Source organism: Gordonia sp. 852002-50816_SCH5313054-c, assembly GCF_001665925.1.
Taxonomy (GTDB): Bacteria; Actinomycetota; Actinomycetes; order Mycobacteriales; family Mycobacteriaceae; genus Gordonia; species Gordonia jacobaea.
In genome coordinates this window covers 57,672-115,342 of sequence record NZ_LZTE01000051.1, presented here as the reverse complement: position 1 = coordinate 115,342, position 57,671 = coordinate 57,672, and the positions used below count along the sequence as shown (strand labels likewise).

Annotated in this window: 51 protein-coding genes and 1 riboswitch (2 of these 52 cut by a window edge); of the genes, 21 read left to right on the top strand and 30 right to left on the bottom strand. The window is 64.9% G+C overall.

Annotated elements, in window-relative coordinates; all coding sequences use genetic code 11:
• Positions 1–333, bottom strand: partial view of a DM13 domain-containing protein gene (locus A5788_RS12170; RefSeq protein WP_064867725.1) — the 5' portion only. It extends 132 nt beyond the left edge of the window; 333 of the gene's 465 nt are visible here — the first part of the coding sequence; the start codon lies at positions 331–333; its stop codon lies beyond the left edge, outside the window.
• Between the two features lie 177 nt (positions 334–510).
• On the opposite strand from A5788_RS12170, the gene A5788_RS12165 reads away from it, so the two are divergent.
• The 3 genes from A5788_RS12165 to A5788_RS12155 are packed head-to-tail and all read left to right on the top strand — an operon-like array spanning position 511 to position 2,985.
• Positions 511–1,200 carry a response regulator transcription factor gene (locus tag A5788_RS12165; protein ID WP_064867723.1) on the top strand — a complete coding sequence of 230 codons (690 nt, stop codon included), beginning with the start codon at positions 511–513 and terminating at the stop codon, positions 1,198–1,200.
• Positions 1,200–2,342, top strand: coding sequence for a sensor histidine kinase (locus A5788_RS12160; RefSeq protein ID WP_064867879.1), 1,143 nt, complete (start codon positions 1,200–1,202; stop codon positions 2,340–2,342). Before A5788_RS12165 ends, A5788_RS12160 begins: the two co-directional genes overlap by 1 nt.
• Positions 2,343–2,376: 34 nt before the next feature.
• Positions 2,377–2,985: an MSMEG_1061 family FMN-dependent PPOX-type flavoprotein gene (locus A5788_RS12155; RefSeq protein WP_064867875.1), complete on the top strand. Its 609-nt coding sequence runs from the start codon at positions 2,377–2,379 to the stop codon at positions 2,983–2,985.
• Here A5788_RS12155 and A5788_RS12150 read toward each other — a convergent pair.
• On the bottom strand, positions 2,979–3,797 hold the full coding sequence (locus tag A5788_RS12150; RefSeq protein ID WP_064867877.1) for a DUF1684 domain-containing protein: 819 nt from the start codon (positions 3,795–3,797) through the stop codon (positions 2,979–2,981). The two genes, A5788_RS12155 and A5788_RS12150, sit on opposite strands and share 7 nt — an antisense overlap.
• Positions 3,798–3,935: 138 nt before the next feature.
• Positions 3,936–4,748, bottom strand: a complete 813-nt coding sequence (gene thiD / locus A5788_RS12145; RefSeq protein ID WP_064867721.1) for a bifunctional hydroxymethylpyrimidine kinase/phosphomethylpyrimidine kinase — start codon at positions 4,746–4,748, stop codon at positions 3,936–3,938.
• 204 nt (positions 4,749–4,952) lie between these two features.
• Between thiD and A5788_RS12140 the strand changes: the two genes are divergently transcribed.
• Positions 4,953–5,549, top strand: a complete 597-nt coding sequence (locus A5788_RS12140; protein WP_064867719.1) for an Ltp family lipoprotein — start codon at positions 4,953–4,955, stop codon at positions 5,547–5,549.
• A gap of 35 nt (positions 5,550–5,584) precedes the next feature.
• Here A5788_RS12140 and A5788_RS12135 read toward each other — a convergent pair whose 3' ends face one another.
• Complete coding sequence (locus A5788_RS12135; protein ID WP_064867717.1) at positions 5,585–6,958, bottom strand: NADP-dependent succinic semialdehyde dehydrogenase; 1,374 nt, start codon at positions 6,956–6,958, stop codon at positions 5,585–5,587.
• Positions 6,959–7,062: 104 nt separating this feature from the next.
• Here A5788_RS12135 and A5788_RS12130 point away from each other — a divergent pair, with 104 nt between their 5' ends.
• Together A5788_RS12130 and A5788_RS12125 are read left to right on the top strand one after the other, a co-directional pair.
• Positions 7,063–7,485: a nitroreductase family deazaflavin-dependent oxidoreductase gene (locus A5788_RS12130; protein ID WP_064867873.1), complete on the top strand. Its 423-nt coding sequence runs from the start codon at positions 7,063–7,065 to the stop codon at positions 7,483–7,485.
• 79 nt (positions 7,486–7,564) lie between these two features.
• On the top strand, positions 7,565–8,062 hold the full coding sequence (locus A5788_RS12125; protein ID WP_064867715.1) for a flavin reductase family protein: 498 nt from the start codon (positions 7,565–7,567) through the stop codon (positions 8,060–8,062).
• On the opposite strand, the gene A5788_RS12120 is transcribed toward A5788_RS12125, so the two are convergent.
• The 6 genes from A5788_RS12120 to A5788_RS12095 all read right to left on the bottom strand — a co-directional run bounded on the left by A5788_RS12120 (position 8,063) and on the right by A5788_RS12095 (position 15,416).
• Positions 8,063–8,299 (bottom strand): hypothetical protein, encoded by a 237-nt coding sequence (locus A5788_RS12120; protein ID WP_064867713.1) that lies wholly within the window; start codon positions 8,297–8,299, stop codon positions 8,063–8,065.
• A 113-nt stretch (positions 8,300–8,412) separates the two neighbouring features.
• On the bottom strand, positions 8,413–9,267 hold the full coding sequence (locus tag A5788_RS12115) for a sigma-70 family RNA polymerase sigma factor (RefSeq protein ID WP_064867711.1): 855 nt from the start codon (positions 9,265–9,267) through the stop codon (positions 8,413–8,415).
• A 127-nt stretch (positions 9,268–9,394) separates the two neighbouring features.
• On the bottom strand, positions 9,395–10,471 hold the full coding sequence (locus tag A5788_RS12110; RefSeq protein WP_064867871.1) for a threonine aldolase family protein: 1,077 nt from the start codon (positions 10,469–10,471) through the stop codon (positions 9,395–9,397).
• Positions 10,472–10,530: 59 nt separating this feature from the next.
• Positions 10,531–12,057: a pyridoxal phosphate-dependent decarboxylase family protein gene (locus tag A5788_RS12105; protein ID WP_064867870.1), complete on the bottom strand. Its 1,527-nt coding sequence runs from the start codon at positions 12,055–12,057 to the stop codon at positions 10,531–10,533.
• 19 nt (positions 12,058–12,076) lie between these two features.
• Positions 12,077–13,465, bottom strand: a complete 1,389-nt coding sequence (locus A5788_RS12100) for an MFS transporter (protein ID WP_064867709.1) — start codon at positions 13,463–13,465, stop codon at positions 12,077–12,079.
• Entirely contained in the window at positions 13,458–15,416 is a 1,959-nt protein-coding gene (locus tag A5788_RS12095) for a hypothetical protein (protein ID WP_064867868.1), read from the bottom strand. The genes A5788_RS12100 and A5788_RS12095 overlap by 8 nt, the downstream gene beginning before the upstream one ends.
• Positions 15,417–15,608: 192 nt before the next feature.
• On the opposite strand from A5788_RS12095, the gene A5788_RS12090 reads away from it, so the two are divergent.
• Positions 15,609–16,640, top strand: a complete 1,032-nt coding sequence (locus A5788_RS12090) for an LLM class flavin-dependent oxidoreductase (protein WP_064867707.1) — start codon at positions 15,609–15,611, stop codon at positions 16,638–16,640.
• A 43-nt stretch (positions 16,641–16,683) separates the two neighbouring features.
• On the opposite strand, the gene A5788_RS12085 is transcribed toward A5788_RS12090, so the two are convergent.
• Complete coding sequence (locus A5788_RS12085; protein ID WP_064867705.1) at positions 16,684–18,576, bottom strand: acyl-CoA thioester hydrolase/BAAT C-terminal domain-containing protein; 1,893 nt, start codon at positions 18,574–18,576, stop codon at positions 16,684–16,686.
• Between the two features lie 174 nt (positions 18,577–18,750).
• Here A5788_RS12085 and A5788_RS12080 point away from each other — a divergent pair, with 174 nt between their 5' ends.
• On the top strand, positions 18,751–21,219 hold the full coding sequence (locus A5788_RS12080; RefSeq protein ID WP_064867703.1) for a Tex family protein: 2,469 nt from the start codon (positions 18,751–18,753) through the stop codon (positions 21,217–21,219).
• Between the two features lie 39 nt (positions 21,220–21,258).
• Positions 21,259–21,675, top strand: coding sequence for an NUDIX hydrolase (locus A5788_RS12075; RefSeq protein WP_064867866.1), 417 nt, complete (start codon positions 21,259–21,261; stop codon positions 21,673–21,675).
• On the opposite strand, the gene A5788_RS12070 is transcribed toward A5788_RS12075, so the two are convergent.
• On the bottom strand, positions 21,647–22,450 hold the full coding sequence (locus tag A5788_RS12070) for an SGNH/GDSL hydrolase family protein (RefSeq protein ID WP_064867701.1): 804 nt from the start codon (positions 22,448–22,450) through the stop codon (positions 21,647–21,649). The genes A5788_RS12075 and A5788_RS12070 overlap by 29 nt on opposite strands.
• A 118-nt stretch (positions 22,451–22,568) precedes the next feature.
• On the opposite strand from A5788_RS12070, the gene A5788_RS12065 reads away from it, so the two are divergent.
• On the top strand, positions 22,569–23,381 hold the full coding sequence (locus A5788_RS12065; protein ID WP_064870074.1) for a shikimate 5-dehydrogenase: 813 nt from the start codon (positions 22,569–22,571) through the stop codon (positions 23,379–23,381).
• A 134-nt stretch (positions 23,382–23,515) separates the two neighbouring features.
• Positions 23,516–24,880 carry a DUF4185 domain-containing protein gene (locus A5788_RS12060; protein ID WP_064867699.1) on the top strand — a complete coding sequence of 455 codons (1,365 nt, stop codon included), beginning with the start codon at positions 23,516–23,518 and terminating at the stop codon, positions 24,878–24,880.
• A 21-nt stretch (positions 24,881–24,901) separates the two neighbouring features.
• On the opposite strand, the gene poxB is transcribed toward A5788_RS12060, so the two are convergent.
• The 6 genes from poxB to A5788_RS12030 form a co-directional block, all read right to left on the bottom strand.
• On the bottom strand, positions 24,902–26,635 hold the full coding sequence (gene poxB / locus A5788_RS12055; RefSeq protein WP_049700758.1) for a ubiquinone-dependent pyruvate dehydrogenase: 1,734 nt from the start codon (positions 26,633–26,635) through the stop codon (positions 24,902–24,904).
• Positions 26,636–26,730: 95 nt separating this feature from the next.
• Entirely contained in the window at positions 26,731–27,132 is a 402-nt protein-coding gene (locus A5788_RS12050; protein ID WP_064867697.1) for a hypothetical protein, read from the bottom strand.
• A gap of 134 nt (positions 27,133–27,266) precedes the next feature.
• Entirely contained in the window at positions 27,267–28,085 is an 819-nt protein-coding gene (locus A5788_RS12045; RefSeq protein WP_082937996.1) for a serine hydrolase, read from the bottom strand.
• Complete coding sequence (locus A5788_RS12040) at positions 28,082–29,479, bottom strand: amino acid permease (protein WP_064867695.1); 1,398 nt, start codon at positions 29,477–29,479, stop codon at positions 28,082–28,084. Before A5788_RS12040 ends, A5788_RS12045 begins: the two co-directional genes overlap by 4 nt.
• Before the next feature lie 21 nt (positions 29,480–29,500).
• On the bottom strand, positions 29,501–30,853 hold the full coding sequence (locus A5788_RS12035) for a diaminopimelate decarboxylase (RefSeq protein ID WP_064867693.1): 1,353 nt from the start codon (positions 30,851–30,853) through the stop codon (positions 29,501–29,503).
• Positions 30,854–30,973: 120 nt separating this feature from the next.
• Positions 30,974–32,605 (bottom strand): PucR family transcriptional regulator, encoded by a 1,632-nt coding sequence (locus tag A5788_RS12030; protein ID WP_156525507.1) that lies wholly within the window; start codon positions 32,603–32,605, stop codon positions 30,974–30,976.
• A gap of 49 nt (positions 32,606–32,654) precedes the next feature.
• On the opposite strand from A5788_RS12030, the gene mug reads away from it, so the two are divergent.
• A complete protein-coding gene (gene mug, locus A5788_RS12025; protein WP_064867689.1) occupies positions 32,655–33,239 on the top strand; it encodes a G/U mismatch-specific DNA glycosylase in 585 nt (194 codons plus the stop codon).
• Positions 33,240–33,279: 40 nt separating this feature from the next.
• Here the strand turns inward: mug and A5788_RS12020 are convergent, their stop codons facing one another.
• From A5788_RS12020 to A5788_RS12005, 4 genes are all read right to left on the bottom strand, one after another.
• On the bottom strand, positions 33,280–33,576 hold the full coding sequence (locus A5788_RS12020) for a DUF503 domain-containing protein (protein ID WP_064867687.1): 297 nt from the start codon (positions 33,574–33,576) through the stop codon (positions 33,280–33,282).
• 68 nt (positions 33,577–33,644) lie between these two features.
• Entirely contained in the window at positions 33,645–34,499 is an 855-nt protein-coding gene (ppk2, locus tag A5788_RS12015; RefSeq protein ID WP_064867685.1) for a polyphosphate kinase 2, read from the bottom strand.
• Positions 34,500–34,573: 74 nt separating this feature from the next.
• Positions 34,574–35,560, bottom strand: coding sequence for a malate dehydrogenase (locus tag A5788_RS12010; RefSeq protein WP_064867683.1), 987 nt, complete (start codon positions 35,558–35,560; stop codon positions 34,574–34,576).
• A 60-nt stretch (positions 35,561–35,620) separates the two neighbouring features.
• Positions 35,621–36,115, bottom strand: coding sequence for an META domain-containing protein (locus A5788_RS12005; RefSeq protein ID WP_231894216.1), 495 nt, complete (start codon positions 36,113–36,115; stop codon positions 35,621–35,623).
• A gap of 131 nt (positions 36,116–36,246) precedes the next feature.
• On the opposite strand from A5788_RS12005, the gene secA2 reads away from it, so the two are divergent.
• The 8 genes from secA2 (at position 36,247) to gcvP (ending at position 45,847) form a co-directional block, all read left to right on the top strand.
• The gene (gene secA2, locus A5788_RS12000; protein WP_064867681.1) at positions 36,247–38,685 is read left to right on the top strand and encodes an accessory Sec system translocase SecA2; all 2,439 of its coding nucleotides are present in this window, start codon (positions 36,247–36,249) and stop codon (positions 38,683–38,685) included.
• A gap of 1 nt (position 38,686) precedes the next feature.
• Entirely contained in the window at positions 38,687–39,307 is a 621-nt protein-coding gene (locus tag A5788_RS11995) for a CDP-alcohol phosphatidyltransferase family protein (RefSeq protein ID WP_049700695.1), read from the top strand.
• A gap of 28 nt (positions 39,308–39,335) precedes the next feature.
• Positions 39,336–39,740, top strand: a complete 405-nt coding sequence (gene gcvH / locus A5788_RS11990; RefSeq protein ID WP_049700694.1) for a glycine cleavage system protein GcvH — start codon at positions 39,336–39,338, stop codon at positions 39,738–39,740.
• 212 nt (positions 39,741–39,952) lie between these two features.
• On the top strand, positions 39,953–40,402 hold the full coding sequence (gene garA, locus A5788_RS11985; RefSeq protein WP_049700693.1) for a glycogen accumulation regulator GarA: 450 nt from the start codon (positions 39,953–39,955) through the stop codon (positions 40,400–40,402).
• Positions 40,403–40,445: 43 nt separating this feature from the next.
• Positions 40,446–41,132 (top strand): transcriptional regulator FtsR, encoded by a 687-nt coding sequence (ftsR, locus tag A5788_RS11980; protein WP_005206868.1) that lies wholly within the window; start codon positions 40,446–40,448, stop codon positions 41,130–41,132.
• A gap of 117 nt (positions 41,133–41,249) precedes the next feature.
• Entirely contained in the window at positions 41,250–41,750 is a 501-nt protein-coding gene (locus A5788_RS11975) for a bifunctional nuclease family protein (protein WP_049700692.1), read from the top strand.
• Between the two features lie 310 nt (positions 41,751–42,060).
• Positions 42,061–42,666 carry a MerR family transcriptional regulator gene (locus A5788_RS11970; RefSeq protein ID WP_049700756.1) on the top strand — a complete coding sequence of 202 codons (606 nt, stop codon included), beginning with the start codon at positions 42,061–42,063 and terminating at the stop codon, positions 42,664–42,666.
• A 26-nt stretch (positions 42,667–42,692) separates the two neighbouring features.
• A riboswitch (glycine riboswitch) is annotated at positions 42,693–42,784 on the top strand.
• Positions 42,785–42,952: 168 nt separating this feature from the next.
• Positions 42,953–45,847, top strand: coding sequence for an aminomethyl-transferring glycine dehydrogenase (gene gcvP, locus A5788_RS11965; RefSeq protein ID WP_064867679.1), 2,895 nt, complete (start codon positions 42,953–42,955; stop codon positions 45,845–45,847).
• 10 nt (positions 45,848–45,857) lie between these two features.
• Here gcvP and A5788_RS11960 read toward each other — a convergent pair whose 3' ends face one another.
• From A5788_RS11960 to A5788_RS11935, 6 genes are all read right to left on the bottom strand, one after another.
• Entirely contained in the window at positions 45,858–47,057 is a 1,200-nt protein-coding gene (locus A5788_RS11960; protein ID WP_064867677.1) for a substrate-binding domain-containing protein, read from the bottom strand.
• Positions 47,058–47,124: 67 nt separating this feature from the next.
• Positions 47,125–49,341: a malate synthase G gene (locus A5788_RS11955; protein ID WP_064867675.1), complete on the bottom strand. Its 2,217-nt coding sequence runs from the start codon at positions 49,339–49,341 to the stop codon at positions 47,125–47,127.
• 141 nt (positions 49,342–49,482) lie between these two features.
• The gene (locus A5788_RS11950; RefSeq protein WP_064867862.1) at positions 49,483–50,442 is read right to left on the bottom strand and encodes a hypothetical protein; all 960 of its coding nucleotides are present in this window, start codon (positions 50,440–50,442) and stop codon (positions 49,483–49,485) included.
• A gap of 2 nt (positions 50,443–50,444) precedes the next feature.
• Complete coding sequence (locus tag A5788_RS11945) at positions 50,445–51,521, bottom strand: hemolysin family protein (RefSeq protein WP_064867673.1); 1,077 nt, start codon at positions 51,519–51,521, stop codon at positions 50,445–50,447.
• On the bottom strand, positions 51,514–52,920 hold the full coding sequence (locus A5788_RS11940; protein ID WP_064867670.1) for a hemolysin family protein: 1,407 nt from the start codon (positions 52,918–52,920) through the stop codon (positions 51,514–51,516). The genes A5788_RS11945 and A5788_RS11940 overlap by 8 nt, the downstream gene beginning before the upstream one ends.
• Before the next feature lie 150 nt (positions 52,921–53,070).
• Positions 53,071–54,510, bottom strand: a complete 1,440-nt coding sequence (locus A5788_RS11935) for a GuaB1 family IMP dehydrogenase-related protein (protein ID WP_064867860.1) — start codon at positions 54,508–54,510, stop codon at positions 53,071–53,073.
• Between the two features lie 148 nt (positions 54,511–54,658).
• Between A5788_RS11935 and A5788_RS11930 the strand changes: the two genes are divergently transcribed.
• Positions 54,659–55,708: a glycosyltransferase family 2 protein gene (locus A5788_RS11930; RefSeq protein ID WP_064870070.1), complete on the top strand. Its 1,050-nt coding sequence runs from the start codon at positions 54,659–54,661 to the stop codon at positions 55,706–55,708.
• 580 nt (positions 55,709–56,288) lie between these two features.
• On the opposite strand, the gene A5788_RS11925 is transcribed toward A5788_RS11930, so the two are convergent.
• Together A5788_RS11925 and gndA are read right to left on the bottom strand one after the other, a co-directional pair.
• The gene (locus A5788_RS11925; RefSeq protein ID WP_269449596.1) at positions 56,289–56,912 is read right to left on the bottom strand and encodes a PIG-L deacetylase family protein; all 624 of its coding nucleotides are present in this window, start codon (positions 56,910–56,912) and stop codon (positions 56,289–56,291) included.
• 53 nt (positions 56,913–56,965) lie between these two features.
• Positions 56,966–57,671 carry the final stretch of an NADP-dependent phosphogluconate dehydrogenase gene (gndA, locus tag A5788_RS11920; protein WP_064867666.1) on the bottom strand. It continues 755 nt past the right edge of the window, so 706 of the gene's 1,461 nt are visible here — the last part of the coding sequence; its start codon lies off the right edge, out of view; it ends in the stop codon at positions 56,966–56,968.

The following is a 57,671-nucleotide window of genomic DNA, read 5'->3' as shown; positions in this document are numbered from 1 at the left end:
ACCGAGTGCGACTCCGTTGCTGACGTCTGATTCCGAGGTGCCCTTGGCCAGGTAGAGATGGAGATCGGGACCCTCGTCGGACGAGAAGCCTGACAATTCCACCTTTCCCGCCGTGAGAGTCGCTGTGCCCGACACCTTTTTGTCGTTGAGTCCCGCGAACGCTCCGTGTGCTACCGCCGTCGAGCTCATGGGGGCCATCGACATCTCGGCCGATGCGGACATCGGGGCCGCCGAGGTCGTCGTCGCAGATGTGCTCTGATCGCTGCATCCAGCGATGGCGCCGACGACGACGAAGGCTGCGAAGGCGCTGGCGACGAAGGTCTTGATCCTCATGTGTTTCTCCTGACGTGGTGGATGTACCGACTCGGCACGACAGGAATTACAGCAATCGCAGAGGGTGCGATCGGCGATCATTTCAGCGTCGTAAGCCCACATTTCAGCGCGGTAATGATTTCAGCACCGTAATAATTCGAGCTGGGGGACACGCCATTTCGCGGTTACGCTCGACTGATGCAGCAAGGGGCACGAGTGATGGTCGTCGAAGACGACCCGGCGGTGCGAACCGTCGTCGCCGATCACCTTCGTGCTGCGGGGTGCGACGTCGCGATGCACGCCGATGGAGAGAACGCATGGATTGCGCTCAGCGCGGAGATGCCCGATCTGCTGATTCTGGATCGCATGATCCCACTGATCGACGGCGACGAATTGTGTCGTCGAGTGCGCGCAGTGTCTGAGGTACCGATCATCATGTTGACGGCGCTCGATGGACCCGACCATCGAATAGCCGGACTCGAGCGAGGCGCCGACGATTATCTCGGGAAGCCGTTCGCGTTGCGGGAGTTGCAGCTTCGAGTGAACTCGTTGTTGCGCCGTAGCGCCAACACCAGTGCGCCGTTGACATTTACGGCGGGGCCGTTCCGCGTCGATCCCGCTCATCGCAGAGTGTGGGTCGACGGTAAGGAGATCGCGTTGACGGCCCGCGAGTACGAACTCCTGCTCTATCTGGTGCGCAACCCGGATCGGGTTGTCAGCCGGGAGGAGATCCTGCGCGAAGTGTGGCAGTGGGCCTTTGGCGACGCATCGACGGTGACAGTTCACGTGCGACGGTTGCGCGAGAAGATCGAACCCGAGCCGCGCTTTCCGCGCTTTCTGCACACCGAGTGGGGCGCCGGATACCGATTCACCGCACGGGGCGAATGATGTTGGGCCCGTACGAAGTCCTGCTGATCGCGGGCACCACGTTCGCGGCGACCGCGGTGGTGACCGTCCTTACGGTGCTGGTCCTCAGGCTGACGCCGCACAGCGGTATTGCCGTGCGATGCGCTGTCGTTCTCGCTGGATCGTTGTTATCGATCGTGTTCTCCACCTTGGCGGTTGCCGCGGAGATGTACCTGTCCGGGCACGACGTCGTCGTGCTCGGTTATGTCATTGGAATCTCGGCGTTGATGAGCATGATCGCCGGCTGGGCGGTGACGGGGCGCGCCATTCGATCACCGGTGGAGGCGCTTGTCGCCGATGCTCGCCGGGTCGGCGACGGTGATGTGGTTGCCGCGTCGCTCACCGGCTGGCGCGAATTCGACGAGGTGTCAGCGGAATTGGCCGAGACATCGCGCCGCCTGGCGGATGCCCGCGCACAGATTGCCGAACTGGATGCCGCGCGACGGCAGTTCTTCGCCTGGATCTCGCATGATCTGCGAACACCTCTCGCCGGGATGAGGGCGATGGCGGAGGCACTCGAGGATGGCACGGCAGCCGAGCCGGGACTCTACATCGCAACGATTCGCACGAAGGTCGACACAATCAACAAAATGGTCGACGACCTGTTCCAGCTGTCCAAGCTTCAGACCGGTTCATTGGAGCTGTGCTGCGAGCCCGTCGTCCTACGCGATCTTGTCAGCGACGCCGTCGCGGACGTTCGGGCCATCGCGACCGGTCGAGGTATACGCATCGTCGACGATGGAATTGACGGTCACGTCGTCTGGGCGGATCCCCGCGAGATCACGCGCGCGATCGGCAACCTGCTGAGCAACGCCGTACGGCATGCGCCGGATGACAGCGCGATCACCGTCCGTGCAGTCGGAGACGAGGCGACGCTGGTGCTCAGCGTCGTCGATCAGGGCGAGGGAGTGTCGTCGGAAGACCTCGGTTCGATCTTCGACGTCGGCTGGCGCGCGGACACCGCGCGCACGTCTGACCGCGATGACTCCGCGACGACCGGGGCCGGTCTGGGCCTCGCGATTGTGCGAGGCATCGTCGAAGCGCACGGTGGCACCATTCGGGCGCAACGCACGGCCGCCGGCTTTCAACTGGATCTCGAACTGCCGACCGCCGCAGCCGGTTGACCTCATATCGTGCTGGCTGGGCATCATGGAGGGTATGCAGGTCACCACGCAGGCACAGTTGCGGGAGATCGTCGGGCATCCGGCAGAGATCATCGCGAACAAAGCCATGCCGCAGTTGCTGTCGGCGCACGTCGAATGGCTCGCCGCGACACCGATGATCTTCCTGGCCACATCGGACGCGTCGGGCCGCGTGGATGTATCACCCAAGGGCGATCCCGCGGGCAAGGTGGTTCACGTCATCGACGAACACACCATCGCGATCCCCGAGCGCCCGGGTAATCGACGCGTGGACGGTTACGAGAACATCCTCACCAATCCGCACGTCGGCGCGATCGCGGTGATCCCGGGGCGTGGCGACACGTTGCGGGTCAACGGATCGGCACGCATCGTCGACGATGGTCCGTACTTCGACCAGCTCGCGGTCCGCGGCAAGCGACCCATCCTCGCCGTCGAGGTCGACGTCGAGGAGGTGTTCTTCCACTGCTCCAAGGCATTCATGCGGTCCGAACTCTGGAAGCCCGAGACGTGGGACCCCACCAGGGTGCCGAGCACCGCGAAGCTCGCCAAGCAGGTGATGGCGGGCCTCGACGACATTCCGGACGAGGAGTTCGGCGACGACGCGTACCGACCGTGGCTCTACTGAGCTGAGCGCTCGTACGGCGTCTTCTCGCCAGCGGTGACCTCGACATCGAGCTGATTGCCCGCGGGCGGCAGCGGGCACGTGGCGAAGTCGATGAACGCGCACGGCAGATTGGTCGCGCGATTGAAGTCGAGCACCACACGTCCGCCGTTGCGCAAAACTTCGTCGGCGGCGTCGACGGCCAGGCTTCGATTCGCCGCATACGTCGTGATTCCCGAGGTGGCATCTGTGAACAGCACGCTCAGCCCGCCCTGCTTGCCGTTGAAGGCAATGAGTCGACGCTGCTGCCCGTCGTGGTCAAAGACCAGGTCACCGGGGGAGACGTACACGTGGGCCAAGCCCTCCGCGACGGCGCCGACGGTCACCGGCCGAGGCTGTTCGTACGGCTCGAACCGCGCTTCGACGACCCACGCGGGATCGGCGTCATATGCCGGAACGCCACGAAAATTGCGCACCGTGGGCGCGTTCTCGTCGTGCACGCGGATCAGGTAGCCGTCGCCGCGGCGTGCGACCTCGATGTGCACGTCGTCGATGTCCACGACCTCACCCGGGCCGGTCGGTTCGAGGTCGAAATCGCGGGTGTCGAAGGACTCGCCGTCGCCTGGTCGAAGGTGGGCGGTCGGGCCGTCGAACCACCAGGTTCCCGGCAGCCCCTCGAAACGCGACGGTTCCGTGTCGAGCCATTCGAGGCGGTTGATCGACAGCCATCCAAGGGGAGCGGCGAGGTCACGCTCGCGAATGGTGTGCCACTGCTGCCATTCGTCGGCGAAGTCGCCGTCGGCTGGTGTCGTCGAGGTGGACAGTGCTCCGGTCATTCGGTGCTCCCTGAGTCGTCGCGGATGTGACTCCTTCTGCAACGTCGACGACGTCCCAACCATGGCCATTCGCGTTCGCTGGGCGCAACCCTTGACGCCGGGTTCGATCGCTCTGGGCTCACGTTGACGGCGTGCGGGTCAGCCCTCGAGCGCGTCCACGAAAGCGCCCTGCCACACCGTGTCGAACGGGGTGTGCCCCGACACGCGGCCGTTGATGCCTGCCGTGGTGAATTCCTTGGCGAATGCGACAGCCTCACCGATCTCGGCGCCCTTCGCCAACTCGGCCGTGATGGCGGCGGCGAGCGTGCATCCGGCCCCGGAGACTCGCTCTGACCCGACTTTCGGCGCGGCCAGCACGGTCACGTCCGTGCCGTCGAACAGCACGTCGACGGCGTCGTCGCCGGGAAGTTCGACGCCGCCCTTCGCGATGACGTACTTCGGACCGAGATCGGCGATTCGACGCGCGGCCTCAGCGAGATCCTCGACGCTGGTGATCTCGTCCATGCCGGACAGGATCTGCGCCTCGAAGAGATTCGGGGTGACCACCGTCGCGAGCGGAATGATCTTCTCGCGCAACGCGGTATCGGTGTCGAGTGCAGCGCCCGGCTCTTGGCCCTTGCAGATGAGGACGGGATCGACGACGACGTGACGCCAGTCTCGGGCGGCGAGCGCGTCGGCGACGACGTCGATGGTCGCGGGCGTGCCGAGCATGCCCACCTTCACGACGTCGAGATCATGGGTGGCGGTTGCCGCTTCGATCTGGTCGGCGATGACGTCCGGTTCGACGGGTACGAACCGGTGCGCCCACCCGTTCTTCGGATCGAACGAGACGATGCAGGTGATGGTGCCGACTCCGTAGACACCCAACTCCTGGAAGGTCTTCAGATCGACTTGAATCCCGGCGCCGCCAGTCGCTTCCGAACCGGCGATGACATATGCAAAATCAACCACACATCAAGCCTACGACTCCGCAGATCGCGGCCTGAAGTCGCCTTTCACGAGAGCGACGCCGTCTGCCGATCGGCCTACGTCTGAGCCGAGCACAGTCTCGCTTGTCGGTGGTCGACGTCATGATGATTCGCACATGCGGCTCCTGCTGCATCGTGTCGCACGTTGCAGCCGCGGCGAAAGTTTCATCTTGACGAAGGACCAGTCATGACACGCTCGACCAGATCTACCGCTTGTATCGCAGTGCCCCTTGCTGCCGTCGTCATCGTTCTCGGTGTCGGAGGGTGCAAGGAAGGCAAGGTTGCTTCGGCAAGCACCGCCACCGTCACCGAGATCGCGACGGTGACACCGACGACCACGACGGTTACCGCGACCGCGGCGCCCGAGGCCACAGAGACCGAGATGACCACGGACGATACGGCGACTGCCGTCACAGATGCCGATGTCACCGAACCGACAGCCACCGAGCCAGCAACTGTCGACGCGCCGGCCGACGAGACCGGGTCCACTGGGTCGTCGTCGGGGCAGCGCAACGCTCTCTCGAAGGCCCACTCATATCTCGAGATCTCAGGCTTCAGCTACACCGAATTGATCGAGCAACTCGAGTACGAGGGATTCTCGAATTCCGACGCAACTTACGCGGCCGACAACTGCGGGGCCGACTGGACCGCACAAGCGGTACGAAAGGGTAAGTCGTATCTCGAGATCAGTGCATTCAGCCACTCCGGGCTTGTCGAACAGCTCGAGTACGACGGCTTCACAGCCGCACAGGCCGAGGCGGGCGCGACCGGTGCGGGCGTGTGACCGTCACCTGAACGCCCGACGATCAAGCCGGCCGATCAGGCGATCCACACCGTCTTGATGTTGCAGAACTCGTGCATGCCGTGGGACGTCAGTTCGCGGCCGTTGCCTGATCGCTTGATCCCGCCGAATCCCAGTTCGGGATACGAGGTGGTCATGCCGTTGATGAACACCTGGCCCGATTCGATCCGGTCGATGAACTGATCCTGTTCGGCCTCGTCGGTGGTCCATGCGTTTCCGCCGAGGCCGAAGGTGGTGTCGTTGGCGATCGCAATCGCCTCGTCGATGTTCTCGACGCGGTACAGCGCTGCCACCGGACCGAATGCTTCGGCGGAGTAGATCTCCATCTCGTCGGTGATGTCGGCGAGGATCGTCGGTTCGTAGAACCATCCGGGCCGCTCGACTCGGCTGCCTCCGATGAGTACCTTCGCGCCTTTGCCCACCGCGTCGTCGACGAGTTCTTCGAGATCGGTGCGCCCCTGTTCGGTGGCGAGCGGTCCGACGTCGGTGGCTTCGTCGGTGGGATCTCCGATGACGAGGCCGCGGAATCCCTCGGTGAAAGCGTCGACGAACTGGTCGTATACGTCGGCGTGGATGATGAATCGCTTTGCGGCGATACAGGACTGGCCGTTGTTCTGCACTCGTGCCGTAACGGCGGTCTTCGCGGCCGCCGCGATGTCGGCGCTGGGCATGACGATGAAGGGATCGCTCCCTCCGAGTTCGAGCACGGTGTGCTTGACCTCGTCACCCGCGATCGCGGCCACCGACCGACCCGCGGGTTCGCTTCCGGTCAAAGTCGCCGCGGCGACCCGCGGATCGCGCAGGATCGACTCGATCATTCCCGAACCGATCAGGAGCGTCTGGAAGCAGCCCTCCGGAAAACCGGCCCGATGCAGGACGTCTTCGAGATACAGGGCCGATTGCGGAACATTGGAGGCGTGCTTGAGGATGCCGACGTTGCCTGCCATCAGCGCGGGCGCAGCGAAACGCACCGCCTGCCAGAGGGGGAAGTTCCACGGCATGATCGCCAGTACGACGCCGAGTGGTTGGTACCGCATATATGCACGACTGGCGCCAACAGCTTTGGCGTCGGCCTGCTCGTCGGCGAGCATGGCGGCGCCGTGGTCGGCGTAGTAGCGAAAGCCCTTCGCGCACTTCAGTGTTTCTGCCTTGGCCGAGGCGAGGGTCTTGCCCATCTCCTCGGTCATCATGGCTGCGACGCCGTCGGCTTCGGCTTCGAGTAGGTCGGCGGTGGCGCGCAGCCAGGTCGCGCGCTGCTCGAACGAGGTGGTGCGATAGCTCGCGAATCCACTGACCGCTCGGTCGAGCGCCTCGTCGACTTGGTCTTCTGTCAGGGAATCGAACTCCCGGACGATCTCTCCGGTCGCCGGGTTGGTGGTGGCAATGGCCATGTCGCTGGTCCTTCCGCGTCGGGTCCCCTCTCATGCCTACCACTCGTGATCGAAACGTTGCGTCGATGCGGAATCAGCGCGGTGCGGAGGGCGTTGTGCGATCCATGAGCGAACTACCGGAATTGAGCCCGAGCGACTGGGTACGTGATCAGACCAAGAAGATCCTCGAGCAGGGGACGACCGACGGTGTGCTGGTTGCCGATCGTCCCGTCGTGCTGTTCACCACGACGGGTGCCAAGTCGGGGAAGAAGCGCTACACACCATTGATGCGCGTCGAGGAGAACGGCAAGTACGCCATGGTGGCGTCGAAGGGCGGCGCTCCCGAACATCCGGCGTGGTACTTCAACGTCAAGGCGAATCCGCAGATCACAGCCCAGGACGGCGACAAGGTGTACGAGCTCACCGCCCGCGAGGTCGAGGGCGACGAGCGTGAGCACTGGTGGGAGCTCGCGGTGGCCGCGTACCCGCCCTACGCCGAGTATCAGACCAAGACCGACCGTCAGATCCCGGTGTTCGTCCTCGAGTGACGACAGGGCAGTTCCCGCGGGGTGATCTGCATCGCATGTCATGGACCTGAAGTGCCCTTGAGGTTTTATCGTCGACGGTATGCAGTCGCTGTCTGACGTGGTGGATGCTCGCACCGCTTTCACCACCGCGTTTCGTCTTCACCCCGCGGGGGTTGCCATTGTTGCCGCCGAGACTTCCGACGGCCTCGCGGGCCTGACGGTCTCGAGTCTGGCGTCGGTGTCCGTGGACCCGTTCGCCGTGTCGTTTTCCGTGACCAGTTCGCGGGGGAGTGCCGGTGCGGTACTCGGCGCCGACACGATCGGGATCAGTCTGCTCGACGCCCGACACGTCGACGTTGCCGACGCTTTTGCGCGTCCAGGGGCACCCAGATTCACGACGAATCAGGGCTGGACGAGTTTCGAGTCGGGCGAGCCGATCCTGCGCGATGCCCACGCCGCGCTCCGGTGTGTCATCGTCGAAACGATCGCAGTGGGGTCGTCGACCCTCGTCGTGGCAGAAGTGCTCGAGACGCGGCTCGGTTCGTCGACGCAACCGCCGATGGTCTACCGCGACCGCGCTTTCCACACGCTCACCTGATCAGTCCTCGGGCAGCCCTGCGAACGTCTGCTTGATGCCGTTGTACCAACCCATCGACTGGCGCGGGTGACGCCAGCGACCCTTCATCGCGTCGCGCGCGTCCTGATGTGTTGCGTCGCCGGCCTTTTCGGCGTCCTTGAGATGCTGGTCCTGCGCTTTGATGATGTCGTCCGCGGTCGCGCCGTGGTGCGCCAGTCCGCAGGGACCTCCGAGTTGCGTGCAGGTCATGGTTTTCATCGGATCTCCTCAATAAAGGGCCGTGCTTGGTGGTACGGCCGGTTCCTGGTCATAGATTTCTTGGTGCTGCATAGGGATGACGAGTCGGCGGCCTCGAATGTGACCGATCGAGGTCAGGCGCGGTGCTCGTTCTTCTCGCGTCGGACAACGCGGCCGAGAACGTCCTGGTCGGCGCGGAACGTGATCCGGGCGACCATGCCGTCGACCACGTCGAAGTCGAACAGAACCATCGCCGTGCCGCGATGGAACCACGCCGACGCCGGGCGGTCGTCGACGAAGACCGACAACGCGGCCTTGGCGCTTCCGTTGAAGAAGTCGGCGATACTGCGTCGGCCGTCGATCTGCGCGGGGGTGCCGGTGGCTATGGCAACCTCGTCGGCTCTGACCTGGGCGTCGGGGGCCAGGAGTTCGAGAAGACGCTCGAAGTCGCCTTCGCGGGCCGCTGTCATGAACGCGTCGACGACCTCCCAGTCGGCGAGGGCGTCGTCGGCCGCGGGTTGGCGTACTTTCGCCCTTGCTCTCGAGGCGAGTTTGCGTGCGGCGGTGGGCGGAATGTCGAGTGCTGACGCGATGGTCGCGAATTCGAAACCGAAGGTGTCATGCATGACGAACGCGACGCGTTCGGCCGGTGACAGGCGGTCGAGAACCACGGTGAGCGCGATCCCCACTGAATCCGACAGCGCGATCACGTCAGCGGGATCGGGATCTTCGGAGTGCTCGTCGATCGCTGGTTCTGCGGCCTCGGGGATTCGCGCCCGCAGTCGGTCGAGACACAGCCTGCTGGTGACGGTGGTCAGCCAAGCCGGCAGATTTTTGATGTCTGTCTCGGTCGAGGTCATTCGCAGCCAGGCCTGCTGCACCACATCCTGGGCTTCGGCGTCGTCGCCCAGAATGCGGCCGGCCACGCGGAGCAGGCGCGGGCGCTCCGCCTCGAATTCGTGGGCGCGATCATTCGCGTTCAGAACCATGTCGCTACCTCGTCTTTGGTTGGCTTGTCCCAGTCCATTGTGTTCCAGTCCCGGTGTCTTGTTGTTGACTCACACCTTGTTGACGGTTCACAGCACGCACATGTGACAGCTGCGCGGCGAGGACGGGTCACGTCGTCGCAAACCCCCAGCGGATCGCGTCGACGAAGCGGTCGACGTCGTCGGTGGTCGTGTCCCAGGCGGTCATCCAGCGCACCTCGCCGACGCTTCGGTCCCAGTCGTAGAAGTGGACGCGTTCGCGGATGCGGTCGGCGATGTCGACCGGCAATCGGGCGAAGACGGTGTTGGACTCCGTCTTCTGAGTCAACGTGAGCCCGGGCAGTGAGCCGTCGTCGATGCCCTTCTCCAACTCGGCGCGCAGCCGGGCTGCCAACGCGTTGGCGTGCGCGGCGTTTCGGAGACCGAGGTCGTCGTCGAACAGCGCGAGTAGCTGTGCTGAGGTGAACCGCATCTTGCTCGACAGTTGGGTGGTCGATTTCCGGAGGAATCCGACGCCGGGGGCGCGGTCGGGGTCGAGCACCACGACCGCCTCGGCGGCCATGGTTCCGTTCTTCGTCCCGCCGAGGCTCACGATGTCGACACCGGCGTCGGTGAGGAACTCCCGAAACGGTTGCCGCAGAGCGGCGGCGGCGTTCCAGAGCCGCGACCCGTCGACGTGGACTGCCATTCCGAATCGGTGCGCTGTCTCACTGAGTTCGGCGATTTCTGCTGCGGTGTACAGGGTTCCGAGTTCGGTGACCTGTGTGATGCTGACCGCCAAGGGCTGTGCGAGCTGCTCATCGCCGAGCGCGTCAGCTCCTGCTTCGATCTGCGACGGTGTGAGCTTGCCGTCGCCGGTGCTCATGCCGATCACCTTGATGCCCGAAAGACGCTCGGGCGCAGCACCTTCGGAGGTGTTGATGTGTGCGCTGGAAGGCGCGATGACAGCACCCCACCGCGGGAGAAGCGCCGACAGTGCGACGACGTTCGCGCCCGTGCCGTTGAAGAGCGGGTAGACCTCGGCACGATCGCCGAACTGACCACGGACGACGCCGCGGAGACTGCGCGTGTACTCGTCTGCGCCATACGGGGACTGGTGTCCGCCGTTGGCGGCTGCGAGCGCTGCGAGCACGTCGGGATGGATTCCCGCGTAGTTGTCGCTGGCGAAGGAGCGGTGGTTGTCGTCGTGTAGCGAGGAGATGGTCACGCTGTCCACGTTGTCACTCTCGGCGAGCCGACTCAATGTCACTGTCGAGCCGACTCAATCTACGGGCTGCAATACGCGGCGAGGAACTCGGCGAGCAGGCGGGCGGTGACGGGGCGTGGCAATGATTCGACGGCCGCGATGATCGCGGGCATGTCCAGGTCTGACGCGCCACCATGCCGATGCGGGTCGATCCCGGCAGCAATCAGAACCTCTTCCGCTGCCGCACTCGGCAATGCGAGCGCCTGGGCGAGCGTGACGGCTCCGCTGTCGAATGCTCCCGCCAGTTCACGTAGTGCCTCGGGCGCCAGCCGGGCGGGCTCGCCACGCACCTCCTCGGCCGCGAGCGCGAGAACCTCGACGAGTTCGTCGACGACGGAATCGGTGACCGGTGTGATCGTCAGGTGTGTGGTGGCAGGCAGGACCGTGCCATCCGGCTGCGTGAACGCGGGCTGAGCCTGCAGTGCGAATCCGCGGGCCGACACCGCGGAACCCCAGAGGTGGGTGTCGACGGGTTCGGCCGCCTCGGGGTCGGTGCGTACGGCGAGAACCGGTCCCGACGGCGCGCCGACGACGCGTAGCCCGTCGATTCCGTCGATGGATGTGACGACGGCATCGAAGGCATGGCGGATTCGTCCCGTGAGTGCGGCGTACCCGTCGGCACCCAGGGTTCGGCTGACCGCCCATGCCGAGGCGAGTCCCGCAGCGGAGCGGGAGCCGAGCAGCGTCGGATTGACGATCGGGTAGCCGGGCCAGTCGGTGATGGAGAAGAACTGGGCGCGGTGTCGGTCGCGGTCGCGGTGCAGCAGGAGCGACGAGCCCTTTGGCGCGTAGCCGTACTTGTGCAGGTCGGCAGAGAGGCTGGTGACGCCGTCTACTCGAAAATCCCAGGGAGGCAGACCATCCCACCACGCCAGTGCGAATCCGCCGAGGCAGGCGTCGACGTGGAAAGCGAGATCGCGCGATCGGGCGATCTCGGCGATCTCCGCGATCGGATCGAGCACTCCCGTCGGGTAGTTGGGTGCCGAGGCCACGACGAGGATCGTGTCGTCCCGAATGGCATCGGCGATGTCGTTGGCGCGCACCGCAGTCGATGCCGTCGGCACGGGCACCCGGATCGCCTCGACACCGAACAACGCGGCGGCCTTGAGGAACGCCGCGTGTGCGGTCGTCGGCAGGACCATCGACGACTGCCCGGGTGCGGCGCCTGCGCGATCGCGTGCAGCCTTCACAGCGAGCAGGCAGCTCTCGGTGCCCCCCGAGGTGACCGACCCCACGGCGTCCGGACCGTGGAAAGTAGTGCGGCCGAACTCGATCAGGTCGCGTTCCATTGCCGCCACGGAGCCGAAGACAGTCGGGTCGAGTCCGTTGACCGACTGCACCATTCGTGCTGCCGATGCCGCGACTTCGTCGAGCACCTCGAGTCCGGAATCGTAGACGTACGAGAGCACATGTCCGCCGTGCGTCGGCGCATCCGTCGATCGATAGTCAGCCAGTTCGTGCAGAGCCGCGTCGGCTCGATCCTTCAGGTTCGGCGGTTCCTGAGCTCGTGGATCCACCGGGTCGGCTGCGTCGGCGCTGGAGGTCATCGACATGGGTCCTTTCGGGTCACTGAGTGGGGTGCCCCGTCGTGCTGGGGTGAGCTGTCAGAGCGTCGACGCCGGCGTCGTCGCGGTAGCCGCGGAGGAAGAGCAGACTGAATGCGGCGAGTAGCGCCGGCACCAGCGAGAAGGCGAGTGCGATAGCGGTGAGCGCCGAATCCGGTTGTCCGACTGCGGTATCGCCGCTCGACGACACGAACCCGCCGAGCGCGAGAATCAGCAGGAACACGCCCGGTCCGAGAGCGAGGCCCACCGTCTCACAGGCGGTCCACACCCCGGACATGGCACCGCCCCGGTCGTGGCCGGTGGTGCGGCGATCCGATTCGATGATGTCGGGGAGCATCGCGAGCGGGAATGCCTGCATGCCCGCATATCCGACGCCTGCGACCGCCACGGACGCCAGCATCCACCAGCCGGGGGCCCACGTCGCCACCAGCAACGACGCCGTTGCGGCGATGAACAGCACTGACGCCAGGACCAGCCCGGCCACCTTCCCGAATCGGTGTCCGAGTCGATACCAGAGCGGCATCACGATCAGCGCGGGTCCGACCAGCGCGACGAACATGTACGTCAGCGCGGACTTATTGCCGAGGAGATACGTCGCTACGTATTGCGCGCCACCGAGCATGACGGCGCTCGCGAGTGCCTGAATCACGAAGAGTGCGACGAGGAGTCGGAAGTTGCGTACCTGTGTCAGCGCTGCGACACCGTCGCGCAGGCGGGTTCTGGGAGGTTCGGCGACTCGTGACGCCTCAGCGGATCGGGGTGCTGCGCCGAATGTCGCGATGAGCATTCCGGTGCAGAGGACCAGTGCTGCCACGACAGCCATGACCGCGTACCCCACGTGGCCGCCGCCCGCGGCGTCGCGAATCGCCGGACCGCCCGCGCCGACCAGCAGAATAGCGAGCGCGAGGACCGCGATTCGTGTGGTGATGAGGCGGGTTCGTTGGTGATAGTCGTGCGTGATCTCTGCGGGTAGCGCGACGTAGGGCACCTGGAAGAAGCCGTAGGCGATAGCCGTCAACGTGAAGAACACGAACACCCAGGTGGCGGCCAGCGCAGGGGACGCGCTCGGTGGGACGAGGAACGTGAGTACGAACAACGGGACGAGTGCCAGCGCTCCGAAGACCATGAAGGAGCGTCGGCTCCCGGTGCGGGCTGCGCGTGCATCCGAGCGGGCACCGATGATCGGGTTGACCACGACGTCGATGATCTTCGGTGCGACCACGACTATCGAGGCAACCGTCGCCGCAACCGCAAGCGTGTCGGTGAGGTAGTACGCCAGTACCAATCCGGGGAGCGTGCCGAAACCACCCGTACCGACACTGCCCGCGGCATACGACAGCAGCGTTCGACGTCCGAGCACGTCTGCAGGTGCCGCGGGCCGGTCAGCCACGGTATGCCTCGACCCGTTCCCACATTCGGGTGTACGCCTCCGCGGCGGCGAACAGGTCGTCGACGACGCGCGGGCCGTCGACCGGCCCCGCCTGGACGCGAAGGCTCTCGATCCAGTCCGGCAGAAGTCCGTAATGTGCTGTGCCGTCGACGTTCACGTCGAAGACGCGTTTCCCGGAGACCTGCCTGCTGATCTCGGTGACACCGTCGGCTCCGCGGAACGGATACCTCACCGGGTTGCGACTCGCTGACGGTCGCGGGTGTGCCTGGGCGCCGAGACCACCCATGTCAGGGCCGAACCCGACGCCGAAGAAATAGTCGGGACTGCGCTGCTCGCGCAGCACACGCCACGCGGAGAGGTAGTCGGGCGGCAGGTCACCGTGTCGTCCCTTCTCGCCCGGTTTGCCCTCGGCGGGTGTCGCGAACAATCCGACGATGCCGCCGGCGGAGAGAATGCGGCCATAGTTGCGCGGATCGGTCCACGTGTGCGACGAGATCACTCCTGGATAGTGACGCCTGGAGATGATGTCGAGGACGGCTTCGGCCGATTTGGCGCTGAAGTGGTCGATGTCGATGGCCATGTTGCGGTCGATGAGTCCGTTGACCGCGTACGCGCCCAACGACGTCAGCCCGCGAACGTTGCACTGCTGCCCGCGCGGGTAGCCGAGGACCGGGTTGTCCTTCTCTGCGGTCTGGCACTTCTCGACCTGCCACGGATGCCCGTTGGACAACTGCTCGCCGGTGTTGACGGCGGTTCCGGTGACGCCCTGGTCGAATCGCGTTCCGCCGAGCGCGTTGTCGAATTTGTGCGTGAGGATCACCTGGCGAATGCCCATCGACTTCAGTTCGTCGAGTCCTCGATCGATATCGGTGCGCGAGCACAGTGAACGACCGGACACCTCGCGGCACCCGAACGGCTCGGAGATCTCGATGCCGAGAGTCACGGCCACCTTGCCGTCCGCGATGACTCGACGGGCGTCTGCCGCCGAGGACACGATGCGCAGGAATCCCTTTCCGGGGCCACCATTTTGGGCGTCGACGTAGTCGACGAGCTGGTGTAACAGCCGGTGTTGGATGCGCACCGATTCCATCTCGTTGCACGGCTGATCGCCGCGCCAGTACTTCTCGCACAGCACGCGGTTCTGCACGTAGTAGTTCTGGATCATGCGCAGTCCCGACCGCCAGGAACGTTCGATCCAGCGGTAGTAGGTCTGCTCGTGCGTCAGTGAATCCCACCTCGGCCACTGCGAGAACGTCGGCCAGCCGTCGGTGGCGTGCGGGCCGGGGCGCGACAGCACCTGCTCGGACACCGCGGGAATGCCGTCGGGCTCGTGGTCGGGGCAGTCGCGCAACGCGACCGTCACACCCAGCGGATCAAAAGGCTTGCCGCAGTGCAGTTCTCCACCGAGGAACTGCTCGGAAAGCAGATGCGCGTGTGAGTCGACGAAGCCGCGGAGATTGCCCTGGGCGTCGGTGCCACGCATGACGGGACCGGTCACGTCGATCTCCGGTTCGGGAAACGGTCGACATCCCGTCGCAGGCGTGAGCTGTACTTCTCGAGGTCCGCCACTTCCTGCGACGGCGGGTGTCAGTGTGAAGTCGCGACCGCTGCCTGTCACATTCCACTGGGCGCGGGGGCTGACGGTGGGCGTGAGTGTCGGCGTGCCCGCAGTCGCGGTGAGTAGACGTCCGTCCCTACCGGAGAAGAGATAGCTGCCGAGGCCTGCGGCCTTGGCGGTGAACGGCCCGGACTGCCCGCCCACGTTCTTCCCACCTCGATCGGCGATGTGCACGCAGGTGTTCGCCAGGGCGTAGACGTCGCCCGTGACCGCTCCCGCACGTGCAGGGAGAAGGACGGTGAGGGTGCCGACGGCGAGGCAGCACGCGAGGATGAGTGCGGTCGGTGCGACCCGAACGCGGTTGTGTAGGCGAGGCGTCGCCGTTCTGGTCATTCCCGGCACGGTAACCGAGCGCGCTTGTACGCGCCGACTTTTCGATACCGGTGAGCCAAAGTCGGACGTGGTCAGGTCATCGCACCGACGTGCATTTCCTGCGACGACGCTCCGCGACGCGCAGCGGGCCCACAGGCATCATCCCAGACGGGGTATCACTGACACGAGAGCAGAATCACGACGGGAGATGTGATGCCGCGCGAAGGCGAATCACTACAGAAGATGGGGTTCCTCACGATAGGTCGGTTCGACGAGGCCGACCCGAGGGCTGGTCACCTCGAGACGCTGCGCACGATAGAGGCGGCAGAAGAACTCGGCTTCGACAGCGTGTGGTTGCGTGACCGGCACCTGCAGCACGGCATCTCGTCGCCGGTCGCGATGCTGGCGGCCGCGTCGATGCGGACGACGCGGATCGAACTCGGTACGGCGGTGATTCCGCTCGGACTGGAGAATCCGTTCCGCCTCGCCGAAGACCTCGCCACGGTCGATCTTCTCTCCGGCGGTCGTATCAATCCCGGTGTGTCCGTGGGTACTCCGATGAGATACGACGATTTCAAGACCGCGCTCTATCCGGACACCTACGACCGTGAGAACTTCTCCAAGAACCGGGTGCTGCGGCTGCTGTCGCATCTGCGGGGTGAACCGGTGAGTGACTTCGAGGGCACCGTCGGGATCGAGACCTTCTCCCGAAGCGTCCAGCCCCAGTCACCGGGTCTGGCCGGCCGCGTCTGGTACGGCGGCGGACTCGAATCGGCGAAGTGGGCCGCTCAGCACGGACTGAACTACCTGACCTCCTCGGTGGTCAGTATCGAGGGCACGACGTCGCGGGACTTCGCGACGATTCAGGCCGAGCACATCGACGCCTATCGGGCGAACCATCCCGATCCGTCGTCGGCGCGGGTGTCGCAAGGGCTCGTAGTGATCCCGACGGACTCCGCGACACCCGACCAGGTACGCAAATACGAGGCATACGCACAGTCTCGCTTCGAGCGGACGCTGAGCCCGCAGGGTCCGCGCGGAATGATGTTCTCGCCGGACTACGTCGGAAGTTCCGCTGAGTTGGCTGAGAAGCTGTTCTCGCACAAGGGCTTTCAACGAGCGACCGAGGTGGCGTTCGCGTTGCCCTTCACCTTCGACGCGGCAGACTACGAGCAGATCATCACCGACATGGCGCAGCATCTCGGACCAGCGCTGGGTTGGACACCCAAGAGCACCGAGTCATAGGCAGTCGGGGTCATGGGCAGTCGGGGGTCATGGGCATTAGGGTTCACGCCAGGGCGGAGTCGAGGAATCCGGTGATCTCGTCTGTCAGCGCCAGGCAGGCCATGCCGTGTTCGCGTGGTTGGCCACCGAGATCGATCCCGCCGACCACCTGGACCTGCGACGGGTAGAGACCCGGACGCAGGAGGTGCCCCGCGCCGTCGTAGCGGATGTGCCTATCGGCCTGCGACTGTCGGCGGCCGAGCAGCGCGTCGGCCATCTGCTCCGACGGCCACAGGTGATCGTCGGAGCCGCTCACGCACAGGATCGGGCACGCGATCTTCTCCGACGCGATGACCGCATCTGCGGTCTGCGAGCGGTTGCGTGACACGGTGTCGAGGCCTGCACTGTATGCGGGTGCCAACCTCAGCAACGTCGGCTTGTTGCGTGCGACATCTCGCGAGAGATGCCATGCGTTGCTGATCAATTGGGGCATGAGGACTCCGCTCGGCAGCGGCGCGTACGGACACGATTGGCCCCGGTAACTCCACGACGAGGTGTCGGGTATCTCGCCGCCGTCGCCGATCGCCTGCCAGGTCACCGAACTCGGGCTCAACAAGACAAGGGCTCCGACGGGAAGGTCGGGTTCGCGCGCGAGGGTGGCCGCCACGCCTTCGGCTCCACGGGAGATGCCCAGCGCGGCAACCGTGGTCGAATCAACGTCGGTGCGCCGCGACAGCCACGAGATCGCGGTGGCGAAGCGCTCGAGTGGAATGCCTGCGACCGGAACTGCTTCCGGGTCGGCGTCGAGCCAGTCATAGGCAAGGGCGACGATGCCGCGCGATGCCAGTGCGCAGATCGTCGCCCGCTGGGAGTCGTATCCGCCCTCCGAACCACCGAAACAGACCACGGCGCGTCGGGCATGGCCATCGGCCGGCAGTGCGAGAAGGCCCGGTCTGCCGTCGACATCGACCTCGCTGACGCGAACGCTGGGAGCTGTCGCGCACCGGAGTCGCGTGACGACGGAGCGATGCTGGCCTCCGCTCGCCTCGATACGAAGCTGCCACGGTTCCGCGGGAGGAATGAACAGGTCGGCGCGATCGGGTTCGCCGGTGAACGCCATCGCCCAGAGGATGTCGTCGACGGATTGTCCGGTGCCGGCCAGGCGGCCCTGCCAGCGCCAGGGTCTGCCGAAGAGATCCTGGCCGGACACCGACACCGTGAGGTCGGGTATGCCGGCGGCGTCGACGCCGATGGAGAACGGTTCGTCGTGACGGCTGGTCGACGGCGCGCGCACGACGACGCGAGGATCCTGCACGTCAGCGGGAGCGTCGGGCTGGGCGACCGGATCACCCGGACGCGCCGCGACCTGTCGCTTGCCGATCGCGTCGGTGTGCGAGGAGAACCACGCGGGGAAGACCCCGGACACGGTGCCGGCGACACCCAGCAGCGTGAAGGGCACCACCCAGTAGCAGACGATCGACAACGTCGACGCGCCGTCGCGGATCGTCGCGTCGCCCTGTACGAGGGGCGGGATCAGCGACACCACGGTCATCACTCCGAAGACCGCGATCCACATCCACGTCATCGCAGAGGTGATCACGCGGAATCCGTCGCTCCGCGCGACGTCGTCGGTGACGGACGCACGCGCGTACTCGCGGACGAACGGTCGGCCGATCACCATGCCGACGAGAGCGATGAGGAAGATCGCGGCGTTGCCCAGTGGTTGTAGCCAGCGCTCCAGAAACGTGTCGCTGACGGTGAATGCGAGGACGGTGAACATCGCGAAAACCAAGACGGCACCGGCCTCGAGTGTGTGCCAGGGCTGTTTACGCAGCCGCTGCACCGCGACAGCGAGCACGGCCAGGCAGAGGGCGACGATCACGGCGACGCGAAACGAGGTGTTGCCTACCAGAATCCAGTAGATGATCCAGGGGGAGAAGCCGATCAGGAATCCCATGAGGCACTCGATTCTCGGTAACGGACCGGCCGGTGGCGACCCCCACCGGCCGATCTTACGGCTGGTCCCGGCGGTGCGGGACCGAAACGCGCACCGCATCCGCGACGATGCGGTCGACGACACGCACATCCACCGCACAGATCGTTGTCAGCGCGCTTCGGTAGGGTGCTCCGAGTGACTTCGAGTGCATCCGAGACGGTTTCCGGAATCAAGTCGGTCAACGCGCGCCTGGCGGACGAACTCCAGGTCGGCGAGCATCAGGTAGCCGCGGCGGTCAGACTCCTCGACGAGGGGTCGACCGTCCCGTTCATCGCGCGCTACCGCAAGGAGGTGACCGGCTCGCTCGACGACGCGCAACTGCGCCTGCTCGACGAACGGCTGCGTTACCTGCGTGAACTCGACGAACGACGAGCCGCTGTGCTCGCCTCGATCGAGGAGCAGGGCAAACTCACCGACGAGTTGCGGAACGCTCTGCTGGCCGCGGAGACCAAGTCGCGCGTCGAGGACATCTACCTGCCGTACAAGCCCAAGCGCCGAACCAAGGCGCAGATCGCCCGCGAGGCGGGTCTCGAACCGCTCGCCGACCGATTGCTCGCCGATCCATCACTCGACCCCGCCGTCGCCGGAGCCGAATTCGTCTCCGACGCGGTGACCGACTCCGCTGCGGCGCTCGAGGGTGCCCGACACATCCTCATCGAGCGGGCCAGTGAAGATGCACAACTTGTCGGCGAGGTGCGCGAGACGTTCTGGCGACAGGGATCGTGCGCCAGCGCCGCGCGGTCGGAGGAGATCGCGAAAAGCGCTGCGGGACAGAAGTTCCGCGACTACTTCGATTTCGCGGAGCCGCTCGACGAGATGCCGTCGCACCGAGTCCTCGCCGTGTTGCGTGGTGAGAAGGAGGGTGTGCTCGCGGTCGACTTCACCGGCGGCGACGACGAGGGTTATCAAGCGATGGTCGCGGCGAGTCTCGGCGTCGACCTGTCCGGGACGGGCGCCGCGTCGACCTGGCTGGCCACCACCGTGCGCTGGGCATGGCGTACCAAACTCATGATCTCTACCGCCGTCGACGCTCGGGTCCGCCTGCGTCAGCGTGCCGAGGACGATGCTGTCGCGGTGTTCGCGAAGAACCTGAAAGACCTGCTCCTGGCGGCACCCGCGGGTAACCGCACCACTCTCGGTCTCGACCCGGGGTTCCGTACCGGCGTCAAGGTCGCCGTGGTCGACGGCACCGGAAAGGTGCTCGATTCGTGCGCCATCTATCCGCATCAGCCGCAGAAGCAGTGGGACACCGCGAAAGCGACGTTGGCAGCGTTGGTGGCGCGCCACGGCGTCGAACTGATCGCGATCGGAAACGGTACGGCGTCGAGGGAGACGGATTCTCTTGCCGCGGAGCTGATCTCGGACATCTCGGCCTCGGGTACGCGGCCGCCGATCAAGGCAACGGTGAGCGAAGCGGGAGCGTCGGTCTACTCGGCGTCGGAGTACGCGTCGGGTGAGCTACCCGACCTCGACGTCTCGATCCGAGGTGCGGTGTCGATCGCGCGCCGCCTGCAGGATCCCCTCGCGGAGCTGGTGAAGATCGACCCGAAGTCGATCGGCGTCGGCCAGTATCAGCACGACGTCACGCCGGGCACGCTCGCGCGCAGCCTCGACGCGGTGGTCGAGGACGCGGTGAACGCGGTCGGCGTCGACCTCAACACCGCGTCGGTGCCGCTGTTGGCCCGAGTGTCCGGTGTTACCCCGGCACTCGCCGAAGCCATCGTCGGACATCGGGATGCCGCAGGTCGCTTCCGCAGTCGCGGGGCACTGCTCGAGGTTCCTCGATTGGGGCCCAAGGCATTTGAGCAGTGCGCGGGATTCCTGCGGATCACCGACGGCGACGACCCGCTCGACGCGTCCGGCGTGCATCCCGAGGCGTATCCCGTGGTGCGTCGCATCCTCGACCGCACAGGCCTCGAACTCGCAGAACTCATCGGCGACGAGCGCTCGCTGAAGTCGTTGAAGCCCGCGGAGTTCGCCGACGAGAGGTTCGGCGTGCCGACGGTCACCGACATCCTCGGCGAGCTCGAGAAGCCGGGACGCGATCCGCGCCCGGCCTTCACCACCGCGACCTTCGCCGCGGGCGTCGAGAAGGTCTCCGACCTCCAGCCCGGCATGGTCCTCGAGGGTGTCGTCACCAACGTCGCTGCGTTCGGCGCATTCGTCGATGTGGGCGTGCACCAGGACGGGCTGGTCCACGTGTCGGCCATGGCGAATCGGTTCGTCTCCGACCCGCACGAGGTGGTCAAGTCCGGCCAGGTGGTCAAGGTCAAGGTCGTGGAGGTCGACGTCGATCGACAGCGCATCGGTCTGAGTCTTCGACTCGACGACGAGGTGCGCACACCGGGCGGCGATCGCGGCGCGCGCCGCAACGAGGCCCGCACCGGTCAGGATTCGCGCCAAGCCCCTCGTGGCGGGGCAGCGAACGGACGCGGCGGAAACGACGGCCGCTCCGATCGAGGTCGTGCAGGCAACGGGCAGGCTCGTGGCGGTCAACCGCGCGGGGGTAAGGGACGTGACGGCAAGGGGCGAGATCGGCGGGAATCCCAGCCGATCAACGGATCGATGGCACAGGCGCTGCGCGACGCGGGCTTCGGCAAATGACGCGGCTTACGTCACAGCGTGAGTGAGCCCGGCGAGCCGATGACGTCCCGTGGCGCGCCGTTTCCGGTCATCACGGTTGCTGCGGTCGTCATCCGCGACGCCAACGGCCTGTTGCTGACGGTCCGGAAGAAGGGAGCCGTCCGATTCATGCTGCCCGGCGGTAAGCCCGAACCGGGGGAGGATCGTCGACGCACCGCGCTGCGCGAATCGCTGGAGGAATTGTCGGTTGCGCTACGCCCCGACGACCTCGTCGAACTGGGTGTGTTTCGCGCCGACGCCGCGAACGAGGTCGGTCATCTCGTCGAAGCCACGGTGTTCGAGCATCCGTACGTCCGCGTCGACGCGCCTGCCGCCGAGATCGCAGAACTTCAGTGGATCGACATCGCTTCGACGGATACCCCGCTGGCGCCGCTGCTCGCCGACCACATCATCCCGTTGTTGCTGGCTCGGCGCTGACATCACCGAGCGCTTCGGCAGCGACGACCGGCTCCGGCCACCGCGGACTGATGCTGTCACCCGACGACACCCCACGAACGCGACGCATGAGCCAGGGATAGAGAAAAGTGCGCGCCCACTCGACGTTGTCACGCCGCCGTTGCTCACGTGTCGGCACGGGGAGTGGCGCCAACGGGGGCACGTCGATGCTGTGCGGTGCGCCGATCAACTCGAGCACCTCGGCTGCCATGCGTGTGTGTCCGAGCGACGACATGTGCAGTCGGTCGGAGTCCCACATCCGATAGTCGTCGTATCCCGCCAGCCGCCAGAAATCGAGGATGCGCGCACCCTGGCGCTCAGCGATCGCCCGCAGCAGCTCGTTGTAGATCGCGCTCCGGCCGCGCGTGAGCCGGAAGATGGGAGCCCAGCCTGCGTCGTACGCGGTGAACACGACGACAGTTGCACCTGTCGAGAGCAGTCGGGCCAGCGCTGCCTCGTAGCGGGACATCATCGCGTCGAGGTCGACCGAACCACGCATCAGATCATTTCCACCCGCGTAAATCGTGATCAGATCCGGCTGCAGCGATATGGCGCGGTCGATCTGCTCGTCGAGCACCTGATCGAGGAGCCGGCCACGGATCGCGAGGTTGGCGTAGCGCAGCGACGGGTTGTCGACGGCGAGTTGTTCTGCGACACGATCGGCCCATCCGCGTAACCCGTTGGGGCGGGTGGGATCCGGATCGCCGACCCCCTCCGTGAACGAATCACCAAGTGCCACATATGTGTTCCAGCCCACAGAATCGACCTCCTGATGTCCCAGTGCGACTAACGACGAGGCTACGACGCGACTCGTAGTGCTGTCACATCGTCGTTCGGTCGGTCTGAGTGGCGCCGTGGGCCGTAGCGTGGCACGCATGCCGATTCTCAACAAGGACATGACCCTGTGCATCTCGCTCGCCGCGCGGCCGTCGAACATCGGCACGCGGTTTCACAATTATCTCTACGACGAACTCGGCCTGAACTACATCTACAAGGCATTCACCACCACCGATATCGACGGCGCGATTGGCGGTGTTCGTGCACTCGGCATTCGCGGGTGTTCGGTATCGATGCCGTTCAAAGAAGCGGTGATCGAGCTTGTCGACGAGGTGGAAGAGTCTGCCGCGGCGATCGACTCCGTGAACACGATCGTCAACGACGACGGTCACCTCAGGGCGTCGAACACCGACTACGAAGCGGTGGCCACACTCATCGCAGACATCGATCCTGCGTCGTCGGTGGTGGTGCGGGGATCTGGCGGAATGGCGAAAGCCGTGGTTGCGGCGTTCCGTGGCGCAGGCTTCGACGATCTGACGGTGTGGGCTCGCAACGCTGCGGCCGGTCAGGAGTTGGCAGCGAAGTACGGCTACCGTGCGGCGGATACCGAGCAGGCCCCGGGACCGCAGATCCTGGTAAACGTGACTCCGCTCGGCATGCGAGGTGCCGACGAGGACGTGCAGTCGTTCGACGACGACGCGATCGCCGCTGCTGATCTCGTGTTCGACGTCGTCGCGTTGCCCGACCAGACGCCGCTGATCCGCGCGGCGTCGGCATCAGGGACCCCCGTGATCACCGGAGCGCAGGTCATCGCACTACAGGCGGCGGCGCAGTTCGAGAAGTACACCGGCCGGGTGCTGACCGCAGAACAGGTCACCCGAGCGTCGGAGTTCTCGCGCGCCGAAACGTGATCGTGACCATGCCTGCGAGTGAACGGTAATACTCTTGCGTCACACTGGCCTCTTGAATCACATCTGTCACACAGGGTGACGGACGTGGTGCCACCGACTCACAGTCGGACCGTTCATCGAGAGGACCGTCGACCATGCTCCGAACCCGAGCGGGTGCACGCAGACTCGTCACCGCGGCGCTTGTGGCGACTTCCGTCGGCGCTTTTCTCGTCTCCGGCGAGGGACGTGCGACCGCGGCGCCGTGCGCAAATGTGGGCAACGGCTCGCTTCCCGATCTCGGCAGCGCATCCGGGTCTCTGGGCGGAACGGGCTCCCTGGGGACCGGCTCGCTGGGCTCGGGTTCGGGTTCTGGCTCGTCCGGCGCGCGACCGGGCCTCGGAACCCAGGGGCCACTGCCCATCTACGTCACGCCACGCGCCCGCACGGTGTCGTGGGTGACCGGGCCGCGCAGCATCAACAGCACCTTCAACCGGTTCACGATCAGCGGCACCGATCTCGGAATCTCCTGGGACAACGGCTCCGGGCAGACGCTGATGGCGTTCGGCGACACCTTCGGCGACTGCAACGTAGTCGGTCAGGAGTGGCGACACAACACGCTGATGCGGACCCGCGACACCAAGTTCGACGACGGCGTGAGCGTCCCGCCCGGTATCCCCGGAGATGTGCAGTCCGGGAGTCCCGTCGACGCCGCACGCCCCACCTATGCCCGCGAACTGATTTCAGCACTCGGTGTCAGTCCCATCGAGACGACGACCATCCCCACCGCTGCGATGTCGCTGCCATGGGGCTCGGGGTATCGGCAGTACATCAACTTCATGTCGGTGCGATCGTGGGGTTCAGCGGGGCACTGGGTGACCAACTACTCGGCCGTCGCCCACTCTGACGACAACGGACAGAACTGGACGGTCGATCGCGACACCATCCTCGTGAATTCGCCAGTGGCCGCGGCACTTCCGTTCGACCTGCCGCCCGCGGAGCCCAACAACGGAAAGTTCCAGCAGAACGCCTACGTGCGCGGGCACGGCGCGCAGGACGAGTACGTGTATCAATTCGGCACGCCCAACGGACGATTCGGCGCAGGCTTCCTCGCACGGTTCAAGCCGACCGAAATCCTCGACGTGACCAAATACAAGTACTGGGCAGGTCGCGATCGTAAGTGGGTCGACAAGATCGCCGACGTTCCCGACGACGGATCGGCGATCGTCGTGCCCGCTCCCGTCACGGAACTGTCGGTGGCGTGGAGCCCGTACCTGAACAAGTACATGATGCTCGACGGCGACAACGGGATTCGCATCCGCACAGCGGATCGACCAGAAGGTCCGTGGAGCGCCCCGACCTACCTCGTGGAGCCGGGCGCCGTCGTCCTGTACGGACCCATGATCCAACCGCACTCGCCCGCAGTCGTCGGGTCATCGCCGGATTTGTTCTTCAACGCCTCGCGCTGGAGCGACTACAACGTGATGCTCGTGCGCGCCGACCTCAGCAAGGTGCCGCACTGAGGGCGGTGTCTGCCGCGGATGTCAGTCGAAGAGCCTGCGGAAGACGTTGGTTTCGGCGAGGTCCATCAGTTCGTCGCCGCGCCCGGAGAGAACGGTTCGGATCGCATATAGCGTGAATCCCTTCGCCTGCGCCGCCGACACCGTTGGCGGAATCGACAACTCCTGACGTGCGGTGACGACGTCGAGCAGTGCCGGTCCGTCGTGAGCGAGGAACTCGCGCACCGCGGAGTCGAGGTCGCCTGGATTCTCGACGCGGTCACCCTTGATGCCGATCGCACGAGCCAACGCGGCGAAGTCGGGGTTCTCCAGGTCGGTTCCGAAGCTCACGAACCCCGCAGCCTTCATCTCCAACTCGACGAAGTTCAGCGACGAGTTGTTGAAGACGACGATCTTGACCGGCAGCGCGTTCTGCGTGAGCGTCAGCAACTCGCCGAGCAGCATGGCGAGGCCGCCGTCGCCCGCCATCGCGATGACCTGCCGTCCGGGGAAACTCGCCTGCGCGCCGACTCCCTGCGAGACGGCGTTTGCCATCGACCCGTGCGTGAAGGAGCCGATCAGCCGCCGCTTCCCGTTCATCTCGAGGTATCGCGCCGCCCAGACGACCGGTGAGCCGACGTCCGGGATGAACACGGCGTCGTCGGTGGCGTGGTCGGAGAGCAGCTTTGCCAGATACTGCGGGTGGATCGGTGTCTTGCCGTCGTTCACGGCGAGATCGTTCAGCGACCCGCGTGCCTTGACGTAATGCTCACGCGACGAAGTCAGATGCTCCGAGCTGCGGTTTCGGTCGATGAGTGGCAACAGGGCCGGGATCGTGTCGGCGACGGATCCGACAAGCCCGACGTCGACCGGTGTGCGTCGACCGATCTGCTCGCCGCGGATATCGAGTTGGATGATCGTCGCCTTGGAGGGAAAGAACTGCTGATACGGAAAGTCGGTGCCCAGCATCAACAAGGTGTCGCATTTCTCGATGGCGCGATACCCCGAGCTGAAGCCGAGCAGTCCGGTCATCCCGACGTCGTACGGGTTGTCGTACTCCAGAAACTCCTTGCCGCGCAGCGCGTGAACAACCGGGGCTTGCAGAGCCCCCGCCAATTCGACGACGGCGTCATGCGCACCGGCAACACCCGCGCCACCCAGGATGGTGACCTTTTCGGCAGCATTCAGCGCTGCCGCGACATCCTGCAACTGGGCGTCGGTGGGGCGGACGATCCTGTCGATGGCGCGGATCGGCGCGCCGCCCTGACGGTGATGCTCTTTCTCGAGGAAGATCTCGCCCGGGATCACCAGAACGGCGACACCTCGTCGTTCGACGGCGGTGCGGATCGCGATGTCGAGCAACCGTGGCAATTGTGCTGGGGTGCTGACCATTTCGCAGAAGTCGCTGCACTCGACGAACAACTGCTCGGGGTGGGTCTCCTGGAAGTACCCGCTGCCGATCTCCGCGGCGGGGATGTGTGCAGCGATCGCGAGCACCGGAACACGACTGCGCTGAGCGTCGAACAGACCGTTGATCAGGTGCAGGTTGCCCGGCCCGCAGCTACCGACGCACACTGCGAGTTCGCCGGTCAGTGTCGCCTCCGCCGACGCGGCGAATGCGGCACCTTCCTCGTGGCGCGCGTGGACCCATTCGAGCCGCTGATCCTTGCGTAATGCGTCGGTGAATCCGTTCAACGAGTCGCCGGGGATTCCGTAGACCCTCCGTACTCCGGATCGGTCGAGCGTCTCGATGATGTTGTCGGCCACGGTTCGTGCCACGTGCACACTCCTTGATCGGGGACGGGCGTTCAGTTCGGCGTGCTCGGATCCCATCGTAGGCACGGCGCGGGCGATACCCGCTGCGTCGGTGTTGGTCAGGCACCCTCTCGGATCACCCGCGGGCCGATGGTCTCGGCACCCAAAGCCTCTACCCGAGAACGCAATCCGCGATCAGCGGTAACCACCGCGACCCGTCTGTCACGGTTCTCCGACACCACGTCGACGATGGCGTCGTCGCCCGACCCCGGCGCCTCGACGACTCCCACTCCCGGCCGACCGGCCGCTCCGCGGGCGCGTCCCTCGACGACCACCGTGATGTCGATGGGACCGGGCAAACCCGGCACGCCGGTGGGGGCGAGCGGTGCCACGGAGTCGAGGAGACGTTCGGTCGCTGCCCGACGGTCCCGCCACCAACCGTCGGGAACCGAACCGACGACATTGGCGGCGTCGACGACAAGGAGGGGAAGTGAGGGAGCTGGCGCGTCGTCAGGGCTCATCTACTCATCGAATGCGCCCGCGGGCATCAGGTCAAGTGCACAAAAGGTCGCACACCACGTCGTGTGACGGGCGGGTACGTACTGCAGCAGAGACAAGAATCTCAGTGAACCCAGACTATGAAAACCCGCGACGGTTATATGCGCTCCAGGTACTCGCGGATGCCTAGGCCGATGGACCGCATGCTCCCGAGAACCTCGTCACGCGGGTCGGTTCCGAGTGGCCAGTTGGCGAGCACCGCGTACCCGATTGAGCGACGGCTTCTGTCGTGGCGGACGCAGCCTATGTCAATCCGGGCATCCGAGATAGTTCCTGTCTTGTTCCACAGTTGGAAGCCGTTGTCGAGTTCAGTGTGCGCCAACGGATCAAGGCCGAAACATTGCGCGACCATCGAAAGATCGGTATTAACGGCGAGCCATTCTCTGATCTGAGCAGACACGTCGGCATTATGGATTTCTCCCGCCTCTATCCGACGGACCAACTCGCACAGCTCGGCAGCAGTTCCGCTCGAAAGTGTCAGAGCGTCATCGACAGGCCGATTCAAGCGAACGCGGTCTCGCATTCCACTCTCTACGAACCCCAGTTCGCGGGTCGCTTCCTGGACAGCACGAAGCCCGATTCTTCGCAGGAGCATATTCGTGGCTGTATTGTCGCTGACTGCGCCGATGAGCAGGCACAGGTCGTCTATGCGCATCTCCTTCTGCTTCATCAAGTACAAGATCCCTGAGTCTGCAACCACGTCTGCAGCAGTGGGGGTAATCGTCTGCATGGCGTCTAATGTGCCCACTGATATCTGACGAGCGACCTCAGCGAGGAGAAACGTCTTACCAACGCTTGCGGTCTTCAGGAGCCGGCCCGGTGCGTGCTCGGCGATCACTTTTGCTGTATCGGCTTCGATCAAGCGGACCGACCACTCGGCGGATTCTGTTAGCACCGGAAGCTCCAGCATGCTCATGACAACTCCTGACTCACCGGCGTTGAGTCGACAGATTTCTGACCGAACTTTTTTCGAAGGGCGTACGCACACAGAACAACAATGAGGCTTAGGATGCTCGTTAGCAGCTGGATGCGTTGGTCTGCTTGTAGAAGCATGGCGATCAATACCGCGACGAAGCAGATTATCACCGCGATGGTGAGGTAGGGAAAGAACCACATTCTCAACGTGATCTTGGACGGATCTTCAGTCTCGAGTTGCCTACGTATTCGCAGCTCGGAAAAGCCGATCATGATGTACATGAAGATCGCGACGACACCGCATGAATTTACGAGGAAGAGAAAGACGGAGTCAGGGGCGAAGTACGCAATTATGACTGAAATCCAGCCCACCACAGTACTCGCGAATATCGCTCGTGTCGGAACGCCACGTGAACTGGTTCTTACCAATGACTTCGGAGCGTCGCCGTGAGAGGCGAGGATGCGGAGCATTCGCGAAGAGGTGAAGATGGATGAATTAAGAACCGACAGTACTGCGGTCAGAATGACGAAGTCCATGACGATGTCGGCACCAGGTATGCCCATCTTCTGCAGTGCTGCTACATATGGGCTAGATAGAACTGAAGCGTCGTCCCACGGAAGAATGCAGACAACCAGGAATATCGAGCCAACGTAGAAGAGGATGATGCGCCAGATTACACCGGTTGTTGCGCGCGCAACAGATTTTCCCGGTTCCTCACTCTCGGCGGCGGCGATGGTGACTATCTCGGCCCCGCCGAATGCAAAGATTACGACAACGATGGCGCTGAAGACTGCGCTGATCCCGTTAGGTGCGAATCCGCCATGTGAAACAAGGTTGCTTAATCCGGTTGTTTCGCTAGGCCACACGCCGAGAACCCACAGAATTCCGAGTGTTATAAACGAGACGATAGCGGCAACTTTGATCCCCGAAAACCAAAACTCAAACTCGCCAAACCACCTGACCGAGACCAAGTTCGTGGCGGTCATAACTGCTAAGAGGACGATTGCCATCATCCATAATGGAAGTCCAATCCATTCTGATAGAATTTTAGCTCCGGCGACCGCCTCTACGGCGATTATGATTACATAGTAATACCAATAGAGCCAGCCGAGGGTAAATCCAGCCCATGGTCCGATCCCGATACGGGCATAATCTGCGAAGGCGCCAGCTTGTGGCTTGGCGACAACCATCTCGCCGAGCATTCGCAGCGTGCAAAGAACGAGAATGCCGGCCAGGCAATATGAAAGGATGGCGGCAGGGCCTGCGGTTTTAATTACTGCGCCGCTACCAACGAAGAGGCCAGCTCCGATCGCGCCGCCAATGGCGATCATTGTCATGTGACGTGTCTTAAGGGCCCTCGTGAGATCCGAAGGTGTCTGCGATTGTGAAAGCATTGGACTCGATTCGGGAAGAGGTCAGACGCTGAGTGGGACTAGGGTTGATTCTCCGGATTCAGATACTATCTCTGTAACGCTTTGCGCGCGTCGCGCGGTCGCCCAATTTCTGAAACCCGATTCGGACCGGATCGTATAGACGGCCGGACGCGGTAGTGCGTTGTAGGTGTAGTGGCTGGAGAAGTAGTATCCACCGGTTTCGGGTATTGCGATTAGATCACCCGGCCGTATTAGTGGGAGGCCACGGTTTACCGCAAGCATGTCGCCAGTAAAGCAAGCTGGCCCGGCTATATCCTGAAGACATATGTTTTCGGACCGTTGTTGCCCCTTCGAGTCGTAGACCGAAATTCGCAGCGGCCATTCGCCTGGTGCGAAAACGGTTCTCGTTGCTACCTGGACGCCAGCGTGGGTCACCGCAATGTGCCTTCCACCTGCTATTTTGGTGTACTCCACTCGAGTGACCAGTGTGCCGGCCTTTGCGGTCAGGGCGCGACCGAACTCGGTGACGAGTTCGAATGTTCCGTCGAATAGCTCCGGTGCCACTGCAAATAACGCAGCTCGGTGGTCCGCAAAGGTTGGAGTGACTAGATCAGAGTCGAAATTCACGGGAAGCCCTCCGCCAACGTCTATTCTGGTGACCTGTTGGAACCCGTTTCGTGCAGTGATCGAGTGAGCCAGTTCGACGATTAGTCGTACACCCGCTGCAGCATGGTCGAGACTAAGCCCTTGCGAACCGCTGTGTACGTGCAACTGCGTCAGCCAAGGTCGTGTTGCGAACGCTTCAATAATCTGCTCGCGGTTATCTGCAAGACCTATGCCGAATTTCGACGTTCGGGTGGCTGTGCTCGTGGCTCCGATAGCGCCCGCCCCCGTTTGGGGATTGATTCGGATGCCTATGGGTGATCGAGGTGGTCCTGCATGTGAGATCGCTGCGTCGACCCGCGCTAGCTCTTCGAAGCTGTCGATATTAAAGCTGATGCCTAGTTCCAACGCCCGTTTGATATCGGTATCGGTCTTGGCGGGCGAGTCCAACACAATCGATTCGGGGGCGAATCCTGCAGCAAGTGCTAGTGCGAGCTCGCCGGGGCTTGCGACCTCGCAGCCGAACCCATTGCTGGCGAAGTGCGCGAGCACAGGCCGAAGGGTGATCGCCTTAGCGGCGACGGTGTGCAGAACGGAGTGCCCGCCTCTATAAGCGGAAGTTAAGGCGAACATCAAGTCGTCGATCGTGTCTAGGTCTATGACACCGCACATCGGGTGGTTGTCGTCGAGGAGCGCTTTGGTAGCGATCCCGGCGACAACTTCCGATCGACGCCGTATGAGGGTTTCGGGCGTCGGCGTCGCATCGCCGACATTGTTCGTGAAGTCAAGCATGGATAGAGCCTATTGATGCCGGAGCCATGTCAAGTCGATCGAGGATGAAGACTTTTAGGCCGTTGTTCGTTGTGTGTGGAGGTTCGCCGATTCGCGGGCGGGAGACTTGGTCGAGATGCACTATGAGCGACGTCCTAATTTGTGCGAATCGGAGGTGTTGGGCGGGAGGCGAGCGCCAAGGGACTCATGCCATACGAGAAGCGCTAGTGCGGCACGGAGCCGGGCCGTCGCAGATTGCAGATCGAGGCTCGCGAGGGCGTTGATTCGCTGCAGTCGATACCTCATCGAATTGGCATGTATACCCAGCGTGCGGCTCGCCTCCGCTAGGTTGCCGGGGTGCAAGAGCGACGCCGAAACCGTAGCGATGAATTGAGTGCCGTGCTCCGCGTCGTGATCGCGTAGGACTTGGAGGGGTGAAGTGAGTTCGCTAGCAAGGGGCGCCAGTTGTTCGGCCGCCCTTATGAGGGCGAGTTCATCAGAGACTGAGGAGGCCGTCAGCATCACCGGTCTTGGTGGTTCGAGGTCAGAGGTTGGCCTCAGCGCCGACGCTTCCCGGATCTGTCGTGCTTCGGTTGCCGAAGCGGGCAGTTCGGAGAGGGCAGCGGTCGCTGCTCCAACGGCAATCACATAGGAGCCGACACCGACCACTCGAGACAAGCGCTCGGAGAGCATGGACGCGACGTCCTCCGCATCCTGTTCGGTTTCGTCCAGTGGCACGACTGTGAACAATGCGCTCCCGATACTCGCCGATCTGACACCGTCACGAAACGCCTGCATGTGGAACATGATTTTGCGTGATAGCTCTGTGTCTTCCCCCAGAGCGACGACGCTGTGCCTGTCGGTCGGCCGGAGTCCGAGCGGTGCCGCAGCGATCTCTTCACCTAGCCCGGTTGTCAGCGCTGCGGCGAGAGCAGATTCCCGCAACCGGAGTTCATACTGAGCGTGCAGGATCTCACGTAACAGCATCGCAGTGGCCGTCTGTTTGGTCTCCAGTAGGAGTCGGCGTAAAGAGCTGCGATCGGTGTCCATGTCAAGAGTCGACCAGATTGTTCCGAGGACCTCGTCCTGAGATCGGAGTGCAATCACCATCCGAGCCGGTTCTCCGTCCCCTGCCTCGCGCACGACGACATCGTCGGAGCGCCATACCGCAGGCAGGAACCCGGTGGCCATGAGATGTTCGACGCGCCACTCCGGTACGGCTCCGCGGAGAATGGTTTGGTTGCGTATGGAGTCGACTTCTCCGCTTTCGACGGCGTATGCGAGGACCCGCGACTGCCTATCTTCAATTGTCACGGCGGTAGAGCTACTCGTGCTGATCCATCGAGCCAATTCCTGCAGGGTGTCGACTCGTGGTGCCGGTGCTTCGATGCGACCCGCATCGACGAGTCTGATCATTGCCCTGAACAGTTCCGTCCACCCCGTCCATCGTGATCGACGAAGGATAGGCACCCCATCGAGCTGTTGCAGGCTGGTGATCGACCTATCGATGGACGTGTCAGGAGGCACAATGATCGCCGCCGAAGTCCTCGTTTCGTGCAGGATTGACAGGAGTTCGAACTGGTTTCGAATAGGTGTGGAGACTAGAACTAGAGCCTCCGAGTAATCTCGGAGAACTCCGGGTTCGTACAAGACGACGGTTGTGACCTGTCTGTTTTCGTCACCTTCGTGGCCGATCTCAAGCGGAACGATCATGCCCGCCGCGCTGGATATCAGCGCCGATAGCGCAACAGACCTGTTGTTCGCGTCACTCACAATCTTTGCGATTCACGATGCACATCCGTGACACAGTACCTTCGGCCACATGGGCTTCACCAAAGCCGAACTGGCAGCGTGTAGCGATCGGCTGGTTCCCGACCTCATCGGGCCGGGGTGCCGGTTGCTGTTCGTCGGTATCAATCCCGGTCTGTGGAGCGCGGCAACCGGCGCGCATTTCGCCCGACCGGGCAACAGATTCTGGCCCGCGCTGTACCGAGCGGGCATCACAGACCACGTTGTCGACGCGTCGGCCGGGATGAGTGATGCCGATCGCGAGCAGGTCATCGGCGCCGGCGTCGGGATCACCAACGTCGTCGAAAGGGCAACGGCGACAGCGGCAGAACTCGACAAGGCAGAGCTCGTCGCGGGCGGCGAACGCCTGCGCGCGCGGGTCGAACACATCGGTCCTGCGGTCGTGGCCGTTGCAGGTATCACCGCCTACCGCGCCGCATTCGGCGATCGCCACGCACACCCGGGCGAGCAGGCCGAACGCTGGGGCACCGCCCGGGTGTGGGTGGTGCCCAACCCGAGCGGACTCAACGCACACGAAACCGTCGACACCCTCGCGGCCGCGTATCGCGTCGTCGCTGTCGAGGCTGGAGTGGTGAAGGCGGGAGTGCCCGACAGCTGAGTCGGTGCTGTCCGCTGAGTCGGTGCTGTCCGTGCACCTGTCAGATGTCGTTGGACGACAGTTCGCGTCTGCGCACCGACAGCAACTCGACCTCGGGGCGCGCCGCCGCGAACCGCTCCACCGAATCGAGGATGTCGACGACATGCCCCCGATTGGCGGCGACGAGCGACACCCCGATCGTGGTGCGACGATGGGCGTCGAGATGGTCGACCTCTGCGACCGACACCGAGAAACGTCGTTTGCACTCGGCGATCAACGGGCGGACAAGCGAGCGTTTCGTCTTGAGCGAGTGCACGTCACCGAGCAGGAAGTCGAATTCAGCGATACCAATCCACATCGCGACTCATGCTACGCAGGCGCGATCGGTTCAGTCACCGGTAATTTTTGGTCAGTCGCCGGTCTTCATCAGTCACTGGGTCCGATGAGTTCTGCGACGTGATCGGGAACGTACTTCGACAACGAGCGCGGCGGGCGATGATAGTTCCCGCTCTCGATCGGCTTCTTCGGCAGCGAGACCTGCGGGCGCGGAACCTCTTGATAGTCGATGGTGGAGAGAAGGTGCGACATCATATTGAGTCGCGCATGCTTTTTGATGTCGGATTCGACGACGAACCAGGGGCTCAGCGCGGTGTCGGTGTGCACCATCATCTCGTCCTTCGCGCGCGAGTAGTCCTCCCACCGATAGACGGACTCCAGGTCCATCGGGCTCAGCTTCCACTGCCGCACAGGGTCATTCATTCGCGAGCGGAACCGGCGCAGCTGCTCGTCGTCGGATACCGAGAACCAGTACTTGCGCAGGATGATTCCGTCGTCGATCAGCATCTGCTCGAAGATCGGGGTCTGTCGGAGAAAGCGGGTGTGTTCTTCGGGTGTACAGAAGCCCATCACCTTTTCGACTCCGGCACGGTTGTACCAGGATCTGTCGAACAGGACGATCTCGCCGGGCGCGGGCAGTTGCGCCACGTAGCGCTGGTAGTACCACTGGCCGCGTTCACGATCGGTGGGGGCGGGCAACGCGGCCACGCGCGCGATCCGAGGGCTGAGGTACTCGGTGATGCGCTTGATGGTGCCGCCCTTACCGGCGGCGTCGCGCCCCTCGAAGATCACGACCACGCGCGCACCCGTTTCGCGTACCCACTCCTGCAGTTTGACCATTTCGGTCTGCAGTCGGAAGAGTTCCGCCTCGTACACCTTGTTGGGGATTTTCTTCTGCTTGGGCTCGGCGGACTTCGATTTCTTCGACGTCGACTTCTTTGACATGTCGGAAGTTTAAGCTGCCGTGAACGATTGGGCGGGCAAGAGTGACCAACAGGAGACGTATTGGGGTCCCTGCGTCAGCGCCGTGCGGCGACCGCGTCGAGTTCTGACTGCAATTCGGCAACCGACGCGTCGATTCGGGCGCGCGAGAACTCGTTGATCTCGAGGCCGTCGACGATCTGCCACGCGCCGTCGACCGATCGGACGGGGAACGAGCACATCAGGCCTTCGGGAACTCCGTATGCACCGGGAGAACTGACCGCGGCTGACGTCCAGTCGTCGGCGGGGGTACCCAGTACCCAGTCGCGCACGTGATCGATTGCCGCATTGGCGGCCGACGCCGCCGAGGACGCGCCCCGTGCCTCGATGATGGCGGTGCCTCGGGCGGCGACGGTCGGGATGAAGTCGTCGACAAGCCAGTCGGTGTCGGCAGCGACGTCGGCGCCACTTCGATCACCGATGCGCGCGTGGAAGATGTCGGGGTACTGCGTTGCCGAGTGGTTACCCCAGATGCTCACCCTGCTGATGTCGCGCACCGGGGCTCCGGTGTGTGCCGCGAGTTGCGCGATGGCCCTGTTGTGGTCGAGACGTGTCAGTGCGGTGAATCGCTCGGCGGGGACGTCGGGCGCGCTCGCCGCGGCGACCGCCGCATTGGTGTTCGCCGGATTGCCGACGACGATGACGCGGATGTCGTCGGCCGCGACGTCGTTGATGACAGCGCCCTGCTCGGCGAAGATGGCCGAGTTCGCCGACAGCAGGTCCGCTCGTTCCATGCCTTTGGAGCGCGGTTTCGCACCGATGAGGAGCCCGAAGTCCGTGCCGTCGAATGCTGCACGCGCATCGTCGAAGATGTCGACGGAGGTCAGTAGCGGAAACGCGCCGTCCTGCAACTCCATCGCCGTGCCGTGCGCCGCGGAGACCGCCTGGGGGAGTTCGAGGAGGCGGAGTTTGATCGGGCGGTCGGGCCCGAGCATGTCGCCCGCGGCGATGCGGAACACGGCGGCGTACCCGATGCTGCCTGCGGCGCCGGTCACGGTGACGACCACTGGAGTGGTGTCTGTCATCTTCGGTTTCCTGTCTCGTTGTGGGTGACGTGTCGACTTGTGCCTGACGTGCCGCACACGTCAGCTCTGTGAAGAACTCTCGGTCAGAACGACTTTCGTCGAGCCGTGCGTGAGCGTCAACGTGGTTCCCTCCAGATCCCAGGTCACCGAGTCGGAGAGAAAGTCACTCAGCCACTTGTCTGCACCGTCACGCGGCGGGGGACACGCCATCATCGTGGTGGCCAGCTTGTCGGTGCGGAACGTGTTGTCGACGAAGGTCAGCGCACCGTTGTGGCGATTGCAGCCGGCCGTTGCCGAGATTCGCCCGGTTTCGGGGAACGAGACCTGCATCGGCCCGCCGCCGGGAATCGGTGTACCGGTCACCGACGTCGACGAGTAGTTCTTGCCGACCAGCACGCCTGGGTCGACCTCCCGCGATGATGAGTCTGTGCTCGCACCACAGGCGGCGAGGATGACGACACACGCAGCGCCCAAGGAGGCGACGAGCAGTCGCACCGGCGAACGAGATCGAGCTGGGCGGTACTGACACGTCGAACCCCGGCGTCGGATGCTCACGGGATTCACGGTAGCCGAAAGCGTCTGGTGGACGCGTCGTAATTGTCGGCTGCGTGGCCGCGTACCGTGGTTGTCGATCCGGGCCGTGACGTCGGAGTTCGGATGAAACGACGAGGTAGGAGAATCGTTCGGTGGGAAAGCTGACGAACAGCATGTGGCGGCTGCTGGGAGCCCAGTCCTCACGTAACCAGTCCAAATCGGTCGGGTTGATCAAAGAGGCGGACAACTACACCGACTGGGCCGCGGGCTTGGACACCGAGCACTTCCGTGACGAGGCCGAGAAACTCGAGATCAGCGCCGACGAGAAGGACCGAGCCAAGTTCCTTGCGCTGGCCCGGGAGGCCGCCGACCGCACGCTGGGTCTGAGGCCGTTCGACGTCCAGCTCCAGGGCGCGCTTCGCCTTCTCGAGGGCGACGTCATCGAGATGGGTACCGGCGAGGGCAAGACCCTCGCGGGCGCGATCGCTGCCGTCGGTTATGTCCTCGACGGCCATCAGGTGCACGTCATCTCGGTCAATGACTACCTGGCCACTCGTGACGCGGAGTGGATGAAGCCGCTCTTCGATTCGTTCGGGATCGTCGCGGGCGCGGTGTCGGAGAACTCGACCCGCGAAGAACGCAAGCGGGCCTACGCGGGCGACATCACCTACGGATCGGTCAACGAGATCGGGTTCGACGTGCTGCGCGACCAGCTCGCACAGTCAGAGGATGATCTGGTTTCGCCGACGCCCGACGTCGCGATCATCGACGAGGCAGACTCCGTGCTGGTCGACGAGGCGCTGATCCCGCTGGTGCTCGCAGGCTCGACCGAGGCCGAGGTTCCCGACCAGGCGATCCACGAGGTCGTCGGCCGGTTGAAGAACAAGCACTACGACATCGACGCCGAAGGTCGAAACGTGACCCTCACCGACGAGGGCGCCGCCTTCGTCGAAGAGGAACTCGGCAGCATCAACCTCTACGACGAAGAACATGTGGGCACCACACTCGTCCACGTGAACATCGCGATGCACGCGCACTACCTGCTCGAGCGCGACGTCCACTACATCGTCCGCGACGGCGGCGTCCATCTCATCAACGCCTCGCGTGGTCGCGTTGCGCAGCTGCAGCGCTGGCCCGACGGCGTGCAGGCCGCCGTGGAGATCAAAGAAGGACTCGCACAGACGGATTCGGGCGAGGTCATCGACACGCTCACCGTGCAGGCACTCATCGGTCGCTACCCGCGCGTCTGCGGCATGACCGGTACAGCGCTCGCCGCGGGCGAGCAGTTGCGCCAGTTCTACGAATTGCGGGTCTCGCAGATCCCACCGAACACCGCCAACATCCGCACCGACCTTCCCGACCGTGTGTACGACACGAAGGCCAACAAGGTCGAGGCAGTGGTCGACTACGTCAAGGAGATCCACGAGACCGGGCAGCCGGTGCTCATCGGAACCCACGACGTCGCCGAGTCGGAGGAGCTCGCCTACTTCCTCGAGAAGGCAGGCGTCCCGAGCGTCGTCCTCAACGCGAAGAACGACGTCGAAGAGGCGAAGATCATCGCGGAGGCGGGTGTGAAGGGCGCCGTCACCGTGTCGACCCAGATGGCAGGCCGAGGCACCGACATCCGACTCGGCGGTTCCGACGACGATCCGGCAGCGCGCGAGGAGGTCGTCGAGCTCGGTGGCCTGTGCGTGGTGGGAACCGGTCGTCACGACACCGAACGACTCGACAATCAGCTCCGCGGCCGTGCGGGCCGTCAGGGAGACCCGGGTTCCGCGGTGTTCTTCAGCAGCCTCGAGGACCCGGTCGTCACCAAGAACCTCGCGTTCAAGCGCGACCCTGTCTCCTCGGAGCCCGACGGATCGATGGGGCAGAAGGGCATCGACCTGATCGAGCAGGCCCAGCGCGTCGCCGAGGGCGTGATGCTCGAGCTCCACGCCAACACCTGGCGCTACAACAAGCTGGTCAACCAGCAGCGTGAGATCGTCGTCGCACGTCGAATGAAGCTGCTCACGACCGACACCGCGCTCGAGGAACTCGCCGAGCTCGAGCCGGAGCGATACGCCGAACTGACCGGGACCGCGAGCCCGACGGCGGACAAGGCAGACCAGGCGGACAAGGCGACGGCCGACGGGGAGACCGGTGACAAGGATGCCGGTGACACGACAGCCGACACTGCCGACGACGCGGCTGAGTCAACCCCTGCGACACCCACCGAGCCCGTTTCCCGCGATGTTCTCGTCCAGGCGGCCCGCGAGATCATGCTCTACCACCTCGACCGTGCCTGGGCAGATCACCTCGCATTCGTCTCGGATGTCCGCGCGAGCATCCACCTGCGGGCAATCGGCAAGGAGAGTCCGCTCGACGAGTTCCATCGGCTGATCCTCGCCGAGTTCGGCGAACTGCCGAACGAGGCCGTCGAGAATGCGCGTGCAACGTTCCGCGATGTCGCGATCACCGCGGACGGCGTCGACCTCGGTTCCGCCGACCTCCACCGATCGACGACGACGTGGACCTACATGGTGCACGACAACCTGTTCGCGTCGGGCGGGGCCAAGACCCTGCAGGGCGTCATCGGCATCTTCCGCTGACGTGGACGACCACCCCGAGTCCGTGAGCTCGACGTCGCGGATCGTCACGGTGCCCAACGCGCTGAGCGTCCTGCGCCTGGCGCTGATCCCGGTGTTCCTGTGGCTGCTGCTCGACGTCAAGGCCGATGCCTGGGCGTTCTGGGTACTCATGTTGTCGGGGTTCACCGACTGGGCCGACGGCAAGTTGGCTCGCCTGCTCAACCAGTCGTCGCGGCTCGGTGAACTGCTCGACCCGCTGGCCGACCGGCTCTACATCGTGATCATTCCGGTCGCCTTTGCGATCAGGGGGATCATCCCGTGGTGGATCATCGGCATCATCGTGGCGCGTGACGTGCTGCTGTTCGCGTCCGGTCCGCTGTTGCGGAGCAGGGGACTGCTGGCTTTACCGGTGCTCTACATCGGCAAGGCGGCGACATTCGCGTTGATGAGTGCGTTCCCGTGGTTGCTTGCGGGACAATTGGATTCGGTGATCGGCACGATCTGTTACCCGATCGGTTGGGCGTTCCTGATATGGGGCGTCGCGCTGTATGTGTGGTCATTTCTGCTGTACTGGGCGCAGACGATTGCGGTGGTCACGAAGATGCCGCGTGCTGGCGTGCCGACCGGCAGGGACATGGCCTAAAGTCTCGGAGGACTAGAAAGGGGTCGACGTGACCGATACCAATGTGCCGGCTGAACTGAGCTACACCCCCGAACACGAGTGGGTGCGCAAGGTCGGTCCGACCACGGTCCGAGTGGGGATCACCGACTACGCGCAGGGACAGCTCGGCGACGTCGTCTTCGTGCAGCTGCCGGAGATCGACAGCGAGGTCGAGGTGGGCGAGTCGTTTGCCGAGGTCGAATCGACCAAGAGTGTCTCCGACATCTTCGGACCGCTCAACGGGACGATCTCACAGGTCAACGACGAGCTCGATTCGTCGCCCGACCTCGTCAACTCGGAGCCGTACGACTCGGGCTGGCTCGTCGAGATCAGCCTCGACGATGCATCGGTCCTCGACGCTCAACTGGCCGACATGCTCGATGCAGATGGCTACCGGGCCGTAATCGAAGGCTGACCATTCCCAGGGCACGGGAAAGTATGATCGTCGTTGTCGTGGCCGAGTCGCACGTGGTTGCGTTCGGCACAGGCGGTACGGTTTAGCCAACGGAATTCGACGTCGCATCCGCGGCGTCGGGTGGCCTGGTGCGAGACCTCGCAGCGCGTGAGCGCGGACGCCGACGGTGAGTGCACTCAAGGTGACGAACGGATGAGGACGAAGGAGAAGCGGTGAGCGATAACGACAACGGCTACGAGGCGCCGGTGGAAACCACATCGGTGTTCCGTGAAGAGTTCATCAACGAACTCGACGCGGGCGCGGCGACCTCGAGCGAGCCGGCCGACACAGGGGTCGAGCGGCTGTCGCCCGGTACCGCATTGCTCGTCGTGAAGCGTGGCCCGAACGCCGGTTCGCGCTTCCTGCTCGATCAGCCGACGACATCGGCAGGTCGGCACCCCGACAGCGACATCTTCCTCGACGACGTCACAGTGAGCCGACGACACGCCGAATTCCGGTTGGGGGACAACGAGTTCCAGGTTGTCGACGTCGGCAGCCTCAACGGCACCTACGTCAATCGCGAGCCTGTCGACAGCGCAACTCTCAGCAACGGCGACGAGGTCCAGATCGGAAAGTTCCGGTTGGTCTTCCTGAGTGGTCCGCGCGACGGTTCCGGCGCCTGACACCGTGCCGGCCTCGACTGCGGACGCGCGCGGCGGAGGATCGATGTCCATCGGGTCGGTCCTCGCGCTGCTGCGCGAGGATTTTCCCGATGTGACGATCTCAAAGATCCGTTTCCTCGAAGCCGAAGGGCTTGTCACGCCAGAACGCGCCCCGTCGGGCTACCGGCGATTCAGCCAGTCCGACTGTGAGCGCCTGCGTTTCGTGCTCACGGCACAGCGCGATCGCTACCTGCCGCTCAAGGTCATCAAAGAGCAACTCGACGCCATCGACCACGGCGACGGGGGATTCGGCGCAGGTGGCACACCGGTGTTGTCGACTGCGCGCAGCGTCGTCGCACCGGCCACCGACTTCTCGGCGCGAGGTGGTCGGGTCTCCCGCGAGACCCTCATCGAGCGAACCGGAGTCGATTCGGCGTTCGTGACCGAACTCCAGCGCAACGGTCTATTGACATCCGGGCCCGCCGGATTCTTCGACGAGGACGCGGTACGGCTCGTCGAAGCCGCCGCGGCCCTCGCCAATTACGGCGTGGAAACCAGGCATCTGCGCGCGTTCAAGGTCTCCGCGGATCGTGAGGCGGGACTCGTCGCGCAGATTGCCAACCCGATCGCGAAGGGCAAAGGCACCGGCGCCCGCGACCGCGCCGAAGAACTGATTCGCGAAATCGCCGCGTTGTCGGTGACCCTGCACACGCAACTGGTCAAGCAGGCCGTGCGTGGCGTCCTTGATTGACGATCTTCTTGACGAAAGCGGCACGGCTCGCCGGAGCCGTGTATCTCGCCACGACGCCGCAGCGGGTCCAGTCGGTGTAGCGTCGATGGCAATTATTGACGGCGCGGGAGGTGCGAGATGAGCGAGATGCGTGTGGTGGGCATTCGGGTCGAGCCGCCGCAGAGTCAGCCGGTTCTGCTGCTGCGCGAAGTCGATGGCGAGCGCTATCTGCCCATCTGGATCGGGCAGAGCGAGGCGGCGTCGATCGCCTTGCGCCAAAAAGGGATCGAGCCGCCGCGGCCGCTCACCCATGACCTCATCGTGAATCTCATCGAAGAGTTCGGTCAGACACTCGTCGAGGTGCGCATCGTCGACATGCAAGAGGGCACCTTCTACGCCGAGATGGTCTTCTCGGGCGATGTGCGGGTGTCGGCCCGACCGTCGGATTCGATCGCGGTCGCGATGCGCGCAGAAGTGCCGATCATCGCCGACGAGGAAGTCCTCGCCGAGGCAGGTCTGTTGATCCCCGACGAAGACTCCGAAGACGGCCCCGAGGCGAAAGAGGACGAGGTGGAGAAGTTCCGCGAATTTCTCGACAACGTGTCGCCCGACGACTTCAAGGCCAGCGGCGGAGCCTGACACTCCCGCAGCGACACGTCACGGTTGCGTATCCCGTAGATCACCGTTCATCTCGATCTCAAGTTGAGGTTGAGTCTTAGGGCGCGTCGCATTGATTCGACGCACGGCCGCGACATACCGTCACGCACGTGATCGTCGGGGACACACCCGACGAGAGAGAGCAGATCGGGTTCGGCGGCGTATCGTGGTTGCAGGTCCGCACCGGTCCGATCCGAGCGTGGCGAGGGAGTCTGCAGTGGGCGATGTGCCGTTCGACGGTGACGAAGGTCAGCCGTCAGACAGCGAGACGACGACCGACGGCAACGTCGGCGTGGAAGCCGAGCATCCGGCGGACGACCCGACCCCACGTCGCCGGGCAACGCAGGGCAGCCTCGACGACATCGCGCCGGGACTCTTCCCCAACGACACCGTCCCCGACGAACTCGTCGGCTACCGGGTGCCGAGCGCATGCCAGATCGCAGGGATCACCTACCGACAACTCGACTACTGGGCACGCACATCACTCGTCGTGCCGTCCATCCGCGGTGCGGCAGGTTCGGGTAGTCAGCGTTTGTACTCCTTCAAGGACATCCTGGTCCTCAAGATCGTCAAGCGTCTGCTCGACACCGGGATCTCGCTGCAGAACATCCGGGTCGCCGTCGATCACCTGCGCCAGCGCGGCGTCGAGGACCTCGCCGGAATCACCCTGTTCTCCGACGGCACCACCGTCTATGAGTGCACGTCGGCCGAAGAGGTCGTCGACCTGCTGCAGGGCGGACAGGGAGTGTTCGGTATCGCGGTGAACGGTGCCATGCGCGAGCTGACCGGTGCCATCGCCGATTTCCCCGGCGAGCGAGCCGACGGTGGAGTCACCGAGTCGGCCCCCGAGGACGAACTCGCAGCGCGTCGCAAGAACCGCACCCGCCGAACCGGATGAGCGTACGGGTAGACTGAACAACGCGTCGCTGCAGTACGGGAGAGCGTCATCTCGAATGGCCGCCGAAGGAGCAACACCTCCTCGTCAAACTCTCAGGCACCCGGACCGTACTGTCGACGGCGTCTCTGGAAAGTGGTGACGGCCAAGCCGTTACCCGCCCACGGTGAAAGGTTTTCGTGTCATCGCCGACACGATGACTGAATCTCTCAGGCGCCGCCCCGCGGCATGACAGAGGGGGAGGGCCGACCCGCCGGTGCGACCGGTGCGCGCGAGAGGTTCCACCCCCATGACATCCGTCGATGCCTCGACCCCCGAGATCCGCGGCTCCGAGTTCACATCCGCTGCCTTCGTCGACCGCCACGTCGGGCCGGACGCAGACGAGACCGCAAGAATCCTCGCGCTCCTCGGAGTCGAGTCACTCGACGACCTCGCTCAGCAGGTCGTGCCCTCTCTGATCCTCGACGATCCGTCGGACAACGGGCTGTCGGCACTCGACGCCCCACTGACCGAGCAGGAGGCGCTCGAGCGACTGTCGGCGCTGGCATCGAAGAACACCGTCAACCGGTCGATGATCGGTCTCGGCTACTACGACACGATCACTCCCGGCGTCATCCTGCGCAACGTCGTCGAGAATCCGGCCTGGTACACCGCGTACACGCCGTACCAGCCGGAGATCAGCCAGGGCAGGCTCGAAGCGCTGCTGAACTTCCAGACGATGGTCTCCGACCTCACGGCCATGGAGGTGGCGAACGCGTCGATGCTCGACGAGGCCACCGCTGCCGCCGAAGCCATGACGCTCATGCGGCGTGCCGGAAAGTCGAAGTCGAATCGGCTCGTCGTCGACTCCGATCTCTTCCCGCAGACCAGGGCCGTCATCGACACTCGTGCACTGCCGCTCGGTATCGAGGTTGTCGAGGCGACGCTGAATCCGGGGCTGCCGGGGTGTGGGCTGCCAGACGGCGACTATTTCGGTGTCATCCTGCAGACGCCGGGAGCGTCGGGTCGAATCCTCGACGTCGCGCCCATCGTCGACGCCGCGCACGAGGCCGGTGCGCTGGTCACGGTCGGGGCCGATCTCCTCGCGCTGACCCTCATCACGCCGCCCGGCGAGCAGGGTGCCGATGTGTGCTTCGGTACCACCCAGCGTTTCGGCGTGCCGATGGGCTTTGGCGGACCGCACGCAGGCTATCTGTCGGTGCGCGCCAAGCACTCTCGTCAACTGCCCGGGCGACTCGTCGGTGTGTCCAAGGACGCCGACGACAACCTCGGCTACCGGTTGGCGCTGCAGACGCGTGAGCAGCACATCCGCCGGGAGAAGGCGACAAGCAACATCTGCACCGCACAGGTGCTGCTGGCGATCGTGGCCGCGATGTATGCCGCATACCACGGGCCAGATGGCCTGCGCGCCATCGCGCGTCGGGTACACGCACATGCCGCGACGCTCGCCGACAGTCTGAGCGCTGCCGGATTCAGCGTCGAGCACGCAAACTTCTTCGACACGGTGCAGGTCCGCGTGGACGGCCGTGCTGACGCGATCGTCGCCGATGCTCACCGCGCGGGAATCAACCTGCGCAGGGTCGATGCCGACACGGTGTCGATCGCGTGCGACGAGACCACCTCGGCCGCAGACATCGACCGGGTCCTCGAGGTGTTCGAGGTGGCGGGCGTGACGCCGCGCAGCTTCGCGCAGTCGGTCGAGACGCGGACGAGCGAGTTCCTCACGCATCCGGCATTCAACCGGTTCCGCACCGAGACGTCGATGTTGCGTTATCTCCGCGCCCTGTCGGACAAAGACATCGCGCTCGACCGGAGCATGATTCCGCTCGGGTCGTGCACCATGAAGCTCAATGCCACCACCGAGATGGAGCCCATCACCTGGCCCGAATTCACCCGGCTGCACCCGTTCGCGCCGGACAGCGACGGCGCGGGCATTCGCGAATTGATCGCCGACCTCGAGCAGTGGCTGGTGACGATCACCGGCTACGACAGGGTCAGCCTTCAGCCGAACGCGGGCTCGCAGGGTGAGTTCGCCGGTCTGCTCGCGATCCGCCAGTATCACCTCAGCCGGGACGACGCCGCTCGTGACATCTGCTTGATCCCGTCGAGCGCGCACGGCACCAACGCGGCGTCCGCGGTGATGGCGGGCATGCGCGTCGTGGTCGTCGCGTGCCGCGAGAACGGCGATGTCGACGTCGATGACCTGCGCGCCAAGATCGACGCCCATGGCGAGTCGCTGGCCGCGATCATGATCACGTACCCGTCGACGCACGGTGTGTTCGAGCACGACATCCGCGACATCTGCGCAGCGGTCCACGATGCCGGCGGTCAGGTCTACATCGACGGCGCAAACCTCAACGCGCTGGTCGGCGTTGCGCGCCCCGGCCGGTTCGGCGGCGACGTCAGTCACCTGAATCTGCACAAGACCTTCTGCATCCCGCACGGCGGTGGTGGTCCCGGCGTCGGGCCGATCGCGGTGCGGTCACACCTGGCACCGTTCCTGCCCGGACATCCGCTCGCCGACGAACTGCCCGGCGCGGCAACGATTTCGGCGGCGCCGTACGGATCGGCGTCGATCCTCCCGATCACCTACGCGTATATCGCCATGATGGGTGCCGACGGGCTGCGTCGCGCCACACTGACCGCGATTGCGTCGGCCAACTACATCGCACGACGCCTCGGCGATCACTACCCGGTGCTCTACACCGGCGACGGTGGATGGGTCGCACACGAGTGCATCCTGGACCTTCGCGGACTGACGAAGGAAACCGGAGTGACCGTCGACGATGTCGCAAAGCGGTTGGCCGACTACGGTTTCCACGCGCCGACGATGAGCTTCCCGGTGGCGGGAACCCTGATGGTCGAGCCGACCGAGAGTGAGAATCTCGACGAGATCGACGCCTTCTGCGACGCGATGATCGCCATTCGCGCCGAGATCGACAAGGTGGGCGACGGCACCTGGACCGTCGACGACAACCCGCTGCGGGGAGCACCGCACACCGCGGAATGCCTTGTCGCCGAATGGGATCACGCCTACTCACGCGAAGAAGCGGTCTATCCCCAGGGATTGCCGTCCGCGGGTGCGCGGGCCAAGGTCTTCCCGGCGGTGCGTCGTATCGACGGCACCTATGGAGACCGCAACCTCGTCTGCTCGTGCCCGCCGATCGAGGCGTTCGCGGACTGAGCGTTCCGGTTCAGGCGGAGGGGCCGAAGTCGCGTCCGTAGACGAGTTTGTTGATCGTCACGATGGCTGAGTTCTCGGGCTGCGGCATCGGCTCCTTGGTGATCGGGAATCCGACGGTTTTCGTCGCGGGCGGTAGCGGTGCGTTGCCGCGGAATCCCTGCGACGTCAGCAACGACAGGTGCTTCTGGTCCTGGGCGAAGCGGAAGAAGTCGGCGATCGCGGCGCTCGCCACGGGCGAGACCTGGTCACCGGCGAGCCGGATGATCGGGAAATCGGCAAAGGGTGTCGGGCCGCTCGGCACGATCTCGGCGAGACGGGCCGTCGAATCCTCGCGGGTGAGTTTGTAGAGCTGCTGCTCGGTGATCGGTACAGCGTGGATGGGCGAGGTTTTCGCGTCGGACGCGTCGCGCATGACCGTCGCCGCTCCGACGGGGCTGCCGTCGGGTGATTGCGGCGCGCCGTCGAGCATCGCCCCGACGCTCGACGCGACTCGGTCAGATGAGGCGTCGTCGTTGGTGAGCGGTCCGGTGGTGCGCATGACGCGCATGGCTACCGCCTGCGCGGCGAGCGAGGAGGCGTCGGACTGCGCGCCGAGCGGCATTGCCATGCGCAGGGAACCCCAGCCGGTGATGTCGAAGTCGCGGAGGCTGCCGTCGCGTTGCTGCAGCGTGGGGACCTGGCCCCAATCGATCTTGCCGTCGATCTTGCTGCCCAGCTCTGCTGATGTCGCGAGCACGACAGGCGAGGTCACCAACGATGTCGGTGTTCCCTCGAGTGCCGACGGTTTTGCCTGCGCCAACTCGGCGGCCCATACCGACGACTGCGGAATCCACGCGGCGGGAAACGCTCCCATCGACGCGGCGTCCCAATTTCCGGCCAGCCCGTCCAGGGTGGTCTTCGCGTCGCCCGCACGCACGGCGACGGTGATGCAGTGGTCGCGAACGACGGGTTTGCTCGCACCGAACTCGCGAGCGATCGCGATCAGTGCCGGAGCGACGTCGGCGTCGGCTACGACGTCGACCGTCGCAGGCCCCTCGATGCACGAGGCAGCAGCAGAATCAGCCTGCTTGTCGAGGTGGTCGCCGAGTTGCTGCCATGCCACGATCACGGCGGCTATCAGCACCAGAGCGAGTAATACGAACACCAGCCCGCGGCTGACCCCCCGCTGCCTGATTCCGCTTCCGCCACCGGTTACCCGATGATGCGCCACTACCGCCTCCGTTGTCGCGTGCGAGGTCCCGGACAGACAGGGCGTCCGTCCGGGACCTCACGCGTGTTCACGCCTTGGCCGCGGCAGCCTTGTACTCGCGGCGCTTGCGATGCAGGATCGGCTCGGTGTAGCCGCTCGGCTGCTTCGCTCCCTCGAGGATAAGTTCCTTGGCGGCCTGGAATGCGATATTCGTTTCGAAATCCGGAGCCATCGGCGAATAGGTCGGATCGTCCGCGTTCTGCCGATCGACCACCGGGGCCATCCGCTCGAGCGCAGCGACGACGTCGTCTGCGGTGACGATCCCGTGATGAATCCAGTTGGCGAGGAGCTGGCTGGAGATGCGCAGCGTTGCACGATCTTCCATGAGCGCGACGTCGTGGATGTCGGGAACCTTGGAACAGCCGACGCCGTGGTCGATCCAGCGCACCACGTAGCCCAGGATCGACTGGCAGTTGTTGTCGAGTTCTTCCTTCTTCTCCGCGTCGGACCAGTCGGTCTTCGGTGCGAGCGGAATGGTCAGGATGTCGTCGACCGACGCCGGGTCGCGCTTGGCGATCTCGTCCTGGCGCTCGAACACATCGACGAGGTGGTAGTGCATCGCGTGCAGTGTGGCGCCGGTGGGTGAGGGCACCCAGGCGGTGCTCGCGCCGGCCTCGGGCTGTGCGATCTTCTGCTCGACCATGTCGGCCATCAGGTCGGTCATGGCCCACATGCCCTTACCGATCTGAGCCTTGTGCTGGAGACCGGCGTGTAGACCGATGTCGACGTTGGAGTCCTCGTAGGTGACCATCCACTTGGCCTTCTTCATCTCACCCTTGCGGATCATCGCACCCGCCTCCATGGAGGTGTGGATCTCGTCGCCGGTGCGGTCGAGGAAGCCGGTGTTGATGAACACCACACGGTCTTCTGCGGCCTTGATCGAGGCCTTGAGGTTCACCGAGGTGCGGCGCTCCTCGTCCATGATGCCGACCTTAAGGGTGTTCTCCGGCAGGCCGAGAACCTTCTCCACGCGACCGAACAGCTCGACGGTGAATGCGGCTTCGTCGGGTCCGTGCATCTTGGGCTTGACGATGTAGATCGAACCCGTGCGCGAGTTCTGCAGACCGTCGTCGCTCAAACCGTGAATGCCCGCGAGCGAGGTGACCAGGGCGTCGAGGATGCCCTCGGGCACCTCGTTGCCGTCGGCGTCGAGAACGGCGGGGTTGGTCATGAGGTGGCCGACGTTGCGCACGAACAGCAGTGAACGACCGTGCAGGTCGAAGCCCGTGCCGTCGGGCGCGGTGTAGGTCCGGTTGGGGTTGAGCACGCGGGTGAAGGTCTTGCCGCCCTTGCTGACCTCTTCGGACAGGTCGCCCTTGTTGAGTCCGAGCCAGTTGCGGTAGCCGAGGACCTTGTCGTCGGCGTCGACTGCGGCGACCGAGTCCTCGAAGTCCATGATCGTGGTGATCGCCGACTCCATCACGACGTCCTTGATGCCTGCCGGATCGGTCTGCCCGATCGGCGACGACGGGTCGATCTCGATGTCGAGGTACAAGCCGTTGTGGCGCAGCAGGACCGACGCGGGGGACGCCGCGTCGCCGGTGTAGCCCGCGAACGCGGAGGGATCGGCGAGGGTCGACGTCGTGCCGTCGGCGAGCGTCACCTGGACAGCACCGTCGACCACGGCGATCTTGGTGACGTCGGTGTAGCTGCACTGCTCGAGCGGAACAGCCTTGTCCAGGAAGCCCTTTGCGTACGCGATGACCTTGTCGCCGCGAACCTTGTTGTAGCCCTTGCCCTTCTCGGCGCCGCCCTCGTCGCTGATGACGTCGGTGCCGTACAGGGCGTCGTAGAGCGAGCCCCAGCGCGCATTCGACGCGTTCAGTGCGAATCGCGCGTTGAGGATCGGCACGACGAGCTGAGGTCCTGCCGTCTCGGAGATCTCACGGTCGACGTTGGTGGTGCCGATCTGGAAGTCGGCGGGCACCTCGGCGAGGTAGCCGACATCGGTGAGGAACTGCTTGTACTCGCCGAACACGGCAGGATCGGAGAAGTCGACGCCCTTGTGGTCGCGGTGCCACGCGTCGATCTTGCTCTGCAGGTCGTCACGCACTGCGAGCAGCTCACGGTTGCGGGGTGCGAGGTCGTTGATGACGGCGGCCGCGCCCTTCCAGAAGGTGTCCTTGTCGACACCCGAGCCCGGAAGCGCCTCGCTGTTGATGAAGTCGTAGAGGACGGTGGCGACCTGAAGGCCCTCCACATTCGTGCGGGCGGTGGAGTCAACGGCAGGGGTCTGGTCCGACATAAGAGCCTTCCTTCTCCGGTGGCCCGGAAGCCGGTGGCGTTGCGGCTTCGGTGTCGAATCCGCGCACGTCATCAGCCCTCATCGGGACAACAGGGGCGATCGTGAACGCGCTCCATGTTACCCGCGAGGTAAATCGCGTCGTCAGCAGGCGTCGAGCAGCACGCCGAGGTGGGAACGCAGCGTGCCGCGCAGCTCGGCGCCACGATCGGCGATGGCCGACTGCTCGCGGACGTACTCGGCCCGCCCCGCGGGCGTCTCGATCTCGACGGGCGCGTAGCCGAGGTCTCGCAGGTCGTAGGGACTCGCTCGCATGTCGAGCTCGCGGGCGGTGAGTGCGAGCTCGAAGGCGACGAGTGTCAGCTCCGCGGGAATCAGCGGCGCGAGGTTGATGCAGGCGCGGTACAGGTCCATGGTCGCGTGCAGACAGCCGGGTTGTTCGTGCTCGATCTGTGTCTGCCGCGACAACGTCGACTCGTTTCGTGGACGAGCCGCGTCGGTGAAGAAGCGGAAAGCGTCGAAGTGTGTGCACCGCAACGGCATCGATTCGACGACGGCGTCGGTGGCGGCCGATCCGAGCCGCAGCGGGACGGAATGTCGGGGCGCGTCGGTGCGGTAGACCATCGCCCACTCATGCAGACCGAAGCATCCCAGGCGGGCGGGGCGCGAGGCGGTGGCGTCGAGAAGTGCGCAGGTGGCGAGAAGTGCGCCGCGACGTTCGGTGAGGAACGCCGGGTCGACGGTCACGCCCCCGTCGGGAGTTCGGGTGTAGCCGCGAAGGGTCGACAGCTCTTCGAGGACGCGCGCTTGGCCGCGGTCGCCCGTGGGACCCGGCGCCGCCAGCACGACGCCGTAGCCGGGGTGCCAGCGGCGTAGGTGTGAGGGGCGTGCCGAGTAGTAGGTGAACAAGAAGTCGAGGACGGGGTGCTTTTCGCCCTGCGCCCTCGACCGCAGGTACGGCCCGACGAGATCTTCGACGCGCGACTCGTGTGCGGCGCGACGCGCCTGCCAGGCGTCGGGAGATAAGACGTCAGGGGATAAGACGTCGGGGGAGAGGACAGGGTTCGAGAGCTCGACAGGGCGGCCGGGAGTCGCGTGCGTCATGGTCACACCCGATGCGTCTCGTCGCGGACGGTGCCGACGAACTCCTCCACGAGGTCGGCGAGCGCCACGATGCCGACGGTGCGTCCCGAGTCGTCGACCACCGCACCGAGGTGTGAGCTGGTGCGGCGCAGGGCGCGCGTCGCGTCGTCGAGTGGGGTGTCGATGCCGATCACCGGAAGTGGACGGATCTTGTCGACGCCGATGATCGTCTCCTGGCCGACGTTGTCGTCGAGGATGTCGTCGAGCACGTCCTTCAGGTGGAGGTAACCGGTGAAGGTGCCGTCGAGGCCGCGCACCGGGAACCGGGAGAAACCGGTGTCGCTGACGGCTCGCTCGACCGACCCGAGGGTGGGGCCGACGCCACCGGTCACCGGATCGACCTCGACGTCGACGCTGCGCATCCGATCGAGCGGGATCATCACCTCCGACACCGTGCGGGCGACCGACCGCAGTGCGCGGGTCAGACGCTCGTGTTCCTCCGCGTCGATCAGGCCTTCCTCACGGGACTCGCCGAGCATCTGCGCGAGTTCGACGGGCGAGACCGTCGAATCGAGCTCGTCCTTCGGCTCGACGCGCAATGCGCGAAGCGTGATGTTCGCCAGCCAGTTGTAGAACGCGATGAGCGGGCGGACGATCTTGATGAAGCCGAGGTGAACGGGGACGAGCAGCATGGCTGCGCGTTCCGGACCGGCGAGCGCGATGTTCTTGGGCACCATCTCGCCGAGCAGGATGTGCAGCACCGCAACGAGTCCGAGCGCCACGGCGAACGAGATGGGGTGCAGCAGCGACTCGGGGACGTGTGCGACCTCGAGTGGTAGCTCGAGGATGTGTGCGACGGCCGGTTCGCCGACCCGGCCGAGCAGGATCGAACAGATCGTGATGCCCAATTGGGCGCCTGCGAGCATGAGCGAGAGATGCTCGCTCGCACGGATCACCGTGCGGGCCCGCGATTTTCCGCTCTCGGCGAGCGCTTCCAGTCGGTCGCGTCGTGCCGAGATGAGGGAGAATTCAGCGCCGACGAAGAACGCGTTGCCCGCGAGCAACACCACGGTGAGAACGATTGCCCATGCGTCACTCATCGTGAGCTCCCGGGCTGTCGCTCGATGCGTCGTCGGACGTGATGGGTGTCAGTCGCACGACGTCGACGCGTCGACCGTCCATCGCGACGACGGTCGCATTCCACGGGGTGGTGTCGAACTCCTCGTCGGATTCGTCTTCGTCGTCGTCGCGCAGAGACACCACCATCGGGAGGTCGACGGAATCACCCGCTGCCGGGATGCGACCGAGTTCGTTCATCACAAGACCGCCGAGCGTGTCATACGGGCCATCGGGAGCGCGGTAGCCGGTGGCGTCGGCGACCTCGTCGGTGCGCAGCAGTCCCGAGAGCAGATATCCGTTGGCGTCGACCTGGACGTCGGCGCGTTCGTCGTCGTGCTCGTCGGTGACGTCGCCGAGGATCTCTTCGATGAGGTCCTCGGTCGTCACGATTCCGGCAGTGCCGCCGTACTCGTCGATCACCACGCAGACCTCCATGCCGTCGGCACGGATCTGCTCCATCAACGCGTCGCCGTCGAGAGTCGTCGGGACGGTGGGTACCGAGCGCGCTATCGACGAGAGGGACGTCGAGAGTTGTTCTTCCGGGGCGACGGTGAACGCCTGCTTGATGTGGACGACGCCGATCATGTCGTCGAGATCGCCGTCGTTGACGATCGGGAAGCGTGAGTGTCCGGTCCGCGACGTCGCCATGACGAGGTCGCGAATCGTGTCGTCGCGGTCGAGGTATTCGACCGTGACGCGCGGGGTCATCAGATCCTCGGCGGTGAGTTCACCGAATTTGAGTGACCGATCGACGAGCATCGCCGTCTCCGGGTCGATGGACCCCTGTTTGGCCGAGTTGCGTACGAGCGAACCGAACTCCGACGGCGATCGCGCCGACCGCAGTTCCTCGGCAGGCTCGATACCCATCCGCCGCACGATCCAGTTCGCGGCGCCGTTGAGACCCCGGATGACCCAGCGGAACGCCAGCGAAAAGTAGGCGAGAGGGGCGGCGGTGGCACGTGCCACCGCCATCGGACGTGCGATGGCGATGTTCTTGGGGACCAGCTCGCCGAGCACCATCGACAGCGACGTCGCGATGAGCAGCGCGAAAACGAGTGAGAGGACCGACGCGACCGATTCGCTCACGCCCATCGCGCGGAATACGGGACCGAGGATCTGTGCCAGCACCGGCTCGGCGATATAGCCGGTGATCAGCGTCGTGATCGTGATACCGAGCTGTGCGCCCGAGAGCTGGAACGACAGCGTCCGGTGTGCGCGCTGCACAATGCGTGAACGACGGTCGCCGCGGGTGGCGACCTCGGATTCGACGGCTGACCGTTCGAGCGCGGTGAGGGAGAACTCGGCCGCGACGAAGATCGCGGTACCGAGGGTCAGCGCTATGAACCCGATCAGGCTGGCGACGATGATCAGCGCCTGCACGTGTCACCTTCGTGTCGAGACAGAGCGTCCGGTGCCTGTGGCACAGGCGATCCCTCCATGACGCACCGAGTGGCTGGGGACAGCGCCACGGAGTCGGTGCGCTCCGTGGGCAACGCAGACCATTCTAGGTGCGGCGTCGGTGGCGAGGGCTCACCAACCTGTCGGTAGCGGTTTGCCCTCGGCGAAGCCTGCGGGCGACTGCACTCCGAGAACCACGCGCTCACGCAGTTCGCCGAGCGATCGCGCGCCGGTGTAGGTCGCCGTGCTGCGCACACCCGAACAGATGTGGTCGATGAGGTCTTCGACGCTCGGACGCTCGGCGTCGAGCTTGATCCGGGAACTGGAGATGCCCTCCTCGAACAGCGCCTTGCGCGCCTGGTCGAAAGCGCTGTCGGCAGAGGTGCGCGCTGCCACAGCGCGCTTGGACGCCATCCCGAAGCTTTCCTTGTAGAGCGCGCCCGACGCGTCGCGCTTGAGATCGCCGGGCGACTCGTAGGTCCCCGCGAACCACGACCCGATCATCACGTTCGACGCGCCTGCGGCGATAGCCAGTGCGACGTCGCGAGGATGGCGGACACCACCATCTGCCCACACGTGTTTGCCGAGTTCTGCTGCGGTGGTTGAACATTCGGCGACCGCGGAGAACTGCGGCCGTCCGACGCCGGTCATCATCCGCGTCGTGCACATCGCGCCGGGCCCGACGCCGACCTTCACGATGTCGGCTCCGGCGTTGATCAGGTCGCGTGTGCCCGCGGCGGACACGACGTTTCCGGCGGCCAACGGGACGCCGAGGTCGGCCGTTGCGACAGCTTCGAGCGCCGCGAGCATCTTCTCCTGGTGCCCGTGTGCCGTGTCGATGACCAGGAGGTCGGAACCGGCGGCCACGAGTGCCTTCGCCTTGCCGACGACGTCGCCGTTGATGCCGACGGCCGTCGCGATGCGGAGGCGGTTCTCGTCGTCGACGGCAGGGCGGTAGATGCCGCTGCGCAGTGCGCCAGTCCGGGTGACCACGCCGGTGAGGCGTCCGTCGCCGTCGAGCATGATCGCGGCGTGCTGGTGCGCGGCGTCGAGGATCTCGAAGACTTCCCGGACGTCCGTTCCGGCGGCCACCGAGACGAACCCGCGGTCGAGGACGTCGCCGAGTCGGGTGAAGCGGTCGACGTCGGTACACGCCGTCTCGTCGACGGTGCCGACGGGCCGCCCGTCACGGTCGACGACCACGACGATGCCGTGCGCACGTTTGGTGATCAGTGCGAGCGCGTCGCTGACCGAATCGTCGAGTTCGAGTGTGACCGGGGTGTCGGCCACGAGGTCGCGCGACTTGACGAACGCGATGCTCGACTCCACGGCCGGGATCGGCAGGTCCTGCGGCAACACGACCAATCCGCCCCGGCGGGCGACGGTTTCAGCCATCCGCTTTCCGGCGACAGCGGTCATGTTCGCGACGACGACGGGGATGGTCGTGCCCGAGCCGTCAGAAGACGCGAGGTCGACGTCGAAGCGGGAGATCACGTCACTGCGTGACGGAACGACGAAGACATCGTCGTAGGTGAGGTCATAAGCGGGCGAGTGTCCCGAGAGAAAGCGCACGTACACACACTGTACCCGGCGATGACTCGGCTGCGATTCGTGGGTTGTTGCCGTCGGCGCGTCGGGCGATCGGAGTCTTTTCTTGTGGGGAAGGCTAGGCTAACTTTGCTGGCAAACCGCTGTGAAGTGACTGAGCGCGAGGAGTGACGTGGGCAAGGTGGCGCCGACGCCCGATCCGACGCGCCTGTCGGTAGTCATACCCGTGTATCGGAGTGCGCTGTACATCGAGCCGTGCCTGCGCGCGATCCTGCGGCAAGTCAGGCCAGTCGACGAAGTTGTCGTGGTCGACGACCGCGGCGACGACGGGTCGATCGCGGTGGCGACGCACATCCTCACGTCGGCTGGTGTCGACCACCGCGTTGTCGAACTCGATCGCAATCGTGGCGCGGGTTATGCGCGCAACGCCGGCGTGCGTGCAGCAACCGGCGACGTGATCTGGTTCTTCGACAGCGACGACCTCGCCGACCCCACGTTCACCGCGCGCATGCTCGACGCGCTGGTCCGAGAACATGCCGACTTCGCTTCCTGCCGAACGATGTTCGTCGATCCTGCTGGGGCTGCTCTCGGCGTTGCCGAACGTCGAATGCGGCGGCGATTTGTCGACGGCCACGAATTCGCCCGAATGCTCATGCGGGGCAGGGTGAAGGCGTATCCGCCGGCACGATTGTTCCGCCGCGCGGTGCTCGGCGATGCACCCTGGGACGAACGCAGAGCGTATGAGGATATGGCGGCAACGCTGCGCATCGCCCTGCGCGCCGACCGCGTCGCGCTCGTCGACGAGCCGCTGCTCTGGTATCGACAGCATCCTGAGTCGACGTCGCAGGTCACCTGCACGCACACCGCCGATGTCTTCACGATGGGCGACGAAGTGGCCCGACTTGCCCCGGAGCTTCGCGAGCGCAACGCGCTGTCGGGGTGGGGATCGAGCTGGCTGGAGGGGAGTCGGAACCGCTCGCTCGCCCGCGCGTTTCGCTACCGGGAGGTGCTCATACCCGCCGCGCACATGGCGATGCGGGCCGCGCAGGCCAACTTCGGAGACCCCGACGTAGTCCGTTCTCTGATCGCGGAGTCGCGCCGGCGGTCGTCGCTCGCCGACGTGATTCCGCTGGTCGCCAGCGGCCAGTTGCGCTCCGCGGCGTTCGCGGTCGGCATGGCGGCGTCGCCATCGGCGTACGCGCGGGTGCTGCGCACCCGGTGACCGACAGCAGGCTCGTGGCGGGCCGCGGGGTACGTACACAATCCGGTCGTCAGCGCGAGGCCGTGACAATTATTGTCGCGGCGTCCCGCTGGCGTCGCAGTTGTGTACGCAGCGACCCCGCGCGGCCGTGCCCGAGTTCAGCATTCCGTGAGATCGGGTCGGGCTCAGTCGCCGACGGCATGGTCGGCCCCGGACTCTGCCGCATCCGGCGTCCGCCCCGACGGTGGACGTGCCTGGTGCGTTTGCGGTGGCGGTCAGAGGTCGCGGGTCACAGCCCAAAAACGTTCGGGCGCAACGATTTTGTCGATGTTGAACTGTGTTATGGGTGGGGTAGCACTCAACGGCCGCGTGGCGGGGTACGTACACAATCCGGTCGTCAGCGCGAGGCCGCGACAATAATTGTCGCGGCGTCCCGCTGACGTCGCAGTTGTGTACGCATTGACCCGGTGCGGCCGTGTCCTGGTTGAGCATTCAGTGAGATTGGGTCGGGCTCAGTCGCCGACGGCATGGTCGGCGCCGGACTCTGCCGCATCCGGCGTCCGCCCGGCGGTGGACGTGCCTGGTGCGCATCCGGTGACCGTCAGAGGTCGCGGGTGACAGCCCAAAAACGTTCGGGTGCAACGATTTTGTTCATGTCGAACTGTGTGTTCTGCGTGGGGTAGCACTCGACGGCCGTGCGTTTGAGATCCATCGACCCGGCGGCCGGTTGCACCTCGTCGAGCACGCATCCCCGCCAACGCAACACGTCGCGACTGGCCATCTCGTCGCTGCGGCTGTAATTGCAGTACGGCAGATCCGCGTACATCCACAGGGGAACCGGCACCCGTGCCGCAAGAACCGCGTTACGTACGAGCAGGTGGTCGGCATGCCTGACACCGAGCGGTCCGATAACCACCTGTGGTCGGTGGGTTTCCACCAGTTCGGATACAGCGCCGCTCAGCGCCACGAGGTCGGCGCCACCGTACTGCTGGTCGAGGAAATCGAGATGTACCGCGCGAGCACCGAGCGTCGCGACGGCCTTCTCGTCCTCTGCTCGGCGGATGTCGAGTGCTTCGCTCGAAGACGCGAAGCCGGTCGAGCGGTCCCATTCCGTGTGCTGAGGCGGATCGGGCCGCCCGGCCAACATGGTCACGACAACGACGTCGTCCATCGCCGACAGCGCTGCGCCGGCCGAATACACCGCATCGTCGAGATGCGGAGAGATGACCAGAACCCGCGACAGATCCGCTGCGTTCAGACTGTCTTCACCCTCGACGTTCAGTCGGTCTTCACCTCGGTGCGATCCTGGCCCCAGAGCGTGTGGAAGGTTCCGGGCTTGTCGACGCGCTTGTAGGTATGTGCGCCGAAGTAGTCGCGCAGGCCCTGCGTCAGGGCGGCAGGCAGCCGGTCGCTGCGCAATCCGTCGTAGTAGGAGATCGATGAGGCGAACGCCGGTACGGGCACTCCCATCAGCGTCGCCGCCGACACCACTCGTCGCCAACTGTCGAGGGACGACTCCACGGCGTCGGTGAAGTAGGGCGCGAGCAGCAGGCTCGGCAGGTCGGCGTTGTCGGCGTACGCGTCGCGAATCCGGTTGAGGAACTTCGCGCGGATGATGCAGCCGCCTCGCCAGATCGTGGCGAGCGAGCCGCGGTCGACGTTCCAGTTGTACTCCTGGCTGCCCGCGCTGATCTCGTCGAATCCCTGGGCATAGGCGACCATTTTGGAGGCGTAGAGCGCGCGGCGGATGTCCTCGACGAACTGCTCTTTGTCCTTCGGAGCCTCTGCGAGCGTTCCCGAGGCCAGCGACGTTGCCGCGGACCGCTGGTCGGCAGCGCTCGACAGCGCCCGGGCGAACACCGCCTCCGCGATCCCGGTCACCGGGATGCCGAGGTCGAGTGCGGCCTTCACCGTCCACCGGCCGGTGCCCTTCTGGCCCGCCTGGTCGACGATGACGTCGACGAGTGGTTTACCGGTCTCGGCG

Bases quoted from the DNA above. Each gene is read 5' to 3' on its own strand.
- A5788_RS12165 (WP_064867723.1), top strand. From the start codon at position 511: ATGCAGCAAGGGGCACGAGTGATGGTCGTCGAAGACGACCCGGCGGTG.
- A5788_RS12160 (WP_064867879.1), top strand. From the start codon at position 1,200: ATGTTGGGCCCGTACGAAGTCCTGCTGATCGCGGGCACCACGTTCGCG.
- A5788_RS12155 (WP_064867875.1), top strand. From the start codon at position 2,377: ATGCAGGTCACCACGCAGGCACAGTTGCGGGAGATCGTCGGGCATCCG.
- A5788_RS12150 (WP_064867877.1), bottom strand. From the start codon at position 3,797: ATGACCGGAGCACTGTCCACCTCGACGACACCAGCCGACGGCGACTTC.
- A5788_RS12140 (WP_064867719.1), top strand. From the start codon at position 4,953: ATGACACGCTCGACCAGATCTACCGCTTGTATCGCAGTGCCCCTTGCT.
- A5788_RS12135 (WP_064867717.1), bottom strand. From the start codon at position 6,958: ATGGCCATTGCCACCACCAACCCGGCGACCGGAGAGATCGTCCGGGAG.
- A5788_RS12130 (WP_064867873.1), top strand. From the start codon at position 7,063: ATGAGCGAACTACCGGAATTGAGCCCGAGCGACTGGGTACGTGATCAG.
- A5788_RS12125 (WP_064867715.1), top strand. From the start codon at position 7,565: ATGCAGTCGCTGTCTGACGTGGTGGATGCTCGCACCGCTTTCACCACC.
- A5788_RS12120 (WP_064867713.1), bottom strand. From the start codon at position 8,299: ATGAAAACCATGACCTGCACGCAACTCGGAGGTCCCTGCGGACTGGCG.
- A5788_RS12115 (WP_064867711.1), bottom strand. From the start codon at position 9,267: ATGGTTCTGAACGCGAATGATCGCGCCCACGAATTCGAGGCGGAGCGC.
- A5788_RS12105 (WP_064867870.1), bottom strand. From the start codon at position 12,057: ATGACCTCCAGCGCCGACGCAGCCGACCCGGTGGATCCACGAGCTCAG.
- A5788_RS12095 (WP_064867868.1), bottom strand. From the start codon at position 15,416: ATGACCAGAACGGCGACGCCTCGCCTACACAACCGCGTTCGGGTCGCA.
- A5788_RS12090 (WP_064867707.1), top strand. From the start codon at position 15,609: ATGCCGCGCGAAGGCGAATCACTACAGAAGATGGGGTTCCTCACGATA.
- A5788_RS12085 (WP_064867705.1), bottom strand. From the start codon at position 18,576: ATGGGATTCCTGATCGGCTTCTCCCCCTGGATCATCTACTGGATTCTG.
- A5788_RS12075 (WP_064867866.1), top strand. From the start codon at position 21,259: ATGACGTCCCGTGGCGCGCCGTTTCCGGTCATCACGGTTGCTGCGGTC.
- A5788_RS12065 (WP_064870074.1), top strand. From the start codon at position 22,569: ATGCCGATTCTCAACAAGGACATGACCCTGTGCATCTCGCTCGCCGCG.
- A5788_RS12060 (WP_064867699.1), top strand. From the start codon at position 23,516: ATGCTCCGAACCCGAGCGGGTGCACGCAGACTCGTCACCGCGGCGCTT.
- A5788_RS12050 (WP_064867697.1), bottom strand. From the start codon at position 27,132: ATGAGCCCTGACGACGCGCCAGCTCCCTCACTTCCCCTCCTTGTCGTC.
- A5788_RS12045 (WP_082937996.1), bottom strand. From the start codon at position 28,085: ATGAGCATGCTGGAGCTTCCGGTGCTAACAGAATCCGCCGAGTGGTCG.
- A5788_RS12040 (WP_064867695.1), bottom strand. From the start codon at position 29,479: ATGCTTTCACAATCGCAGACACCTTCGGATCTCACGAGGGCCCTTAAG.
- A5788_RS12035 (WP_064867693.1), bottom strand. From the start codon at position 30,853: ATGCTTGACTTCACGAACAATGTCGGCGATGCGACGCCGACGCCCGAA.
- mug (WP_064867689.1), top strand. From the start codon at position 32,655: ATGGGCTTCACCAAAGCCGAACTGGCAGCGTGTAGCGATCGGCTGGTT.
- A5788_RS12020 (WP_064867687.1), bottom strand. From the start codon at position 33,576: ATGTGGATTGGTATCGCTGAATTCGACTTCCTGCTCGGTGACGTGCAC.
- ppk2 (WP_064867685.1), bottom strand. From the start codon at position 34,499: ATGTCAAAGAAGTCGACGTCGAAGAAATCGAAGTCCGCCGAGCCCAAG.
- A5788_RS12010 (WP_064867683.1), bottom strand. From the start codon at position 35,560: ATGACAGACACCACTCCAGTGGTCGTCACCGTGACCGGCGCCGCAGGC.
- ftsR (WP_005206868.1), top strand. From the start codon at position 40,446: ATGTCCATCGGGTCGGTCCTCGCGCTGCTGCGCGAGGATTTTCCCGAT.
- A5788_RS11975 (WP_049700692.1), top strand. From the start codon at position 41,250: ATGAGCGAGATGCGTGTGGTGGGCATTCGGGTCGAGCCGCCGCAGAGT.
- gcvP (WP_064867679.1), top strand. From the start codon at position 42,953: ATGACATCCGTCGATGCCTCGACCCCCGAGATCCGCGGCTCCGAGTTC.
- A5788_RS11955 (WP_064867675.1), bottom strand. From the start codon at position 49,341: ATGTCGGACCAGACCCCTGCCGTTGACTCCACCGCCCGCACGAATGTG.
- A5788_RS11950 (WP_064867862.1), bottom strand. From the start codon at position 50,442: ATGACGCACGCGACTCCCGGCCGCCCTGTCGAGCTCTCGAACCCTGTC.
- A5788_RS11945 (WP_064867673.1), bottom strand. From the start codon at position 51,521: ATGAGTGACGCATGGGCAATCGTTCTCACCGTGGTGTTGCTCGCGGGC.